Genomic DNA, 57,062 nt, shown 5'->3' with positions numbered 1-57,062 from the left:
GGCTGGCACTGCGCATCGCGGGCGGGCCGCGTGGCGCCGTAATCCAGCAGGCAGGGATCGCGCTGGGCGGCGACTTTCCATTCGTCGCCGAGCATCACCGCTTCACTGACGCGCGATTTCAGGCCACCGCTCTGCCACAGCAGCACCATGGCACCGGCTGCCAGCAGCGACGAAGCGCAGTAGCCGGGGATCAGCCAGCGCGTACCGCTGCGCGTCCGGCGGAATGGCTGTTCGATGAAGCGCCAGGAGAGCCAGGCGATGACCAGCGCCACGGCACAGATGCTCAACGCCTGCCAGATGCTGAGCGGCCGATCGCTGCAGATGCGCGCCAGACTGAGCAGCGGCCAGTGCCACAGATACCACGAGTAGGAAATTTTACCGATGAAGCGCATCGGCGCGTTCTCCAGCAGCCGCTGATTGAGCGGGCTGCGTGCACCGATCATCAGACAGGCCGCCAGCACCGGCAGCAGTGCCAGCCAGCCGGGAAAGCGATCGCTATGGCTGAGTAACAGCGTGGCACCGATGATCAGCAGCCAGCCAGCGAGATGACAGAGGCTGGCCAGCCGGCCGGTGACGGGGCGGGGTTGCCACAGCGCCAGCAGCACGCCGGCACCCAGCTCCCAGGCGCGGGTTGGCAGCAGATAAAACGCCTGAGTGCTGGAGAGGGGCGTTAACCACAGGCAGCCGGCCAGCGACAGCAGGCTGAGCAGTAGCACCACGCCGGTCATTGTGCGCCGCAGCCGCACGGCCAGCAGCAGAACAAACGGCAGCACGATATAGAACTGCTCCTCAATGCCCAGCGACCAGGTCATCAGCAGCGGATTGAGATCGGCATCCGCACTGAAATAGTCGCCACTCTTCAGTAACAGCATATTGGGCACCGAGAGAAACACCGCCATGCTGTATTTTGCCAGCTGGCTTAATTCCAGCGGTGATAACAGCAGATAACCGAGCAGCAGCAATACCATCAGCATAAAAAACAGGGCGGGCGCAATACGCCGGATGCGGCGTAAATAAAACTGATAAAACGAGAAGGTGCCGGCGGTAATTTCTTTACTGATAATACCGCCAATTAAAAAGCCGGAAATAACGAAAAAAATATCGACGCCAATAAAGCCGCCCGGCACGGCGCTGACGCCGCAGTGAAACAGCACAACCAATATAATGGCGACAGCGCGCAGACCATCGATATCCGGACGATAGCGCAGCGAGACAGGTACAGACATAACAGGATCCCAGTTATTCAATGTTAATTTGCGATTTTATTACTGCGGGTAAAAATAGCTCGGCGCATCCTGTCGCCGAAAAATGTAAAAAGAGAAAGGTATTACTAAGGGATGATTGACCCGTGCAGCATATCGCAGTTTTACAGCGCTAACGCTTTTAAGGGAAAAAAAAGAAAAGTCTCAGATAACCGTGCCCATCAGCTTGCAGTTTATTGCTGTAATTTCGCTGCAGGAATAAGCCGGCGTAATCTGTCTGGCTTAACCCGGTGGCTGGCGTCAGGGATAGTCCACGGGGATTACCGCGCGCTGATCAATGGCGGTGCGCCAGTGCTCAAGCGTCGATTGATAAGGACACAGCGTACCCACCGCCGTCTGGCGACAGTTTTGCTGATGCCACTCCTGGCGCAGCAGCGGGTGCTGCCGATCGATCGGCGTTAGCTGGCGCAGCGCATCCAGACTTTGCGCCTGAAAATAGACGCGCAGCAGCAGCGTCTGCGTCTGGTTATCGCGCCAGCGCTCAAACACCAGACTGCTGCCGGGCGGAATATTACCGCGCGCATAGCCGGGCAGTTGCCAGCTGAAGCCGATCAGCGTGCGTAACATGGCGATATTGGTGTCGTGTGCCACTAGCAGCAGCCAGCGGGTGGAGGACGTCGCCGCATCGTCCTGCAGGTTGCGCACCACCGCGTCCAGCAGAATCGACGCACGCTTTTGCGCGATATATGGCACATCATTACTCAGATCGTAATTGGCGGTCAGCAGCGGCAGCAGGGCGCTGATCTGCTGCGCCCGGGTGATGTTGCCCCACGCCAGCTGGCTGAACGGCAGATTTTCGCTCCAGCCGAGCCGTAAGGTTTCGGCCATGCTGGCCAGCACGCTGAGACCCTGCACGTAGGTATGGCCGCTTTTACTCTGCTTCAGCTGCCAGGGGCGATCGAAGAACGGGCAATCTGCCGCACACACCGCCTGCCTGAGCTGCTGCACGGCGGGCTGTAAACGCTGTTGCAGTGCGGTGAGATCGCCGGCGCGCGCCGCGACCGCTGCCCGCTCCGTGGCAGCATCCGTTTGGCCGAACGGCAGTTTTTCGCTCTGAAATAGCGGATCGACCGCCCCCGCGACGTGATGAACTGCCACATCGCAGCCAGGAAAGGCACCCTGCAGCAGCGCCTGCGCCGTGGCGCGGGTGCGCTGCAGCGGACTGGCGCGCACGTAGATTTGCCCGGCATCGGGACAGCCGGCGCGCAGCAGGCCGAGCTGGCGATAGTGTTCGCCCTGCCAGCGACCTTTATTCACGACCGCTGCATAACCGTGTGCGGTGAGTTCGCCGTCGGCGCTGCGCCAGCGCGGCCAGGCGCGCTGAGTGGCGGCTTCGATTTCCGTGCGGTTACCTGCGATGGGAGGACGCACGCCGTGACGGCTGATCTCTACCACTTTTTCCAGCTGGTAGCGCGGCTGCGCCTGCGCGGTGAGCGCCAGCAAAGCCAGCAGCGCGCTCAGCAGCAGACGTGTCATAGCGTTGGCTGTGCCGGCAGCAGCGCTTTGAGCTGCGGATAGAGCACCGCGTTGGCCAGCAGTACCGGATTACCCTGTTGCAGGCCATGGTGGCTGAGATAATCGTTGGTGACGCCGCCCGCTTCGCGCATCAGCACAATGCCAGGCAGGCCATCCCACGGATTCATATGCGCTTCGTAATAGCCAATCAGCCGGCCGGCGGCCGCCCAGGCGCTCATCAGCGCACCGGAACCGTTGCGGATAAACATGCCGCCCTGCGCCAGCAACTGGCTGATAAAGGTGGTCAGCGGTTCAATCGGCTGGCTGTTGGAGCTGCTGAGGCCCAGCAGCCCCTGATCGAGCCGCTGCGCGCTGTGTGCCTGAATGCGCTTGTCATTCACCCAGGCACCTTTGCCGCGGCAGGCGTGGAAGGTTTCCTGATGATTAGGATCGCTGACTACGCCAATCACCGGCTGATTGTCACAGACAATCGCCAGCGAGACGCACCAGTTGTGCAGGCCGTTAAGAAAGCTGCTGGTGCCGTCAATCGGATCGATGACCCAGATAAAGCGCGCGCCGCTGACGTCACCGCCGCTCTCTTCACCCAGCACCGCATCGTCAGGAAAACGCTCATGAATCAGGTGTTTTACCAGCAGCTCAACGTTGCGATCCGCCTCGCTGACCACATCCTGCAAATCCTTCTTATGCTCCACCACCAGCTGATGGCGCTGCTGATACCACGCCAGCGCGCGGCTGGCAGCGGTTTTCGCCACCTCACAGGCATAGTGATAACGGGCATCTAATTCGGTTAGCGTAGCTGATGACATTTTTCCCTCTTATCATTCACTGGCAATCGACGTGGCGAACCACGCCGGATAAAGCGCCATGGCTGTGTGACTGGCTTAACAAAAGTTAAGCAAGGCTTCATTAAGCCGCAGATGGCTGCGGCTGGCAAGGGGAGGCAATGCGGGGCAGCGGCAAATTGTGCTTCACAGCTGCCGGGCGCGCGCGGCGGCCATCAGGCGTGGATAGAACTGGAAAAACAGCGGTTCGAGCTGGGTGTAGTGGTCGACAAAATCCTGATAGGAGTCGCGCAGCGCCGCCAGCCGCGGCCGGCGATGCGCCATGCCGCTTAGCACGCGCGCCAGCCGCGCCGGGTCAGCATAGTGTTCAAACCAGCGTTCGCGCCACATTACCGCGTTGAGCTCGATAAAATCGCCCGGCGTGCCGGGCAGCTGCGGCACAATGTCGCGCTCGGCGGCGGCGCTAAAGGCGGACAGCGACTGCGCCGGATGCAGCTGATCCCAGTGGCGCGCCAGGAAGTGGTCCCAGATCACGTCGAGGGTGATTGGCGCTACGCGGCGCGTTTCGGCGCGGAACAGCTGACGCGCGCTGCGCACTTCCGGCAGGTTATCGGTCAGCACATCAATGCGCCGGTGCAGGGCAATACCGGCCACCACTGGCTGCGGCCACTGCGCCTCAACGTTGCCGCGCACAAAGTCGGCCAGCAGATTACCCAGCAGTGAGCTGTCGGCCAGGGTTGCGAGGTGAAGGTGAGCAAGAAAGTTCATGGCGCATTATAGGCAGAATCACACCGGCGCAGCCAGTTGTTCAGAATTGCCCACTTTTCCGCTAAACTATGCCGCCTGTTTTTTGAGTCCTGAAGAAGTGATGCATGCGTGTAGCCGATTTTGCCTTTGAATTACCGGAATCTTTGATCGCCCACTATCCGCAGGCGCAGCGCAGCGGTTGCCGCCTGCTGTCGCTGGATGGCCCGAGCGGGGCGCTGAACCATGGCGTGTTTACTGATGTGCTGGATAAGCTCAATCCGGGCGATCTGCTGGTGTTCAATAATACCCGGGTGATTCCGGCGCGCGTCTATGGCCGTAAAGCCAGCGGCGGCAAAATTGAGATGCTGGTTGAGCGCATGCTGGATGACAAACGCGTGCTGGCGCACGTGCGCGCCTCCAAAGCGCCGAAGCCGGGTGCCGAATTACTGCTGGGCGACGACGAAAGCGTCAAAGCCACCATGGTGGCGCGCCACGATGCGCTGTTCGAAATCGAGTTTGCGGACGATCGCGCGGTGCTGGATATCCTGAACAGCGTCGGCCATATGCCGCTGCCGCCTTACATCGATCGTCCGGATGAGGAAGCTGACCGCGAGCTGTACCAGACGGTGTACAGCGCGCGCCCCGGCGCGGTGGCAGCCCCGACCGCCGGTCTGCACTTCGATGAGCCGCTGCTGGCGGCGCTGAAGGCAAAAGGCGTGGAGATGGCGTTTGTAACGCTGCACGTCGGCGCTGGCACCTTCCAGCCGGTGCGCGTAGAGAACATCAACGATCACATCATGCACTCTGAATATGCCGAAGTGCCGCAGGACGTGGTGGACGCGGTGCTGGCGTGCAAAGCGCGCGGTAACAAAGTGGTGGCTGTGGGCACCACCTCGGTGCGATCGCTGGAGAGCGCAGCGCAGGCCTGCCAGGATGGGCTGATCGCGCCGTTTTTCGATGACACGCAGATCTTTATCTATCCGGGCTATCACTATCAGGTGATTGATGCGCTAATCACCAACTTCCACCTGCCAGAATCGACGCTGATTATGCTGGTTTCGGCGTTTGCCGGTTATCAACACACCATGGCGGCTTATCAGAGCGCGGTGGCGGAGCAGTACCGTTTCTTTAGCTACGGGGATGCGATGTACATCACCCGTAATCCACAGGCTCCCGACGAAATCGTTGGTGGCTGAGTAATCAGACTGTTTCTCTGATTATCGAAAGAGGTCAATGTGAAATTTGAATTAGATACCACCGACGGGCGCGCGCGCCGTGGCCGTCTGGTCTTTGATCGCGGCGTCGTGGAAACCCCGGCGTTTATGCCGGTCGGCACCTACGGCACGGTCAAAGGCATGACGCCGGAAGAAGTGAAAGAGACCGGCGCGCAGATCCTGCTGGGCAACACTTTCCACCTGTGGCTACGCCCGGGGCAGGAGATCATGAAACTGCACGGCGACCTGCACGATTTCATGCACTGGCAGGGACCGATCCTGACCGACTCCGGCGGCTTCCAGGTGTTCAGCCTCGGTGATATCCGTAAGATCACTGAAGCCGGCGTGCATTTCCGCAACCCCATCAACGGCGACCCGATTTTCCTCGACCCGGAAAAATCGATGGAGATTCAGTACGATCTCGGCTCCGATATTGTGATGATTTTCGACGAATGTACGCCGTATCCGGCGGACTGGGATTACGCTAAACGCTCGATGGAGATGTCACTGCGCTGGGCGCAGCGCAGCCGCGACCGCTTTGACGCGCTCGGTAACAAAAATGCGCTGTTTGGCATTATTCAGGGCGGGGTTTACGAAGATTTACGTGATGTCTCGGTTAAAGGTCTGGTAGAGATTGGCTTTGATGGGTACGCTGTGGGCGGCCTGGCGGTGGGTGAACCGAAAGAGGACATGCACCGCATCCTGGAACACGTCTGTCCGCAAATTCCGCAAGACAAACCGCGTTATTTGATGGGCGTCGGCAAACCGGAAGATCTGGTGGAAGGCGTTCGCCGCGGTATCGATATGTTTGACTGCGTTATGCCAACGCGTAACGCGCGCAATGGCCATCTGTTCGTCACCGATGGCGTGGTGAAAATCCGCAATGCGAAATACAAAGATGATACCGCGCCGCTGGATGCGGAGTGTGATTGTTACACCTGTCGCAATTACACGCGTGCCTACTTGCATCATCTTGATCGCTGTAACGAAATACTGGGCGCACGTCTGAACACCATCCACAATCTGCGCTATTACCAGCGTCTGATGGCGGGTTTACGCCAGGCCATCGAAGAGGGTAAATTAGAGCACTTTGTTAGCGAGTTCTACCAACGGACGGGCAAAGCGGTTCCACCGTTAAACGTCTGATAATTCTATCAATGAGGGAAATTTAATGAGCTTTTTCATTTCTGACGCCGTGGCCGCAGCTGGCGCTCCGTCTCAGGGAAGTCCGTATTCTCTGGTGATCATGCTGGTGGTTTTTGGTCTGATTTTCTACTTCATGATCCTGCGTCCACAGCAGAAGCGCGCCAAAGATCACAAAAAGCTGATGGATTCCATCTCCAAAGGTGATGAAGTGCTGACCAACGGTGGCCTGGTGGGCCGCGTAACGAAAGTGGCTGAAACCGGCTACATCGCTATCGCCCTGAACGACACCACTGAAGTAGTGATTAAACGTGATTTCGTGGCCGCCGTTCTGCCGAAAGGTACAATGAAGGCGCTGTAATTTATTCTTCCCGAAGGGAACTGCCGTGTTAAACCGTTATCCTTTGTGGAAGTACATCATGCTGGTCGTCGTGATTCTCGTCGGCCTGCTGTATGCGCTTCCTAACCTTTATGGTGAGGATCCGGCCGTTCAGATCACTGGTGCGCGCGGTGGCGCCGCCAGTGAGCAAACGTTGGATCAGATCCAGACCGTATTAAAACAAGACAATATCCAGAGCAAATCCCTCGCGCTGGAAAATGGTGCCATTCTGGCCCGTTTCGCTAACACGGATATTCAGCTGCGCGCGCGTGAAGCCATCACCAATGCGCTGGGCGAAGATTTCGTCGTGGCGCTCAACCTGGCCCCTGCCACACCGCGCTGGCTGACCATGCTGGCCGCTGAACCGATGAAACTCGGCCTCGATCTGCGCGGCGGCGTGCACTTCCTGATGGAAGTCGACATGGATACTGCCCTCGGCAAGCTGCAGGAGCAGAATGCTGATGGCCTGCGCAGCGATCTGCGCGAAAAAAATATCCCTTACACCAACGTTAGCAAAATCGCTAACTATGGCACCGAAATACGCTTCCGCGACGGCGCCAGCCGTGATGCGGCCATCAGCTATCTGACGCCGCGCCATCGCGACCTGGTGATCACCAGCGCTGGCAGCGACACGCTGCGTGCGGTGATGACCGATGCGCGTCTGAGTGAAGCGCGCGAATATGCGGTGCAGCAGAACATCAACATCCTGCGTAACCGTGTGAACCAGCTGGGTGTAGCTGAGCCGCTGGTACAGCGTCAGGGCGCTGACCGCATCGTGGTTGAGCTGCCGGGTATCCAGGATACCGCGCGTGCTAAAGAGATTCTGGGTGCTACCGCAACGCTGGAGTTCCGCCTGGTCAACACCTCGGTGGATCCGAGCGCTGCCGCCAGCGGCCGCGTGCCGGGTGACTCGGAAGTGAAAAAGACGCGTGAAGGTCAGCCGGTGGTGCTGTACAAGCGCGTGATTCTCACCGGTGACCACATCACCGACTCGACGTCCAGCATGGATGAGTACAACCAGCCGCAGGTGAATATCTCGCTTGATGGCGCCGGCGGTAACATCATGTCCAACTTCACCAAGGACAACATCGGCAAGCCGATGGCGACCCTGTTTGTGGAGTACAAGGACAGCGGTAAGAAAGATGCGAACGGTCGTGCGATTCTGGTGAAGCAGGAAGAAGTGATTAACGTGGCGAACATTCAGTCGCGCCTCGGCAACAGCTTCCGAATTACCGGTATCAGCAATCCGAACGAAGCGCGTCAGCTGTCGCTGCTGCTGCGTGCCGGTGCGCTGATTGCGCCAATCCAGATTGTGGAAGAGCGGACCATCGGTCCAACCATGGGCCAGCAGAACATCACGCAGGGTCTCGAAGCCTGTCTGTGGGGTCTGATCGCCTCCATCATCTTTATGGTGGTGTTCTACAAGAAGTTTGGTCTGATTGCGACCAGCGCACTGCTGTGCAACCTGGTGCTGATTGTCGGCATCATGTCACTGTTACCGGGCGCCACGCTCACCATGCCGGGCATTGCCGGTATCGTGCTGACGCTGGCGGTGGCGGTGGATGCTAACGTGTTGATTAACGAACGTATTAAAGAAGAACTGCGTAACGGACGCTCGGTACAGCAGGCGATTCATGAAGGCTATAAAGGCGCCTTCTCCAGTATCGTCGACGCCAACGTCACCACGCTGATTAAAGTAATCATTCTTTATGCGGTCGGTACCGGCTCGATCAAAGGGTTTGCGATCACCACGGCTATCGGTATCGCGACTTCCATGTTCACCGCTATCGTCGGCACCCGTGCCATCGTTAACCTGGTGTACGGCGGCAAACGCATCAATAAGCTGTCTATCTGAGGAGTGCGTTGTGGCACAGGAATATAGTATTGAACAGCTGAACCATGGGCGTAAAGTCGTCGACTTTATGCGCTGGGACACGCTGGCCTTTATCATCTCCGGCCTGCTGATTGTGGCGTCCATCGCCATTATCGGTGTGCGCGGCTTTAACTGGGGGCTCGATTTCACCGGCGGGACGGTGATTGAGATCAACCTCGAGAAGCCGGCGGATCTGGATGCGCTACGTGACGGGCTGGTGAAGGCAGGCTTTGAGGAGCCGCTGATACAGAACTTTGGCAGCAGCCGTGATGTGATGGTGCGTATGCCACCGACCACCGGCAATGCAGGCCAGGAGCTGGGCAACAAAGTGGTCGCCTCGATCAACCAGACGACGCAGCAGAACGCGACCGTGAAGCGAATTGAGTTCGTGGGCCCGAGCGTGGGCAGCGATCTGGCGCAGGCCGGGGCGATGGCGCTGCTGTCGGCGCTGATTGCGATTCTGATCTACATCGGCTTTCGCTTTGAGTGGCGTCTGGCGCTGGGCACCGTGCTGGCGCTGGCGCACGACGTGATCATCACCTGCGGCATTCTGTCGCTGTTCCACATCGAGATCGATCTGACGATTGTGGCGTCGCTGATGTCGGTGATTGGTTACTCGCTCAACGATAAGATCGTGGTTTCCGACCGTATTCGTGAGAACTTCCGCAAAATCCGTCGCGGTTCTTCTTACGACATCACTAACGTGTCGCTGACCCAGACGCTGAGCCGTACGTTGATCACCTCGATCACCACGCTGGCGATGATCCTGATCCTGTTCATCTTTGGTGGCGCACTGCTGAAAGGCTTCTCGCTGACCATGCTGATCGGTGTCACCATCGGTACCATTTCGTCGATCTACGTGTCGTCCGCGCTGGCGCTGAAGCTGGGCATGAAGCGTGAACACATGCTGGTGCAGAAAGTGGAGAAAGAGGGCGCCGATCAGCCTTCGATTCTGCCGTAATTGTGCCGGAGAAATGAAACGGGCTGCCTGAGTGCAGCCCGTTTTTTTTATGCCTGACGCCAGAATTACTGGCCTGCGACAATCGCGCCGCTGGCGTCCGTCACCGCCTGCACATCATGCACGCGCACGTAGCCGGGCTGACCCGGTGCCAGCCCGCTGAGGCGCAGCGGTACGCTAACCGAACTGCGCGGCATCAGACTGGCGGGCACGGTAATGGTCTGGCTCAGGCTGTCGGCGTTCAGCGGCTTGCCGCTGGCGGGATCCATTTCGCCCCATACCACGCGGGCGCTGAGCGCCGGCACCGGCTTATCATCGGTTGAACGGATATTCAGGTTAGCGCGGCTGCCGCTGGCTTCCCCCTCAACGTGCGACAGCGACAGGCGCAGTTTACCCAGCTGCGTCTGCAGCTCTACCGGCGTATTCGCCTGCGGGAGTAACCATGCGCCCTGCGTCGACTGGCTGTTGAGCTGCCCCTGAATCTCCAGCGCGCTGGCCTGACTGGTCAGTTTGCGCATCTGCTGGTTGAGCTGGCTCACTTCCTGATGCAGCGCTTTGACCTGAGGTGAAGCGGGGGTGGAGCTGCAACCACTGAGCACCAGCGCAGCAAGCGCTGCTGGCACCCAAATCATCCTGAACGTCATGCAATGTCCTTCCGGTTATTTAGGGATACGTAAAACCTGGCCGGGATAGATCTTATCAGGATGCGTCAACATTGGCTTGTTCGCCTCAAAGATCTTGTTGTATTCGTTCGGCGTGCCGTACACCTGCTTCGAGATAGCGCTCAGGGTATCGCCTTTTTTCACCGTGTAGAATTCGGCCTGCGCGGCGCTGTCACTGGTGGTGACGTTATCTTCCACTTTGGTGATGCCGGCCACGTTACCCGCCGCCACCAGAATCTTCTCTTTCAACTCCTGCGAGATACCGTCACCGCTGACCTTCACGGTATCGCCCTGCACGTCGACTTTCACTTTATCGCTGTCGGGCAGGCCGAGTTGATTAATGTGCTCCTGCAGCTTTTTGCTCTGGTCATCGCCGCCTGACACCGCATCCCACAGTTTTTCACCCGCTTCTTTGACGAAATTGAATAAACCCATACATCCTCCTGTCATTAAGCCGGATTGGCTCTCTAAGCTTAGTAACTTTTCACGGTTTGCTGTAACCGTCAGGCGTCGCTGTGAGCCAGGTGGCGATTCTCCGCCCTGTATTTTGTTGCAACCGGGAACGCGCTACACTATCTGCCCCCAATTCTCGCGACAGGAAACGTCATGCATTGCCCATTCTGCTCCGCTGTGGACACCAAAGTGATTGATTCACGTCTGGTTAGTGAGGGCTCCTCAGTGCGCCGCCGCCGCCAGTGCCTGGTGTGCCATGAGCGTTTTACCACCTTTGAAGTGGCCGAGCTGGTAATGCCGCGCGTGGTGAAAAGCAACGACGTGCGCGAACCCTTTAACGAAGATAAGCTGGCCAGCGGCATGATGAAGGCGCTGGAGAAGCGTCCGGTGAGCGCGGATGCCGTCGACAACGCGGTCAATCACATCAAAACCCAGCTGCGCGCCACCGGCGAACGTGAAATTCCCAGCAAGCTGATTGGTAACCTGGTGATGGAAGAGCTGAAGAAGCTGGATAAAGTTGCTTATATTCGCTTCGCATCGGTGTACCGCAGTTTTGAAGATATTCGTGACTTTGGCGAAGAGATCGCCCGCTTACAGGATTAATCCATGACCGATGCGCACTACATGGCGCGCGCGCTGGAACTGGCGCGGCGCGGACAATATACCACCACCCCGAATCCTAACGTCGGCTGCGTTATCGTGCGCGAAGGCGAGATCGTGGGCGAAGGCTGGCATCAGCGCGCCGGTGAACCGCACGCGGAAGTGCACGCGCTGCGCATGGCCGGTGACCACGCACGCGGTGCGACCGCCTATGTCACGCTGGAACCCTGCAGCCATCACGGTCGGACGCCGCCGTGCTGCGATGCGCTGATTGCCGCCGGCGTCAGCCGGGTGGTCGCGGCGATGCAGGATCCTAATCCGCAGGTGGCCGGGCGCGGCTTGTATCGTTTACAGCAGGCCGGCATCGACGTGAGTCACGGCCTGATGATGAACGAAGCGGAAGCGCTCAATCGCGGTTTTCTCAAACGCATGCGTACCGGTTTTCCGTGGATTCAGCTCAAACTGGGTGCCTCGCTGGATGGCCGTACCGCCATGGCCAGCGGCGAAAGCCAGTGGATCACTTCCGCAGCGGCAAGGCGCGATGTGCAACGTTTACGTGCCCGCAGTTCAGCTATTCTTACCACCAGTGCCACCGTGCTGGCGGACAATCCGTCGCTGACGGTGCGCTGGGATGAACTGAGCGAGACCGTGCGCCAGCAGCTGGATGAGAGCCAGCTGCGTCAGCCGGTGCGGGTGGTGATCGACAGCCAGCAGCGCGTGACGCCCCAGCACCGTTTGATCGCCCAGCCCGGCGAAACCTGGCTGATGCGCACGGAGGCTGATGCACAAAGCTGGCCGCCGGGCGTGAGTCAGATTGAGGTGCCGCCGCGCGGTGAGCAGCTCGATCTGGTGGCGATGATGATGCTGCTCGGTCAGCGTCAGATCAACAGCGTGTGGGTTGAGGCCGGTGCCGGTCTGGCCGGTGCGCTGCTGCAGGCCGGCCTGGTGGATGAACTGATCGTTTATCTGGCGCCGAAACTGCTGGGTAATGCCGCGCGCGGCCTGTGTGCGCTGCCGGGACTGGAAACGCTGGCCGATGCGCCAGCGCTGAATTTTAGCGACGTGCGTCAGGTTGGCGACGATTTACGGCTGACCCTGACACCACGCTGAGCATGCACGGAAAAGCCTGAGCGCGTTGCCGAAGAGTATGATAGAATCCGCCCCCTTCTGCGGGGCCATAAAACAAACACCCAAAGGATATGTATGAAAGTTATCGAAGCTGCTGTTGCCACGCCTGATGCCAATATTGCCATCGTAATTGCGCGTTTTAACAATTTCATCAATGACAGCCTGCTGGACGGTGCAGTTGACGCGCTGAAGCGTATTGGCCAGGTCAAAGCGGAAAACATCACCGTGGTCTGGGTACCGGGCGCTTACGAGCTGCCGCTGGCGGCACGCGCCCTGGCGAAAACCGGCAAGCACGACGCGATCGTTGCACTGGGCACGGTGATCCGTGGCGGTACCGCACACTTCGAATACGTGGCGGGTGAAGCCAGCTCCGGCATCGCTCACGTAGCGATGAACAGCGAAATTCCGGTGACCTTCGGCGTCCTGACCACCGAAAACATCGAGCAGGCGATTGAACGCGCCGGCACCAAAGCGGGTAACAAAGGCGCCGAAGCGGCCCTGACCGCACTTGAAATGATTAACGTATTGAAAGCCATCAAAGCCTGATTTTTGTAAGGGGAATTTTGTGAAACCTGCTGCTCGTCGTCGCGCCCGTGAGTGCGCTGTCCAGGCGCTTTACTCCTGGCAGTTGTCTAACAACGACATTGCCGATGTGGAATACCAGTTTCTGGCGGAACAAGACGTCAAAGACGTCGATATTAGCTATTTCCGCGAACTGCTGGCCGGTGTGGCGACCAACAGCGCGTTCCTGGACGGCCTGATGAAGCCTTACCTGTCGCGCCAGCTGGAAGAGCTGGGCCAGGTAGAAAAAGCCATACTGCGCATTTCGCTCTATGAACTGAGCAAGCGTGACGATGTGCCGTACAAAGTGGCGATCAACGAAGGTATCGAACTGGCTAAAGTGTTTGGTGCTGAAGACAGCCATAAATTTGTTAACGGCGTGCTGGATAAAGCCGCTCCGCAAATTCGACCGAACAAAAAATAAGTGCAAAAGGCCGGCTCACCGGCCTTTTTTCATTGAGACCTGACTTATGTCCTGTGGTGAATTCGAACTGATCGCACGTTATTTTAACCGCGTCACCAGCTCCCGCCGCGATGTGGAGAAGGGAATTGGTGACGACTGCGCGTTACTTAACGTGCCGGAAAAACAGACGCTGGCCATCAGCACCGATACGCTGGTGGCGGGCGTGCATTTCTTACGTGATATCCATCCGGCCGATCTCGGCTACAAAGCGCTGGCGGTTAACCTGAGCGACCTGGCAGCGATGGGCGCCGATCCGGCATGGTTAACGCTGGCGTTAACCCTGCCCGAAGTGGATGAGCCCTGGCTGGCGGCGTTCAGCGACAGCCTGTTTGAGCTGCTGGATTATTACGATATGCAGCTGATCGGCGGCGATACCACGCGCGGGCCGCTCAGCCTGACGCTGGGCATTCATGGCCTGGTGCCGGCCGGCCGTGCGCTGAAGCGCGCCGGGGCTAAACCGGGTGACTGGATTTTTGTCACCGGCACGCTGGGCGACAGCGCTGCTGGTCTGTCGCTGCTGCAGCACCATCATCGCCTGAACGATCCGGCGGTGCATGAAGTGCTAATCAAGCGCCATCTGCGCCCGATGCCGCGCGTGCTGCAGGGCCAGGCGCTGCGCAATCTGGCGACATCAGCCATCGATCTGTCCGATGGCCTGATCTCCGATCTCGGCCACATTCTCACCGCCAGCCGCGTCGGTGCCCGCATCAATCTGGATGCGCTGCCGCTGTCGGCTGCGTTGCGCGATCACTTTGAGCCTGAGCAGGTGCTGCGCTGGGCGCTGAGCGGGGGTGAAGATTATGAGCTGTGCTTTACCGTGCCGGAAGTCAATCGTGGTGCACTGGATGTGGCGCTGGGCCATCTTGGCGTGGCGTATACCTGCATCGGCCAGATCGCGCCGGAAGCAGAAGGGCTGACGCTGCTGGAGAACGGCAAGCCGCGCAGTTTCCATCACAAGGGATTTGATCACTTTGACGCTAAATAAAGATGTGGCTAAAAGCCGTCTGCGCATGGCCAATCCGTGGCACCTGCTGGCGACCGGTTTTGGCAGCGGCCTGAGCCCGATTATGCCCGGCACCGCCGGTTCAATTGCCGCCATTCCCTTCTGGTGGCTGATGACGCTGCTGCCGCTGCAGCTGTATTCGCTGCTGGTGCTGATTGGCATCAGCGTGGGTGTCTACCTGTGTCACCGCACCGCGCGTGATATGGGCGTGCACGACCATGGCAGCATCGTGTGGGATGAGTTCATCGGCATGTGGATTACGCTGATGGCGATACCGGCGATGAGCTGGCAATGGGTGCTGGCCGGCTTTGTGATTTTCCGTATTTTTGACATGTGGAAGCCGTGGCCGATTCGCTGGTTCGACCGTAACGTGCACGGCGGCATGGGCATTATGGTCGATGACATTATCGCCGGGGTCATTTCAGCGGCGATTTTGTATGGGTTGGGGCTGGTGCTTTAATGTGCCAGGTGCGCATGAATGCGCACCCTACAGAAAGCGTTGCCATGAATGCGTTGCCGCAGGCAGATCGCCAGGAATGCGTAGACCACAGGCAGGTCGCCATGCATGCGCTGCCTGTGACATCAGGTCGCCCTGAAGGCGACCTGACTGGACCGTTACTCGAATCCCACCACCGGATGCGGTTGGTAGACGCTCTCCAGCTCGGCGATATCGGTTGAACTCAGCTCCACGTCGACGGCTTTCACCAGCTCGGCAAACTGCTGCTCGCGCGAGGCACCAATAATCGGCGCGGTAACCACCGGCTTATGCAGCAGCCACGCCAGCGCCACCTGCGCGCGCGTCACGCCTTTGTCCGCAGCCACCGTTGCCAGCCGTTGCGCAATGGCCGCGTCATTCTCTTCGGTGCCGGTATAGAGTTTTTCCATTACGTTATCCGACACTGAACGCGCAGTGGTTTCTCCCCACGGACGCGTCAGCTTACCGCGCGCCAGCGGGCTCCACGGCAGCACCGCGATGCCTTCGCGCTGGCACAGCGGATGCATCTCCTTCTCTTCTTCGCGCTGAATCAGATTGTACTGATCCTGCATACTGACAAAACGCGCCCAGCCATGCTGCTGCTGTAACTGCAGCGCCTGCGCAAACTGTGTGGCATGCATCGAGGAAGCCCCGATGTAACGCGCTTTGCCTGACCGCACTACCTGATCGAGCGCTTCCAGCGTCTCTTCAATCGGCGTGGCGTAATCCCAGCGATGAATCTGCAGCAGATCGACATACTCCATGCCAAGCCGCGTCAGGCTGTCATCAATCGACTGCAGAATATTGGTGCGCGACAGCCCCTGCGACAGGTTGCTCAGCGGAAAGTAGACTTTGGTCGCCACCACCACCCGATCGCGCTGCGCATAATCTTTGAGCGCGCGGCCGAGGATCTCCTCACTGCTGCCGTCGGAGTAGCTGTTAGCGGTGTCGAAGAAGTTGATGCCCGCGTCCAGCGCCTGCTTAATCAGCGGTCGGCTGCTCTCTTCCGGCAGCGTCCAGGCGTGGTTACCGCGCAGCGGATCGCCATAGGTCATACAGCCTAAACAGAGACGTGAAACCTGCAGATCGGTCTGGCCTAAACGAACGGTTTTCATGAAGGGCTCCTGCTCTTATGCGTGGGGTTTTACCCTCAAGCATAGCAGCAGGAGCGGGGAAGGGCGGTTACTGCGCCAGCCAGGCGGCGATTTGCTGCTGGATGCCTGCGGCGTCCAGCTGATAATCCTGACGCACTTCTTCCTGCGTCCCCTGCGGAATGAACTCATCCGGCAGGCCGAGGTTAAGCACCGGCACGCGCAGGCGTTTCGCCATCACGTATTCATTGACGCCGCTGCCGGCACCGCCTTTGATCGCGCCTTCTTCCAGCGTAATCAGCGCGTCGTGGCTGGCCGCCAGTTCGCTAATCAGGGCTTCATCCAGCGGCTTAACAAAGCGCATGTCGACCAGCGTGGCGTTGAGCGCGTCGGCGGCGGCCTGCGCTTCCGGCAGCAGAGTACCAAAGTTGAGGATGGCCAGCTGCTCGCCGCGACGCCGGATGACCCCTTTGCCAAGCGGCAGGCTGGCCAGCGGTTCCAGCGTGGCGCCGGTGCCGGTGCCGCGCGGATAGCGCACCGCGCTCGGGCCATCCTGATAGTGGTAGCCGGTGTAAAGCATCTGACGACACTCGTTTTCATCGCTTGGCGTCATGATCACCATGCCCGGCACGCAGCGCAGATAGGCGATATCAAACGCCCCCTGGTGCGTCTGGCCGTCGGCACCCACGATACCGCCGCGATCGATAGCAAACAGGACCGGCAATTGCTGAATTGCCACGTCGTGAATCACCTGATCGTAGGCGCGCTGCAGGAAGGTAGAGTAAATCGCCACCACCGGTTTGTAACCGCCGATGGCCATGCCTGCGGCGAACGTCACCGCATGCTGCTCGGCGATCGCCACGTCAAAATACTGCTGCGGATAATCACGCGAGTAGCTCACCATGCCGGAGCCTTCGCGCATGGCCGGCGTCACGGCCATCAGCCGCGCATCGTCGGCGGCCATCTCGCTCAGCCAGTTACCAAAGATTTTCGAGTAGCTCGGCAGGCCCGGCGCGCTTTTCGGCAGCGAGCCGCTGGCCGGATCGAATTTTGGCACCGCGTGCCAGGTAATCGGATCTTCTTCCGCCGGCGCGTAGCCCTTGCCCTTTTTGGTCATGATGTGCAGGAACTGCGGCCCTTTCAGATCGCGCATATTCTTCAGCGTACTGACCAGCGTCAGCACATCGTGACCGTCGACCGGACCGATATAGTTAAAGCCCAGCTCCTCAAACAGCGTGCCCGGCACCACCATGCCTTTCAGGTGCTCTTCGGTGCGCTTCACCAGCTCTTTGATCGGCGGCAGCCCGCCCAGCACGCGCTTGCCGCCTTCGCGCAGGCGTGAATAGGTTTTCCCCGAGAGAATCTGCGCCAGGCGATTGTTCAGCGCGCCCACGTTCTCAGAGATCGACATCTCGTTGTCGTTGAGGATCACCAGCATGTCCGGCTTGATATCACCGGCGTGGTTCATGGCTTCAAACGCCATGCCCGCGGTAATCGCGCCGTCGCCAATAATACAGGCGGTGCGGCGACCTTTGCCTTCGCGTTCGGCGGCCACGGCCATGCCGAGACCGGCGCTGATGGACGTCGACGAGTGGCCCACGCTCAGCACGTCATATTCGCTTTCGCCGCGCCACGGGAACGGGTGCAGGCCATTTTTCTGACGGATAGTGCCGATACGGTCGCGGCGGCCGGTCAGAATCTTGTGCGGATAGGCCTGATGGCCGACGTCCCACACCAGATGATCAAACGGGGTGTTATACACATAATGCAACGCGACGGTCAGCTCGACGACGCCCAGACCCGAAGCAAAGTGGCCGGACGAGCGGCTCACGCTGTCCAGCAGATACTGACGCAGCTCGTCGCACAGGTCCGGAAGTTTTTCTTTAGGCAGTAAACGTAATTCCTGAACCGTGCCTGCTAACGCCAGTGTCGGGTATTTTGCAATATCAAAACTCATCAGAGACTCATTATATAAGTTATTTATCGCGTTCAATTATAAAGCTGGCCAGCGCCTGCAGAGCGGACGTGTCATACGACTGTGCCGCCAGCACCTCCAGCGCGCCCAGTGCTTCGCGATAGAGATCCTGCGCTTTGGCCCGCGCGTTATCCAGTCCCAGCAGCGCCGGGTAAGTACTTTTCCCCAGCGCCTGATCGGCTCCCTGGGTTTTGCCCAGAACGGCGGTATCGCCGACCACATCAAGGATGTCATCCTGCACCTGAAACGCCAGTCCGATGGCGTTGGCGTAGATATCCAGCTGCGGCAGCGCATCGCGGCCCGCGGCACCCGCAGTGAGGGCGCCGAGACGCACGGCGGCGCGGATCAGCGCGCCGGTTTTATGGCGATGGATCTGCTCCAGCTGGTTCAGGTCCACGGATTGGCCTTCGGCGGCTAAATCCAGCGCCTGGCCACCGCACATGCCGGCCACGCCGCTGGCCTGCGCCAGTTCGGAAATCATGGCAATGCGATCCTGCGGGCTTACGCCGGGCATCGGCTGGTCCGCAAGAATGGTAAACGCCAGGGTTTGCAGGGCATCGCCGGCCAGAATCGCCGTGTCTTCGCCATATTTGATATGGCAGGTTGGCTGCCCGCGACGTAACGCATCGTCGTCCATCGCCGGCAGGTCATCATGAATCAATGAGTAAGCGTGAATGCACTCCACCGCTGCGGCGGGGGCATCCAGGCTGGCCGCCTCGGCGCGCAGCATCTCGCCAGTGGCATACACCAGAAACGGGCGCAGGCGCTTACCGCCTAATAGTGCCCCATATTGCATGGCGTTCACCAGAGGAGAACTCTGAAAAGGAAGTGGATCTATTAAGCGCGTCAACGCCTGGTTCACGCGCTCATGGTAGGCGCGCTGCAGTTGCACGAAATCCATTACTCATTTTCCGGCGTGAAAGGGGTGAGCGGGGCGTCTTTGTCGTCGCTCAGCAGAATCTGCACGCGCTGTTCCGCCGCCTGCAGGGTTTGCTGGCCGCTGCGTGCCAGCTGTACGCCGCGCTCGAATTCATTCAGCGCCTCTTCCAGCGGCAGTTCGCCACTCTCCAGACGGCTGACAATTTGTTCCAGCTGCTGCAGTGCGTTTTCAAAACTCACGGGCGCTTCGGCTTTTTTCGGCATAATCAGTGTCGACTCACAGGTTGGGACATTATGTTGCAATCGGTCATGGTAGCCGACGGGCATTGATTAGCAAAATAATCAATGCGGCGAAGGTTGCTTACAGCAGTCACCCGACAAAGGTGATATACTTGCGCGCCTCGGATGCGGTGGCTGATGCCAACCCGCAATTATATGATTTTACCAGCTAAGTGTTGATGATTTTAGCACTTATTTGCCCAACGAAGCTGTGTCGCCATGAAGTTTATCATCAAGCTCTTCCCTGAAATCACCATCAAAAGTCAGTCGGTGCGCCTGCGCTTTATCAAAATTCTGACCGGTAACATCCGTAATACCCTGCGCACCCTCGACGAAGAGATCGCCGTGGTGCGCCACTGGGATCACATCGAAGTGCGCGCGAAGAAGGAAGCGCTGCGTGCCACCGTCACGGAAGAGCTGACGCGCATTCCCGGTATCCACCATGTGCTGGCGGTCGAAGACCGCGCCTATACCGACATGCACGATATCTTCGAGCAGACGCTGGCGCTCAACCGCGAGCGGCTGGAAGGCAAGAGCTTCTGCGTGCGCGTAAAGCGTCGCGGCAAGCATAGCTTTAGCTCGCAGGATGTGGAGCGCTACGTCGGCGGCGGTCTCAATCAGCACATTGAAAGCGCGCGCGTGCAGCTTAATCACCCGGATGTAACAGTGAATCTGGAGATTGAAGACGATCGCCTGCTGCTGATTACCGGCCGCTATGAGGGCCTGGGCGGCTTCCCGATCGGCACCCAGGAAGATGTGCTGTCGCTGATTTCCGGCGGCTTTGACTCCGGCGTCTCCAGCTATATGCTGATGCGCCGCGGCTGTCGTGTGCACTACTGCTTCTTTAACCTTGGCGGTGCGGCGCATGAAATCGGCGTGCGTCAGGTGGCGCACTATCTGTGGCAGCGTTTTGGCCGTTCACATCGCGTGCGTTTTGTCGCCATCAATTTTGAGCCGGTGGTGGGCGAGATTCTGGAAAAAGTTGATGACGGCCAGATGGGCGTGGTGCTGAAGCGCATGATGGTGCGTGCGGCGTCAATGGTGGCTGAGCGTTACGGCGTGCAGGCGCTGGTGACCGGTGAGGCGCTGGGCCAGGTCTCCAGCCAGACGCTGACTAACCTGCGTTTGATTGATAATGCGTCCGACACGCTGATTCTGCGCCCGCTGATCTCGCACGATAAAGAGCACATCATCAATATTGCACGTCAGATCGGCACCGAAGACTTTGCCCGCACCATGCCGGAGTACTGCGGCGTGATTTCGAAAAGCCCCACGGTGAAGGCCGTGAAAGCGAAGATCGAAGCCGAAGAGCAGAACTTCGATTTCGACATTCTGCAGCGCGTGGTGCAGGAAGCCAGCAACGTCGATATCCGTGAAATTGCGGAGCAGACGGAAGAAGAAGTGGTGGAAGTGGAAACCGTGGCGTCCTTCAGCGGCAACGATGTGGTGCTGGATATCCGTTCAATTGATGAACAGGACGACAAGCCGCTGGCGCTGACCGGTGTGGAAGTGAAATCGCTGCCGTTCTATAAGCTGAGCACCCAGTTCGGCGATCTCGATCAGAGCAGAACCTGGTTGCTGTACTGCGATCGCGGCGTGATGAGCCGGTTGCAGGCGTTGTATCTGCATGAGCAGGGCTTTAAGAACGTGAAGGTGTACCGTCCGTAACCGCGGGGGAGTTAAGCCTGGCGCGCCTGATTTCGGGTGCATGGGCAAAACCCGGTGCGCAGGAATGCGCACCCTGTAATCACCGCGACGAATAAAACTGTGCGCTGATCTCGTGGGGTCGCCAATGATGGCGACCTTTTTTTATGCGCGCTCTTCAAATTCCTGATAATTATAAATCCCTGCCGCCAGCACCAGCTGTGATGCGACTTCACGCGCTTGCTCTTTATCCACCAGCAGATCAATCAGCTTCAGGGCAAAATCGATCGCCGTGCCCGGCCCCTGGCTGGTCAGCAGATTAACGCGCGGATCCCACACCACGCGGCGCTCCATCCATTTCTCCTCCGGAATGGTGTGCTTCAGGCCGGGAAATCCGGTCATATTGCCCACCGGAAACAGGTCATGCGGTACCAGTACCGTGCCCGGCGCGGCACAGATCGCCGCCACAATTTTGCCTGACAGATGACACTGGCGTACCGTCTCCACCAGCAGCGGGCTGTCGCGGAAGGTTTCAGCGCCTTTGAGGCCGCCCGGCAGGACGATGGCGGCAAAATCGTTATCCGCCACTTCAACCAGCGGTGCGTCAGCCAGCAGGCGTACGCCGCGGGAGCAGACAATCTCGCGCGTGCCGTCGCTCTCCACGCTGGCGGTGGTCACCTTCAGGCCGGCGCGGACCAGCAGGTCGATAGTGGTGACCGCTTCGGTCTCTTCACTGCCATGGGCCAGGCAAACCAGCACTGATGCGTTCGCGCTCATATTGGGACTCCTTGCGTTTAATCAGGTCGTACAGGCGGGTGTTTTCCGGCAGTGCAATCCCCTGCGCGCGGGCGCGGCGCAGCAGGTAGCCGGTAATGTAATCAATTTCAGTCTGACGCTGCGCACGCACATCCTGCAGCATTGAGGAGACGTTGGCGGCGGTGCTGTCGATGACGTCGTAAATAATGTCGCGCAGGTTATCCAGCGCAATGTGCTGGCCCTCGCGCTCCATCACCCAGGCCAGCTCCTCGCACAACCGGTTAATCTGCTCCGGCCAGGCGCGCAGCGCGCCGTTCTGGCAGTCGTGCTCAACCGTCAGCGTGTTGATCACGCAGTTAACTGCCAGCTTGCGCCAGCTGGCGGACGCGATGTTATCGTGCCACGCCACGTCCGGCAGCGCCTGATGCAGAATATCGGCGATATCGCTCAGCGCCGCGCTTTCGCGGCTGGCAGGCCCGATGTGGGTGATGCCCTGCGCGACATGTTTAATTACCGTGCCGTCGCGCATCGCCGCGTGCGTGGTGATGCCGCGCAGCAGCGGCTGCTGCACTTCTTTGAGCTCTTCGATCGTACCCATGCCGTTGTGCAGCAGCAGGATCGGCGCGTGGCGCGGCAGTACGCTTTGCAGGTTTTTCACCGCAGGTGAAACCTGTGGCGCTTTTAGGGTCACCAGTAGCAGCTGGCTTTCAGCCAGAAACAGCGGATCGTTAGCGATGAAGGTGTGATTGCTGACGTGGCCCTGCGGATCGACCACGTTGACCGAACAGTACGGCTGCGGTACGCGCAGCCAGCCCTGAACGTCATGTCCCTGGCGTGCAAGGGCCGCGAGCCAGATTTGCCCCAGGGCGCCGCAACCCAACACGGTAATTTTCATTATGCCTCCCGCTGGCGGGTGGGTGAATGGGTGTCACACCCTTAATTATAGCTTTCCGCGTCGCGTGTTTTATTAGCGCGACAAGACGCGTATTATGCATGTCACTTTAGTATCAGGAGAAGAAAAGATGCCATCTTTCGATATCGTTTCCGAAGTCGAACTGCCGGAAGTGCGTAATGCGGTGGAGAATGCCAACCGTGAGATCTCAACCCGTTTCGATTTCCGCAACGTGAGCGCCAGCTTTGAGCTCAACGAAAAGAATGAGACCATCAAAGTCACCAGCGAATCGGATTTTCAGGTGAAGCAGCTGGTGGATATTCTGCGTGAAAAGCTGCTGAAGCGCGGCATTGAAGGCGCGGCGATTGAAGTACCGGAAGAGATTGTGCACAGCGGTAAAAGCTGGAGCGTTGAAGCGAAGCTGAAAAAAGGCATCGAAAGCGATGTCGCGAAGAAAATCGTTAAGCTGATCAAAGACAGCAAACTGAAAGTGCAGACGCAGATTCAGGGTGAAGAGCTGCGCGTCACCGGTAAATCCCGCGACGATCTGCAGGGTGCGATGGCGCTGGTGCGCGGTGGCAACCTGGGTCAGCCGTTCCAGTTCAAAAACTTCCGCGATTAATCCCCTCTGTCGCGCGCCGCACGACGATACAGCGTGCTGCGCGCGACCCCCAGGGCCTGCGCCGCTTTACTGATATTGCCGTCATAGCGCTGCAGCGTTTCACTGATCAGCTGTTCATCGTGGCGTTCGCGCAGCGGCGGTGCCGGCGGGCGGCGATACTCTGCCGGCAAGTGACTTTCCGTCAGCGTTTCGCCCTCATCGGCGAGCGCCAGCAGCACGCGCAGCAGACTGCGTAGCTGGCGCACATTGCCCGGCCACGGCTGCTGCGCCAGCGCCGTCAGCAGTGCCGGAGACAGCTGTACGCCACGCTGCGCGGCCCCCAGCTCCTGCCATAAATCGCGGATAAACCCGGCGACGTTCGGCCAGGCGCGCAGTGGCGGAAGGGTCAGGGCGAACTCCTGCAGACGATAGAGCAAATCTTCACGAAATTCGCCGGCGGTCACGCGCTGGGCCAGATCGCGATGCGTGGCGCAAATCACGGCAAAATTCACCGGCCAGCTGCGACTGGAGCCGAGTGGCGCCACCTCTTTTTCCTGCAGCACGCGCAGCAAACGGGTCTGCAGCGTCAGCGGCATATCACCGATTTCATCCAGAAACAGCACGCCGCCATCTGCTTCGCGAATTTTGCCGATGTAGCCATTTTTACTGGCGCCGGTAAATGCGCCGGGCTGGTAGCCAAACAGTTCGGATTCAATCAGCGCTTCGGGGATGGCGGCACAGTTGATGGCGACAAACTTGCCCGTGCGCCACCGGCTTTGCTGGTGCAGCGCGCGGCTGACATACTCCTTGCCGCTGCCGGTTTCACCATAAATGCACAGCGAAACGCCGGCATCCAGCAACCGCAGCATTTTTGCGCCGTCAGCTCCCAGCACGCGCGGCAGATCTTGCGTGCAACTGTCCGGTACGCTGACGTGGCTGCGCTGCGGCGCGCGCAGGCGGAACCAGTAGCGCTGCGTGCCAATGTCGACCGCGGCGGGAACGCTGTTGGCCTGCTGCTGCAGTTGCGGAAACAGCTGCTGAAACGTCAGGCTGGCAAAGCGGTCGGCGCTGAGAGCCAGTTCGCGCATCGCCAGCCGGTTGGCTGCGGTCAGCACATTGTCAGAGAATACCAGCAGCAGTTCATCACTGGTGTCGATGCCCTGCGGCTGCGGATGCAGACTGAGCAGCCACTGCTGCGGATGCAGGCTCTGCTTCACCCACAGGTACTCGATCTGCTTTGCCGCTGCTTTCACCCGGTTCAGGGTATGCGGATGCGGAAAGTGTGCCGGACCCGAGATATCCAGCACGCCGGCTATCTGGCCGTTGGGCATCTGCAACGGCATCGCGGCGCAGTACAGACCCTGATTGCGCGTCAGGAAATGCTGCTGGCCATCAATTTCACAGCCGTCATCAATCGCCAGCGCGGTGCCAATCGCATTGGTGCCGCGTCCGCATTCACTCCACAGATTACCGGGAGCCAGGGCAAAGCGCTGGGCTTTCTCCAGCGCCTGCATATCGCCAAAGGTGTTCAGCACCAGCCCGCTGGCATCGGACAGGATCACCACCGACTGCGTCTCCGCCATCTGCTGCGCCAGCTGGCGGATGACCGGCTGCGCAAACTGCTGCAGCCCGGCGTTGCTGGCCAGCACATCGGCCAGCTCGCCCTGACGCACGCGCGGGAAATCGTCGGCGCTGCGCTCTAATCCATACAGCTGGCTGCGGAACCAGGAGTCGCTTAACAGCGGGTTGGCGTGCACGGCAGACGCGGCTGAATTTCCCTGCATGAATGACCTCAGAACGGCGTGTAAGTGTTGCAACATTGTAGCGTTCGGGTTTCTGCACTGTTGCGATACGCAACACAGATACCGCGTTTGTCCTGGAGGACTGACAGGTTTGCTGGCGGGGCATGAATTTATTTGATTGATAAATAATGCATTTATCGCTTTTGCGCCTGATGAGAAAAAACTGGCACGCGCGCTGCAATACCGACACAGGCAGTTGCGCTGCCTGTTCAGACCCTCTGACCTGATAATAAGGAGTTTGCGATGCGTTATGCACATCCCGGCACGCCCGGCGCGCTGGTCTCTTTCCAGGCGACCTACGGCAACTATATCGCCGGCAACTTCACCGAGCCGCTGAGCGGCCAGTACTTTATGAACACCTCACCGGTAGACGGCAGCGATATCGCTCAGTTCCCGCGCTCCGACGCGCGCGACATCGATCTGGCGCTGGATGCCGCGCATCAGGCTGCGGATGCGTGGGGCAAAACCAGCGTACAGCAGCGCGCCAACCTGCTGCTGCAGGTGGCCGATCGTATGGAAGCCAGTCTTGAGAAGCTGGCGGTAGCGGAGAGCTGGGATAACGGTAAACCGATTCGCGAGACGCTCAACGCCGATCTGCCGCTGGCGGTCGACCATTTTCGCTATTTTGCCGGCTGCCTGCGCGCGCAGGAGGGCAGCACCGCTGAGATCGACGAAACCACGGTGGCCTATCACTTCCACGAGCCGCTCGGCGTAGTCGGACAGATCATCCCGTGGAACTTCCCGCTGCTCATGGCGGCGTGGAAGCTGGCACCGGCGCTGGCCGCCGGTAACTGCGTGGTGCTGAAACCGGCTGAGCAGACGCCGCTTGGTATTACGCTGCTGATGGAGCTGATTGGCGATCTGTTCCCTCCGGGCGTGCTGAATGTAGTGCAGGGCTTTGGCCGCGAAGCCGGCGAAGCGCTGGCCACCAGCAAGCGCATCGCTAAAATTGCCTTTACCGGATCCACGCCGGTCGGGCGGCATATCATGGCCTGTGCGGCGGAGAACATCATTCCCTGCACCGTCGAGCTGGGCGGCAAATCACCGAACATCTACTTCGCGGATGTGATGTCGGGCGAAGAGGCGTTCATCAAGAAAGCGGTCGAGGGGCTGGTGCTGGGCTTCTTTAATCAGGGTGAAGTCTGTACCTGTCCTTCGCGCGCGTTGATTCATGAATCGATCTACCAGCCCTTTATGGAGCGGGTGCTGGCCAAGGTTGCCACCATTCGCCGTGGCGATCCGCTCGATACCGACACCATGATCGGGGCTCAGGCTTCCCGCCAGCAATTCGACAAAATCCTGTCCTATATCAACATCGCCCGTGAAGAAGGCGGTCAGATTCTGACAGGGGGCGAGCGTGCGCATATCGCCGCGGAGCTGGATAACGGATTCTACATCCAGCCCACCCTGATCAAGGGCAGCAACCAGATGCGCTGTTTCCAGGAGGAGATTTTTGGGCCAGTGATTGGCGTCACCACATTCCACGATGAGGCAGAGGCGCTCGCGATCGCCAATGAAACCCAGTTTGGTCTGGGCGCGGGCGTGTGGACGCGCGATACCAATCTGGCGTATCGCATGGGTCGCGGCATTAAAGCCGGTCGCGTCTGGACCAACTGCTATCACATCTATCCCGCCCATGCGGCATTCGGTGGCTACAAGCAGTCGGGCGTCGGGCGTGAAACCCACAAAATGGCGCTCAGCGCCTATCAGCAAACCAAAAATCTGCTGGTCAGCTATGGCACAGCGCCACTGGGGCTGTTCTGAGTCCGCATCCGTTCAAATGGAGAGTGAAAGATGAATATGCAAATCAAAACCACCATGAAAGCCGCGATTGTGAAGGCGTTTGGTGAACCGCTGGTGATTGAGCAGGTGCCGGTGCCGTCCGTTGGGCCGGGGCAGATTCTGGTGAAAATCGCCGCCACCGGCGTGTGCCACACCGACCTGCACGCCGCCGAAGGCGACTGGCCGATCAAGCCCAATCCGCCGTTTATTCCCGGCCATGAAGGCGTCGGTCAGGTGGTGGCCATTGGCGAAGGGGTGAAGCATCTCAAACTGGGTGATCGCGTCGGGGTACCTTGGCTCTATTCGGCGTGTGGCCACTGCGAGCACTGCCTCGACAGCTGGGAGACGCTGTGTCTGTCGCAGCAGAATGCCGGCTATTCGGTCAACGGCAGCTTTGCCGAGTACTGCCTGGCGGATGCCAACTACGTCGGCATCATTCCGGATAACGTTGAGTTTAATGAAGTGGCACCGATTTTATGTGCTGGCGTAACGGTTTACAAAGGCCTGAAGATGACCGATACCAAACCGGGTGACTGGGTGGTGGTTTCCGGCATCGGCGGGCTGGGGCACATGGCTATTCAGTATGCGGTGGCGATGGGGCTCAACGTGGCGGCGGTCGATATCGACGACGATAAGCTGGCGTTTGCCAAACGGCTCGGTGCCAGTGTGGTTGCCAATGCGAAGCAGGTCGATCCGGCGAAAGTGTTTCAGGAGAGCTTTGGCGGCGCGCACGGCGTGCTGGTGACGGCGGTATCGCCAAAAGCGTTTGAACAGGCGATTGGCACGCTGCGTCGCGGCGGCACCATGGTGCTTAACGGCCTGCCGCCGGGGAAATTCGATCTCTCGATCTTCGACATGGTGCTGGATGGCATCACGGTGCGCGGCTCAATTGTCGGCACGCGTAAAGATCTGCAGGAGGCGCTGGATTTTGCCGGTCGCCATAAGGTGAAAGCGAATGTCGCGGTTGAGCCGCTGACTAACATCAACGATATCTTTGCGCGCATGCACGCCGGCAAAATTGAAGGGCGTATTGTGGTGGATATGTCGCTGTAGTGACGCTGAGCGGACCGCGTGGAGCCAGATTATCGCGGTCCGCTGAGGCTAAATCATTAACTGCTGGCGAGCAGCGCCTCCAGCTCCACGCGGCTCGTCACTTTGCTGTCAATTTTAATGTAGGCACTTTTCTCTTCCGGCACGATAAACACTGACGCCACGCCGGGCTGCGCGCGCAGTCGCTTCTCCAGATTCGGTACCGCCAGCACTGCATCACTCAGCACCAGGCGCAGGCTGCTGACGTACGGCGGCTCCTGCATCGACATGGCGACAAACAGCCATGCCGCAGCCACTATTGCGCCGACCAGAAACACCGTTTGCGCATCGAAGTGGCCAAAAATCCAGCCGCCCAGGCTGCCGCCAATCGCGACGCCAATAAACTGGCTGGTGGAATAAATCCCCATGGCCGTACCTTTGTAGCCCGCCGGCGACTCTTTGCTGATCAGCGACGGCAGAATCGCTTCCATCAGGTTAAAGGCAAGGAAAAACAGCTGCACGCCAATCACCAGCGTCCAGAAGTGGCCTGCGGCGCCCCACAGCACAATCTCCGCGATGATGATCAGCGCCACGCAGCCGACAAACACCCGCTTCATGCGGCGTTTTACCTCGGCATAGATAATAAACGGCACCACGGCGACAAACGCCACCAGCATGGTCACCAGATACACTTTCCAGTGTTCAGCCGCCGGGAAGCCCGCCTGTTCAAACTGGCCCGGCAGCGCGACGAAGCTCGACATCAGTAAAATGTGCAGACAGAGAATGCCGATATTCAGCTTCAGCAATTTGGGATTGGCCAGCACCGCGCGAATGCTGCCTTTGACCATGCCGGATTCGCGGTTCAGCACGTGGCCCGGCGCATTGGGCACTATCAGCAGGGTGATCACAATACCCAGGCTGGCGAGCAGGGCAATCATCCAGAACAGCGCGTGCAGACCCAGCGCGTGCGTGACAATCGGGCCGACCACCATGGCAATCGCAAAGGTAACGCCGAAGCTGATGCCGATAAACGCCATCGCTTTGGTGCGGTTCTGTTCACGGGTCAGGTCTGACAGCAGCGCCATCACCGCTGCGGCAATGGCACCGGAGCCCTGCAGCGCGCGACCAAGGATAATGCCCCAGATGGAGGTGCTGGTGGCGGCAATAAGGCTACCAAGCACAAACAGCAGCAGGCCACCGACAATCAGCGGCTTGCGGCCGATACGGTCGGACAGCAGACCAAAGGGGATCTGAAACACGGCCTGCGCCAGACCATAAATACCAATTGCCAGACCGATCAACGTTTCGCTGGCGCCCTGTAAAGCCATACCGTAAGTGGTCAGTACCGGCAGGACCATAAACATTCCCAGCATGCGCAGGGAAAAAACTGTGCCTAAACCCCATGTTGCCCGAAGCTCAACTGGTGTCATTCTATTATCGTTCATTCCAACCTCTGTAAGTTTATGCCCCTGGGACTTCAGGTTGCAGCGGCACAGGTTGCGCGCCCTTATCTGCGACCCGGCTCACCGGGACATGCAGCGCTTATTTTAGAAAGCAGGGCAGGGCGGGTAAAACAATTGTTTTTAAGCAGTGGTAACAAAAAGAAAGGGCGCGAAATTCGCGCCCTTGTCCGGAGTAACGGTCTGACTTACCAGACGTAAGTCAGCAGGTCCTTAGAGGCCGGGGCCATAAAGTCCACCGACATCATCACGCTCAGCGCAGTGATGGCGACAATGGAGAACACGAACAGTTTACGCGCCCAAACTTTGTCGTTTGAGGTTTTGTAACCTGACAGTGCCATACCCAGCCACCACACGCTGACGGCGGCAGCCACCACCAGATATTTGTAGCCAGCATAACCGCCCAGCGACAGCATCAGCGTGGCAATCATGAACGCCAGGATGTACAGCGTAATATGATTTTTCGCCACGGAGATGCCTTTCACCACCGGCAGAACCGGAATATTGGCGGCCTGATAATCTTTGAAGCGGAAGATGGCAATCGCGTAGGAGTGCGGCATCTGCCACAGGCTAAAGATAGCCAGTAAGATTAACGCGCCAGCATCAAACTGGTTGGTCACCGCGCAGTAGCCAATCACTGGCGGCGCAGCGCCAGAGAGGCTGCCAATCAGCGTGCCATAGACCGAATGACGCTTCATGTAGAGGCTGTAAATGCCGACATAGACGACGAAGCCCATCACCGCCAGCCACATGGCCAGCGGGTTAGCGCCAAAATACAGCAACGCAAAGCCAGCAATACCCAATGCGGTTGCATAAACCAGGCTTACTTTCGCCGAGATCAGGCCTTTGACCAGAACACGGTTCCGCGTTCTCTCCATTTTGATGTCGATGTCGCGGTCAATCACATTGTTGAATACACAACCGGATGCGACCACCAGCGAAACGCCCACCAAAGCGACGAGAAACAGGGGGTAATCAATGCTGCCTTTTGAAGCCAGCAGGAATCCACCGATCACAGAAATTAAATTGCCGAAAATAATTCCTGGTTTTGTTACTTGCAGGTATTGCTTAATCATTACGCGTGACTCTTTAGTGGGCCATCATGTTGTAGTTGAGGTTCCACATAATCCACAGTGAGCCAATCACCACAATCAGGATAATGACTGCGGAGAAGACAATGGCCACCATGTTCCAGCCACCCTCGGATTTGCTGTCCAGATGCAGGAAGTAGACCAGGTGCACCAGCACCTGAACCACTGCACACACCAGAACCACACCCAGAATGGTGCCGTGAGAAGCACTGCCATCCATCACCATCCAGAACGGGATCGCCGTCAGGATGATCGAGAGGATGAAGCCGATCATGTAAGACTTCACGCTACCGTGAGATGCACCATGTTCGTTTACAGAATGACTCATTACATGGCCCCCATCAGATAGACAACGGTGAATACGCAGATCCACACCACATCCAGGAAGTGCCAGAACAGGCTCAGACACATGATACGGGTGCGGTTGGTGGCGCTCAGACCGCGTTTAGCGATCTGGAACATCAGCACGGCCATCCAGATCAGACCAGAGGTCACGTGCAGACCGTGCGTACCGACCAGAGTAAAGAAGCCAGACAGGAAGCCGCTGCGGTCAGGACCGAAACCTTCCTTGATCAGGTGATGGAATTCATAGATTTCCATCCCGATAAATCCGGCACCGAACAGGAAGGTCAACGCCAGCCAGCTGATGACCGAACCTTTGTTCTGGTTGTTCATCGCAATCACTGCCATACCATACGTGATGGAGCTCAGCAGCAGCAGCGCGGTTTCAACCAGCACAAACGGCAGTTCGAAGATATCTTTACCTGCCGGGCCACCGGCAGTGTTGTTAACCATGACCGCATAGGTCGCAAACAGGGTTGCGAAGATAATGCAGTCACTCATCAGGTAGATCCAGAAGCCAAAGACTTTATTGGCTCCCGCATCGTGATGCCCATGCTCCGCATGGGCGTCGTGGTGGTGTTTAACGGTTTCAGTTGACATTATTTCAGACCTGCTTTGCTGATGTCATCAAAGTGCTTCTTCTCGATCTGCTCGATTTCAGCAACCGGTACGTAGTAATCCACGTCTTCATCGAAGCTCTTCACAATCCAGGTCACGATGGTGCCAAGGAAAGTAAGACCTGCCAGCCACCAGATGTGCCAGATCAGGGCAAAACCGAAGACTGTCATGAAGGCAGCGATAACAATGGCCGCGCCGCTGTTTTTCGGCATATGAATTTCTTCATATTTTTCTGGCTGCTTGTACGCTTCGCCTTTCTCTTTCATTTCCCAGAACGCATCACGCTCGTGGATATGTGGGATCACAGCAAAGTTGTAGAACGGCGGAGGTGAAGAGGTTGCCCACTCCAGCGTACGGCCGCCCCACGGGTCACCGGTCAGATCGCGGTTCTGCTCACGGTCACGTACCGATACCCAGAACTGGATAAGCTGGCACAGGATACCGCAGGCGATCAGCGCCGCACCGCCTGCTGCAACCACCAGCAGAGAGTGGAACTGCGGATCGATGTCCTGGCTCAGACGACGGGTCATCCCCATGAAGCCCAGCGCGTACAGCGGCATAAAGGCAACGAAGAAGCCGATGATCCAGAACCAGAAAGCACGTTTGCCCCAGGTTTCGTTCAGGGTGAAGCCGAAGGCTTTCGGGAACCAGTAGGTCACGCCAGCCATACAACCGAACACCACACCACCGATGATAACGTTGTGGAAGTGTGCAATCAGGAACAGGCTGTTGTGCAGCACGAAGTCTGCGCCTGGTACCGCCAGCAGTACGCCGGTCATCCCACCAACGGAGAAGGTGACCAGGAAGCCGATGGTCCACAGCATCGCCGAGTTGAACTCGATACGCCCCTGATACATGGTGAACAGCCAGTTAAAGATTTTCACCCCGGTCGGAATCGCGATGATCATCGTCATGATACCGAAGAAGGCGTTAACGTTCGCACCGGCACCCATGGTGAAGAAGTGGTGCAGCCAAACGATGAACGACAGAACGGTAATGGCGATGGTTGCCCACACCAGCGAGGTGTAACCAAACAGACGCTTTTTCGAGAAGGTGGCCGTGACTTCAGAGAAGACACCAAACACTGGCAGAACGAGGATGTACACCTCCGGGTGACCCCAGACCCAGATCAGGTTTACGTACATCATCATGTTACCGCCCATATCATTGGTAAAGAAATGGAAGTCGAGGTAACGATCAAGCGTCAACAGTGCCAGCGTCACGGTCAGAACCGGGAACGCAGCGATAATCAGGACGTTAGTACACAGTGCTGCCCAGGTGAATACCGGCATCTTGAACAGGTCCATGCCCGGAGCACGCATCTTCAGAATGGTCACGAAGAAGTTGATACCGGTCAGCGTAGTACCAATACCGGAGAGCTGGAGACTCCAGATCCAGTAATCGACCCCGACGCCAGGACTGTATTCTGCCCCCGAGAGCGGTGGATAAGCCAGCCAGCCGGTCTGTGCGAATTCGCCCACACCCAGTGACAGGTTAACCAGGATCACACCGATAGCGGTGAACCAGAAGCTCAGGTTGTTCAGGAACGGGAAGGCAACGTCACGGGCACCGATTTGCAGCGGAACCGCGATGTTCATCAGACCCACCACGAAAGGCATCGCCACGAAGAAGATCATGATCACGCCGTGAGCGGTGAAGATCTGGTCGTAGTGGTGCGGTGGCAGTATGCCTGCTTCCCCGGCGGAAGCCATCACCTGTTGGGTACGCATCATTACCGCATCGGCAAAGCCGCGCAGCAGCATGACAAAGGCCATGATGATGTACATGATACCCAGTTTTTTGTGGTCGATGGAGGTTAACCATTCAGACCACAGATACTGCCATTTACCGAAATAGGTAATAGCAGCGATCAGCGCCAGACCACCAATGATGATACCGGCGACCGTAACCATGATAATGGGTTCATGGTAGGGCACTGCATCCAGTGTTAATTTTCCGAACATCGTATTATTCCTCGGCTCCCGCAGCTGCGGCGTGATTCATGTCCATGCCTTCGTGCGACATGTCCATTTTCCCGTGGCTCATCATGAACTTATCAATAACCTGCTTGAACAGTTCCGGATTCGCAGTTGAGAAATATTCCACCGGGTGATTTTCGCTTGGCGCAGCCAGTTTTTCGAAATCATCCATGGTGGTCAGCGTGTTAGGTGCCGCTTTAACTTTGGCAACCCACTGCTGGAATTCCGCATCGTCTTTGGTGGCAATGGCTTTGAACTTCATGCCAGAGAAACCGCGACCGCTGAAGTTAGCAGAGATACCGTCGAACGTACCTGGCTCGTTGGCGATCAGGTGCAGTTTGGTCTGCATACCCGCCATGGCGTAAATCTGGCTGCCGAGCGTAGGAATAAAGAAGGAGTTCATGACGGAGTTCGAAGTGATCTTGAAGTTCACCGGAGTATTTGCCGGGAAGGCAATCTGGTTGACGGTTGCAATACCCTGTTCCGGGTAGATGAACAGCCATTTCCAGTCCAGTGCCACTACGTCGATCTCAACCGGTTTCACGTCAGAGGCCAGCGGTTTGCTCGGCTCCAGCGCGTGGGTTGATTTCCAGGTCAGCACGCCGAGGAAGAGAATGATCAGGATCGGAATGGTCCAGACCACGGCTTCCACTTTGTTAGAGTGTGACCAGTTAGGGCTATACTTCGCGTTGGTATTGGTTGCCCGATATTTCCAGGCGAACACAACAGCCATTAAGACTGCCGGAATAACGACGATCATCATCAAGCCGAAAGCTGTCAGAATCAGTGAACGTTGCTCCAGTGCAATCTGTCCCTTGGGATTTAACAACGCACTATCGCAGCCGCTGAGTAATACAGCGCCTGCAATTAATGACAAAATCCCCAAACTTTTATTGTATTTCCTGAGTCTCATTTAACGACCTCAATGACAAAGGGCTCTATTGTCGTTTAAGTGTGCGCGCATTTTACGGGAAGGTTTATGCAGTGTAAACCAGCTTAAGGATGTGTCAGAAGGCTGTTGACACCTTTTGCTAAGGGTGTCACAGATGTTGCGCAGGGTGACAAATTATTAACTGCGACAAGCAGTTGGCGGCAATATAACAAAAACCAATGACATTAACCGCAGAGAAAACAGGGAAAGCATAAACCGGAGTTTTAATACTCATTTATTTAACAATTCTGCATCATTTTAGCGATGAAATTTCTACAAATTAATTGCTCACCGGATTTAAATATTACGCGGGTTTGTTAATTTGATGTTTCTATTTCGCGTTAAAAAAAATGCTATCGCTTAAAATTCGCCGGGGGCTATTTTTAAGCGATTTATCCCCGTCTGGCAAATAGCGCAGCGTTAATGTGCACGATTTGACGCTGTTTTTCTTAATGCCAGCCAGTCCAGCATCACGCCGAGCAGCACCGCCAGTAGCGCCAGCGCCATCCCTGCCTCAAACAGATGGGTCGGCAGCGTCGCGCTGTGCCAGATATCCGCCGCACGCAGTGCCAGCGTCAGCAGCCAGAGCGCCAGCAGCGTACAGCCCGCCGCGAACAGGCGTACCGTCCAGCGATAACCCTGTGGCCACAGGCTGCGCTTCATGAATTTACCGCTGTGCTGCATTGCCTGTAGCGTGCCGCGACACGCCCACAGCAGCAGCAGGCCCGGTACGGCGGCCACCACGGTAAAGGCATAAAATACCGGCCAGCCCCATAGTTCGACCAGCCAGCCAGCCGCCGGACCGACATACACGCGTCCAACCGCTGACAGCGCTGACAGCAGCGCGAACTGCGTGGCCGAGAACGATTTGTTGCACAACGTCATCAGCAATGCCACAAAGGCGGCGGTGCCCATGCCGCCGCACAGGTTTTCGATAAATACCGCGCTGGCCATGCTCCACAGATGCGGTGGCGTTACCGCCAGCAGCCAGTAAGCGAAATTAGATACTGCCTGCAGCACGCCGAAGATCATCAGCGCGCGGAACAGGCTCAGGTGCTGCATCAGCACGCCGCCGTACAGCGCACCAATAATGGTCGCCAGCAGGCCAAGCGTTTTATTCACCAGACCGACATCACCGGCGCTGAAGCCCACGCCGCGAATCAGAAAGGTGGTGGTGAGCGAAGCGGCGAACGCGTCGCCCAGCTTGTAGAGAATGATTAAGGTGATCAGCAGCCAGGCGTTGTTGCGCTGAAAGAAATCCTTCAGCGGAAACGCGACGGCCTGACGCAGCGAGTGCGGCTCGCGCACCGGCGCCTCAGGTTCACGCGCCAGCAGCGTGGCGATCAGTCCGGGCACCATCAGCAGCGCCATCAGCCAGTAGGTGGCCTGCCAGCCGAGATAGCGATCCGCCAGCCACAACGCCAGGCCGCCGGAAATCAGCATCGCCAGCCGGTAACCGAGCACGGTAATCGCCGCGCCGCTGCCGCGCTCTTCCGGCGGCAGCACATCGGTTTTCCACGCATCAAACACAATATCCTGCGAGGCTGAGCAGAACGCCACCAGCACCGCCAGCGCCGCCAGCAGGGTAAGGTCGCGTGATGGCTGCATAAAGCCCATCGCCACAATACCGGCAATCAGCGCTAACTGCGTGACCAGCAGCCAGCCGCGCCGCCGGCCAAGAAAGGGCGGGGTATAGCGATCCATCATCGGCGACCACAGGAACTTAAACACGTAAGCCTGACCGACGAGGGAGAAGAAACCAATGGTTTTCAGGTCGACATTCTCTACCGTCATCCACGCCTGGAGCGTACCGGCGGTCAGCGCCAGCGGCAGACCGGAAGCGAAACCGAGCAGCAGCAGGACCGCAGCGTTACGTTGGGTAAAAATACGCAGATAGTGAGATGTCATAGCCAGCCTGAAATGAAGCCCGGTCAGCGGGGACCGGGCAGGTTACTGCGGAAAATTAACGCGCGTTTTGCTTGATGAAGTTATTGACGCTGGTGTCCTGCGCCATATCGGCAATCACGTCGCTCAGGGTAGAGTTAACCGCGTTGGTGATCTTATCGTTAGTGGCGCTGAAGGCACCCTCTACGCTGTAAGTCTGACGGTAGTTTTTCACCTGCTTGTTGCCGTTTTTCGCGGTAGCAATAATAGAGATATCCGCTTTGGTGGTGATGCTGTAACGCACGTTACCCTGCGTGACATCGGCGTACAGACCATTAACCACGATCTGCAGATCCACCGCGCCGTTCGGGCCAATCATGTAGCCGCGCGAGGTCATCTGCTTCTCCAGCACTTCCTGCAGCAGGAAACGCAGGTCGCGTGATGGGGTCAGGGTGATCAGCTGGCCGTCGCGGTTCACTTTGGCCAGCGCCTGATCGCTGCGCTGATCGGCACCGTTAACGCTGACGGTAACGCCCATCAGGCTCGGATCCTGCTGTGGCAGCTGGATTTTTGGCTGGATGTTCAGCGTGGTGTTATTGCTGGCGCAGCCGGCCAAAATAAAGGCAGCCAGCAGAGGGAATAACAGTTTTTTCAACATACTCATTCTCGTTAGCATATGGGTTGGTTTGCAAAACTGCGGTCATCATAGCATTGCGGCACGGCGAAAAAAGCCCCGCACCAGGGGAAATTGATTGTAAAGGATTTTTTCGGACAGCCGGACGCGGTAACCGATTGACCGGCAGCCTCAGCAGGCTAAGATGCGCAGCGCGGCAGGATTTTTTTCCTGACCGAGTGCGGGAAAGGTAAAAAACCTACTAATATTTAAACAGATGGGGCACAGCGCTCGCCGTAGAGGAGTGTTAACAATGATTCGCGAACAAATAGAAGAAAAGCTGCGTAACGCTTTTGAGCCTGCACATCTCGAAGTGCATGACGAAAGCTATCGTCATAACGTGCCTGCCGGTTCTGAAAGTCACTTCAAAGTGGTGATCGTCAGCGACCTTTTCACCGGACAGCGCTTCCTGCAGCGTCACCGCGCCATTTATGGCGAGCTGGCGACCGAGCTGGCAGGCAGCGTCCATGCGCTGGCGCTGCATACCTACACGCGCAAAGAGTGGGATGGACTGCAGGATACCGTACTCGCCTCACCGAACTGTCGCGGTGCCGGTACGCTGGCCTGAGTTTTCCTCTCCAGCTTCCTCCAAAACGGCCTGCGGGCCGTTTTTTCTTACCTCAATGATGCACAAACGCGATCTGCGGCGCAAAAAAGCAGCAAAACCGTTAAAAAGTGGTGAGTTTGCAGCCTCGACTCATTCCGGGGATGCCGCTATAATGCGGCGTCTATTTTTCCGGAATGTCTTCGGGACGCTTCTGGTGACAGGGATTAGGTTCTGCCTGCAGAGGCCGTCCCGGTTGTTGGATACGGCGCATTAATTGTGTGGTGTCTGAAGTTGACCGAGCACGTGATTTTTTGAGGTAACAAGATGACAGTTTCAGTAGAAACCACTCAGGGTCTGGGCCGTCGCATTTCGATTACTGTTCCTAAGGACAGCATCGAAAGCGCAGTGAAGAAAGAACTGGTGGAAGTGGCTAAGAAAGTCCGTATCGACGGTTTCCGTAAAGGCAAAGTGCCGGCTACCATCATTAATCAGCGCTACGGTGCCTCTGTTCGTCAGGACGTCCTGAGCGAGCTGATGACGCGTAACTTCGTTGACGCCATCATCAAAGAGAAGATCAACCCAGCTGGCGCACCGAACTACGTGCCGGGTGAGTATAAAGAAGGTGAAGATTTCACCTACGCGGTTGAGTTCGAAGTGTATCCGGAAGTTGAGCTGAAAGGCCTGGATGCAATCGAAGTCGAAAAACCGGTGGTTGAAGTGACCGACGCTGACGTCGACACCATGCTGGAAACCCTGCAGAAGCAGCAGGCGACCTGGAAAGAGACCGATGCAGCGGCGTCAGCAGAAGATCGCGCGACCATCGATTTCACCGGCTCTGTAGACGGCGAAGAGTTCGAAGGCGGCAAAGCGTCTGACTTCGTGCTGGCGATGGGTCAGGGTCGTATGATCCCAGGCTTCGAAGAAGGCATCACTGGCAAGAAAGCCGGCGACACCTTCACCATCGACGTGAAATTCCCGGATGACTACCACGCGGATAACCTGAAAGGCAAAGATGCGAAGTTCGACATCGTGCTGAAGAAAGTGGAAACCCGCGAACTGCCGGAGCTGACCGCTGAATTCATCAAGCGTTTCGGCGTGGAAGATGGCTCCATTGAAGGTCTGCGCGCTGAAGTGCGTAAGAACATGGAGCGCGAACTGAAAGGCGCTATCCGTAACCGCGTGAAGACGCAGGCGATTGACGGTCTGGTTAACGCGAACGAAATCGACGTGCCAGTGGCACTGATCGACAGCGAAATCGACGTTCTGCGTCGTCAGGCTGCACAGCGTTTCGGCGGCAACGAGAAGCAGGCGCTGGAACTGCCACGTGAACTGTTCGAAGAGCAGGCAAAACGTCGCGTTGTGGTCGGTCTGCTGCTGGGCGAAGTGATTCGCATCAACGAGCTGAAAGCCGATGAAGATCGCGTTAAAGCGCTGATCGAAGAGATGGCTTCTGCGTACGAAGATCCGCAGGAAGTGATCGAGTTCTACAGCAAAAACAGCGAGCTGATGAACAACATGCGCAACGTTGCGCTGGAAGAGCAGGCGGTTGAAGCGGTACTGGCGAAAGCCAAAGTGACTGACAAAGCCACTAACTTCCAGGAGCTGATGAACCAGACCTCTGCGGCCTGATTCGTGAGTTAACCCTGAGTGCTAAAGCCCGCGACCGCTGTGTCGCGGGCTTTTTCGTTTCTGGCGGAAACCAACTACATTTGTGCGCTATTTGACTAATTAATCGGCAAATTCTTCGCTAAGCTGTTTTTCCGTGTTAGCGAATGGGGAAAAGGTTGTTATGCTTGAAACAACTGGGCTGCATCCCCAGATACAGGGAGAATGCGTGAAAACAGTAAGACTGGCTGATTAACCGTCCTGTTATGTCGGAACGAGACCGCTGCGCATAGTTTTCGCCGCGCGCCTCGCGTAAAATCGGTACAGAATGTTGCCAATGAAATTTATCAGGAGACGGTAATGTCATACAGTGGCGATCGTGAATTTACTGCACCAACCAATGCGCTGGTGCCAATGGTGGTCGAACAAACCTCGCGCGGCGAGCGTTCTTACGACATCTACTCCCGCCTGCTTAAAGAGCGCGTGATCTTCCTGACCGGTCAGGTTGAGGATCACATGGCGAACCTGATTGTGGCGCAGATGCTGTTTCTGGAAGCTGAGAATCCTGAAAAAGACATTTACCTCTACATTAACTCGCCAGGTGGTGTGATTACCGCCGGTATGTCGATTTATGACACAATGAAGTTCATCAAGCCGGACGTGAGCACCATCTGTATGGGCCAGGCCTGTTCGATGGGCGCATTCCTGCTGACGGCGGGGACCAAAGGCAAGCGCTTTTGTCTGCCAAACTCACGCGTGATGATTCACCAGCCGCTGGGCGGCTATCAGGGCCAGGCGACGGACATTGAGATCCACGCGCGTGAAATCCTGAAAGTGAAGCAGCGTATGAATGAGCTGATGGCGGAACATACCGGCAAATCGCTGGAGCAGATTGAACGCGACACCGAGCGCGATCGTTTCCTCTCTGCCAGCGAAGCGGTAGAGTATGGCCTGGTCGACTCCATCCTGACGCATCGCCAATAAGACACATCTGTCTGCCCCTTACGCTATAGTTAACGGGTGCAGACAGGTGAGTTGCATGCATATCGGCCGTTGCTGTACGGCCATTGCCGTACACCAATTAGGTCTGAGAACGAAAAGAGGTTAGCTGATGACAGATAAGCGCAAAGACGGTTCAGGTAAGTTGCTGTACTGCTCTTTCTGCGGCAAAAGCCAGCATGAAGTCCGTAAGCTGATTGCCGGGCCGTCAGTGTATATTTGCGACGAGTGTGTCGATCTGTGTAACGACATCATTCGCGAAGAGATTAAAGAAGTGGCCCCGCACCGCGAGCGCAGCGCGCTCCCGACGCCGCATGAGATCCGCCATCACCTTGACGATTATGTTATCGGTCAGGAGAAGGCGAAAAAAGTGCTGGCGGTGGCGGTGTACAACCACTACAAACGTCTGCGTAACGGTGACACCAGCAACGGGATTGAACTGGGCAAAAGTAACATTCTGCTGATCGGTCCAACCGGTAGCGGTAAGACCCTGCTGGCGGAAACGCTGGCGCGCCTGCTGGATGTGCCTTTCACCATGGCGGATGCCACCACGCTGACTGAAGCCGGTTATGTGGGCGAGGATGTGGAAAACATCATCCAGAAACTGCTGCAGAAGTGCGACTACGACGTACAGAAAGCGCAGCGCGGCATCGTGTACATCGATGAAATCGATAAGATTTCCCGTAAATCAGACAACCCGTCTATCACCCGTGATGTGTCAGGTGAAGGCGTGCAGCAGGCGCTGCTGAAACTGATTGAAGGCACAGTGGCTGCCGTGCCGCCGCAGGGTGGACGTAAGCATCCGCAGCAGGAGTTTCTGCAGGTCGACACCTCGAAAATCCTGTTTATCTGTGGCGGTGCGTTTGCCGGCCTCGATAAAGTGATTTCACAGCGTGTTGAAACCGGCTCCGGTATTGGCTTTGGCGCGACCGTAAAAGGTAAATCGCAGAAAGCCAGCGAAGGTGAGTTGCTGTCACAGGTTGAGCCGGAAGATCTGATCAAATTTGGTCTGATTCCGGAGTTCATTGGTCGTCTGCCGGTGGTGGCGACGCTCAACGAGCTGAGCGAAGAAGCGCTGATCCAGATCCTGCGTGAACCGAAAAACGCGCTGACCAAGCAGTATCAGGCGCTGTTTAATCTGGAAGGCGTGGAGCTGGAGTTCCGTGACGAAGCGCTGACGGCGATTGCGAAGAAAGCGAACTCGCGTAAAACCGGGGCACGTGGTCTGCGTTCGATCGTAGAAGCGGCGCTGCTCGAAACCATGTACGACCTGCCATCAATGGAAGGCGTAGAGAAAGTGGTGATCGATGAGTCAGTGATCGAGGGGCAATCTGACCCGATGCTGATTTACGGTAAGCATGAAGCCCAGGCTTCTGGCGAATAAATAATCAATTACACCACGTTGTTATCTTAAAAAAGGGGAAAATGTTTCCCCTTTTATTTTTCTCACCTCTGTGACATTGAATGTCGTGCAAGCATCCCCATATACTCATAATCCTGTGGGTCTAACTGCATACAGCCTGTATCACGCGGTTCCCATCACCTGGCGGACATTAAACTAAGAGAGAGCTCTATGAATCCTGAGCGTTCTGAACGCATTGAAATCCCCGTGTTGCCGTTGCGCGACGTGGTGGTTTATCCGCACATGGTAATTCCGTTGTTTGTTGGTCGGGAAAAATCGATTCGTTGCCTCGAAGCGGCGATGGATCATGACAAGAAGATCATGCTGGTTGCCCAGAAAGAGGCTTCAACGGATGAACCTGGTATTAACGATCTCTTCGCGGTAGGGACCGTTGCTTCCGTACTGCAGATGCTGAAACTGCCAGACGGCACCGTTAAGGTGCTGGTGGAAGGTCTTCAGCGCGCACACATCACCACTTTAGCGGACAATGGCGACCACTTTGTTGCCCAGGCCGAATACCTGATCTCGCCGGAAATTGAAGAGCGCGAGCAGGAAGTGCTGGTGCGTACCGCCATCAATCAGTTTGAAGGCTACATCAAGCTGAACAAAAAAATCCCGCCGGAGGTGCTGACTTCACTCAACAGCATCGACGACGCGGCGCGTCTCGCCGACACCGTAGCGGCGCACATGCCGCTTAAGCTGGCTGACAAACAGTCAGTGCTGGAGATGTCCGACATCAATGAGCGTCTGGAATATCTCATGGCGATGATGGAATCGGAAATCGATCTGCTGCAGGTTGAGAAGCGTATTCGCAACCGCGTTAAAAAGCAGATGGAGAAAAGCCAGCGCGAGTACTATCTGAATGAGCAAATGAAAGCGATTCAGAAAGAGCTGGGCGAGATGGATGATGCGCCGGATGAATACGAAGCGCTGAAACGCAAAATCGACGCGGCGAAAATGCCGGTCGAGGCGCGCGAGAAGGCCGAAGCCGAACTGCAGAAGCTGAAGATGATGTCACCGATGTCAGCGGAAGCCACCGTGGTGCGTGGCTACATCGACTGGATGGTGCAGGTACCGTGGAACGCGCGCAGCAAGGTGAAAAAAGACCTGCGGAAAGCGCAGGAGACGCTGGATACCGACCATTATGGTCTGGAGCGCGTGAAAGACCGCATCCTTGAGTATCTTGCGGTGCAGAGTCGCGTCAGCAAAATTAAAGGGCCGATTCTGTGCCTGGTCGGACCGCCGGGCGTGGGTAAAACCTCGCTGGGACAGTCAATCGCCAAAGCCACCGGCCGTAAATATGTGCGTATGGCGCTGGGCGGCGTGCGTGACGAAGCGGAAATCCGCGGCCACCGTCGTACCTATATCGGGTCGATGCCGGGCAAACTGATCCAGAAAATGGCTAAAGTCGGCGTGAAAAACCCGCTGTTCCTGCTGGATGAGATCGACAAAATGTCATCCGACATGCGCGGCGATCCGGCTTCAGCGCTGCTGGAGGTACTGGATCCGGAGCAGAACATTGCGTTCAACGATCACTATCTGGAAGTGGATTACGATCTGTCAGATGTGATGTTTGTGGCTACCTCTAACTCCATGAACATTCCGGCTCCGCTGCTGGATCGTATGGAAGTGATTCGTCTCTCCGGCTACACCGAAGATGAGAAGCTCAACATCGCTAAACAGCACCTGCTGCCGAAGCAGATCGAGCGTAATGCGCTGAAAGAGAAAGAGATCAGCGTTGACGACAGCGCCATTATCGGCATCATCCGCTATTACACCCGTGAAGCGGGCGTGCGTAGCCTGGAGCGCGAACTCTCCAAGCTGTGCCGTAAAGCGGTGAAAGCGCTGCTGATGGACAAAGCGAAAAAGAGCATCAAAATCAACGGCGAAAACCTCAAGGATTTCCTGGGCGTGCAGCGCTTTGATTACGGCCGCGCTGACAGCGAAAACCGTGTTGGTCAGGTCACCGGCCTGGCGTGGACCGAAGTGGGCGGCGATCTGCTCACCATCGAAACCGCCTGCGTGCCGGGCAAAGGCAAGCTGACCTACACCGGTTCACTCGGTGAGGTGATGCAGGAGTCCATCCAGGCGGCGCTGACGGTAGTACGCGCCCGTGCGGAGAAACTCGGCATCAACGGCGACTTCTACGAGAAGCGTGATATCCACGTACACGTACCGGAAGGGGCGACGCCGAAAGATGGTCCAAGCGCCGGTATCGCGATGTGTACCGCGCTGGTCTCCTGTCTGACCGGTAACCCGGTGCGTTCGGACGTGGCGATGACCGGCGAGATCACACTGCGCGGTCAGGTACTGCCGATTGGTGGCCTCAAAGAGAAACTGCTGGCGGCGCATCGCGGCGGCATCAAAACCGTGCTGATCCCGGACGAAAACAAGCGCGATCTGGAAGAGATTCCACAGAACGTGATTGCCGATCTGTCGATCCATCCGGTGAAGCGTATTGAAGAAGTGCTGAGCCTGGCGCTGGAAAATGCCCCGTACGGGATGCAGGTTGCCACGGCAAAATAGTGATTAGCGACAAAAAGCGCTAAAAAGCGAAGCTGGCAGGCCAAATCGGGCTTGCCAGCTTTTTTTTGTGCCGCTAATTTAGGGGGCTGCTGGATCAACGATTAAGATGAATACCGTTGTTTCAGCTCCACAGGCTTGATATAACTGGCTGCGCGTTCGCACCGGGCGGGAAGCGCGGGTGCGAGTGAATAATAAAAGAGGGGATGAAGAGAGTGAATAAGTCACAGTTGATCGACAAAATTGCTGCAGACGCTGACATTTCTAAAGCGGCAGCGGGACGTGTGTTAGATGCATTCATGGGCTCCGTTTCTGACGCGCTGAAAGGCGGTGACGAAGTGGCACTGGTCGGTTTCGGTACCTTCTCTGTACGCGAGCGTGCTGCCCGCACCGGCCGTAACCCACAAACCGGTAAAGAAATCACCATCCCGGCTGGTAAAGTACCGGGCTTCCGTGCAGGTAAAGCACTGAAAGACGCCGTCAATTAATGACCGCTGACCTGTCCATCGAAGCATTTTCTTCCATGGATTGAGGACGAAAAAGGCGTTCTCATGTAACATACGGGCACATCATTTTTGATGTGCCTTTTTTTATCTTGATGCGCGACTTTAGCCGCTGGCTTCAGTCTCCGCATGGTTGCCAGCTGCCAGCCTGAACCGCAGCTGCACGATGATGACATCGTGTCAGAGCTTTACATCCACACTACAGCGGAGTGTTGTCATACCATGATGGACAATTTACGCGCGGCGTCGAACCATGTCGTGCTCAAGATCATTCTGGGATTGATCATCCTGTCATTCGTACTGACCGGGGTGGGCAACTACCTGATTGGCGGTAACAGCGATTACGCTGCCAAAGTGAACGGCCATGAAATTAGCCGCGGTGAGCTGGAACAGGCGTTTAACAACGAGCGCAACCGTCAGCAGCAGATGCTGGGCGACCAGTTCTCGCAGCTGGCCAGCAACGACGGCTACATGCAGCAGATGCGCCAGCAGGCGCTGTCACAGTTGATCGATCAGGCGCTGCTCGATCAGTACATCAAAGATCTGCACATTGGCATCAGCGACGATCAGGTGAAGCAGGCTATTTTCAATCAGCAGGCTTTCCAGACCAACGGTAAGTTCGACAACGCGAAATACAACGGCCTGATCGCCAGCATGGGCTTCAGTGCCGATCAGTACGCCGAAGCGCTGCGCAAGCAGCTGGCGACGCAGCAGCTGATTAACGCCATCGCCAATACCGACTTCATGCTGAAGGGTGAAACCAGCAAGCTGGTGGATCTGGTCTCGCAGCAGCGCGAGATTCGTCAGGCGGTGATTGACGTTAACGCGCTGGCCACGAAACAAACCGCCAGCGACGACGAAATCAATCAGTACTACCAGCAGCATCAGAGCAGCTTTATGGCACCTGAGCAGTTCCGCGTCAGCTACATCAAAATGGATGCGGCCAGCCTGCAGGAGAACGCCAGCGAAGCGGATATTCAGAGCTGGTACGATCAGCACAAAGCCGATTATTCACAGCCGCAGCGCAACCGTTACAGCATCATTCAGACCAAAACCGAAGCCGATGCCAACGCAGTGCTGGATGCGCTGAAAAAGGGCGAGGATTTCGCCACGCTGGCGAAGAGCAAATCCATCGACCCAATCTCTGCGCGTAAAGGCGGCGACATGGGCTGGCTGGAGCCGAACACCACGCCGGATGAGCTGAAAAACGCCAACCTGACGCAGAAAGGCCAGCTGTCTGGCGTGATCAAGTCCTCAGTAGGTTTCCTGGTGGTGCGTCTGGACGATATCCAGCCAGAGCAGGTTAAACCGCTGGCGGACGTGCACGATGCGGTGGCGGATAAAGTGAAGCAGGAAAAAGCCGTCGACGCCTTCTATAAGATGCAGCAGAAGGTGAGCGAAGCCGCCAGCAACGACAACGAATCCCTGGCGGGCGCCGCACAGGCATCTGGCCTGAAAGTGGTGGAAACGGGCTGGATCACCCGCGATAACGTGCCGGCCGATCTCGATTTCGATGCGGTTAAACAGGCGATCTTCAACGGTGGCCTGACCGGTCAGAACGGCGCGCCGGGCAACAACTCTGACATCATCAGCGTCGATGGCGATCGGGCATTTGTGTTGCGCATCAGCGAGCACAAACCGGAAGCGGTTAAACCGCTGGATCAGGTCAAAGCGCAGATTGCCGACAGCCTGAAGCATGACAAAGCGACGCAGCAGGCCAAAGCGCAGGCAGACAAACTGCTGACCGAGCTGAAAGCGGGCAAACAGGACGCGCTGCAGGCGGCTGGCCTGACGCTGAGCGCCAGCAAAACCGTCGATCGCAACGCGCAGGATCCGGTGGCACAGGCCGCATTCAACCTGCCACAGCCAGCGGATAACCAGCCGTCGTGGGGTGTCAGCGAAGATATGCAGGGCAACGTGGTGCTGGTCGCGCTGGATAAGGTCAGCGCGGGCAACATGCCGCAGGCGCAGATCGACGAAATGGTGAAAGGCGTGACGCAAAACAACGCGCAAATTGCCTTTGAAGCGCTGCTGGAAAACCTGCGTAAAGAGGCGAAGATTAAGTACGGCGCCGCCGCACAAAACCAGTAAGCCTCACAAAAAAAGGTAAACTGCTGCAATACCGAAAGGCCGCTTCTGCGGCCTTTTCCATTTCTGATCATCGCCTTTTGAGTGGGTTTCTCGCTTGTGCCACCCTGCAATGGCTGTCAAACACAAGGAGAAACACAGCATGGTTAAATCAACATTTCGTGCCTTTTGCATCACGCTGGCGCTGGGCGGCGCGCTCTGGACCAGCGGACTGGCGGCGGCGGAAAGCCCCAGTGAAACGCAGGCGACGCAGGTGTCCACGCCGCAGCCGGAACAGGTCAGCATCAATCAGGCCACGGCCGAGCAGCTGGCCGCCGCCATGAACGGTATTGGACTGAAAAAAGCGCAGGCGATTGTCAGCTATCGTGAGCAGTACGGGCCCTTCAGCGCCATCGAGCAGCTGAAAGAAGTGCCGGGTATTGGCAGTGCGCTGGTGGAGCGGAACAGCGCGCGGCTGAAATTGTGAAGCGGCTCGCGACTCTGAAGGATTGCTAAAGCGGCCCATCAGGCTGTGCTATGCTCAACAGGTCCAACCAGTTGTCATTCACAGCCTGAACAGGAGCAATCATGCAAACTACCATCAAAGTGCGCGGCTATCATCTTGACGTCTATCAGCATGTGAACAATGCGCGCTACCTGGAATTTCTGGAAGAGGCGCGCTGGCAGTGGCTGGAAGATGCCGATGCCTTTCACTGGCTGCTGGAGCAGCAGCTGGCGTTTGTGGTGGTGAATATCAACATTAACTATCGTCGTCCGGCGGTGCTGGGCGACGTGCTGCACATTGAGAGCGAGGTCTCGCAGCTCAACGGCAAAAGTGGCATTATTTTACAGCGGGTGATGCTGGCGGGTGATAACACGCTGGTGGCGGATGCGGCGCTGACCTTCGTCTGCATCGATTTGCGCACGCAAAAAACCGTGCCGCTGGAAGGTGAGTTACGTGAACGCCTGGCGGCATTGATGACCGCGCCTTGCTGAGCTGGCATGCCCAGAAAGCACGCCAGCCCGCAGCGCGGCCGCAATCAGCGCAGGCCGCTTTTCTGTTTCATCGCCGCCATCACGCTGGCCGCATTGGCCTGGTAATCGGCCAGGCCGCGTGCGCGCAGGTGGCAGGCCGCGCACTCGCCACAGCCGTCGCCTTTAACGCCGTTGTAGCAGGTTAGCGTCTCCGAGCGAACCAGCGGCAGCTGCTGCCAGTAGTCCGCCAGCGCCCAGGTTTCTGCTTTATTCAGCCACATCAGCGGCGTTTCAAAACGCACGTCGCGCGCCATGCCCAGGCTGACAGCGTTGTTCAGCGCTTTGACAAACTCGTCGCGGCAATCCGGGTAGCCGGAAAAATCGGTTTCACATACGCCGGTGATCACCGCTTCGGCTTCCACCTGATAGGCATAAATTGAGGCCAGCGTCAGAAACAGGATGTTACGTCCCGGCACGAAGGTGCTGGGCAGGTCGCTGGCCTGTGGATTGTAGGCCGGCACCGGAATGTTATCGCGCGTCAGGCTGCTGACCGCCAGTTCATTGAGCAGCGTTACGTCCAGCACTTTATGCGCCCGCGCGCCCAGCTGTTGCGCCAGCTCTGCGGCGACGCTGATCTCTTCGCGATGGCGCTGACCATAATCAAAGGTCACGCAGTGCACTTCATCATACTGCTGCAGCGCCTGAATCAGACAGGTGGTGGAGTCTTGTCCGCCACTGAATACGACAACGGCTCGTTTCATGTTTTCTTCCCCATAAATCAGTGCGCCTATGGTACTGGCTCCGGCGCGGGCTGAACAGCACCGCCTGCGGCAGGCGGCGGGATCCAGGCGCGGGTGAAATCGAACCAGCCCATGCTGTTAAGCTGAATACCTTCGACGCCTGGTGGAGCAAACACCTGGTAGCGATAGTTAAACAGCGGCAGCAAATGGCCGTCGCGCATCAGCTGCTGAAACAGCTGATGAATCGCGGCGCTGCGCAGTGCCGGACTGGCCTGACGGGCGATAGCGTGCAGCGGTGCCTGCAGTACCGCCGGACGCAGCGGTTGCCAGACCGCATCATTTTCCAGCCAGTTCACCAGGGTAAACTGCGGCGCATCACCAATCAGACGGTCGCCCATGATGATGTCGGCGTCACTCAGATCGATGTCGTCGCGCCAGCTTTTGACGTCGTGAAATACGCAGGTGAGGGTACAGCCCTGTGCCGCCAGCAGCGGCACCAGCGCCTGCGCCATGACGTGCAGTTCGATGGGCAGGTGATAATGCAGCGTCAGCGTTGCGGGCAATGTGCCTTCCGGGCGGTGCGGGGCGGGCAGCGGCCAGCCGGGCAGCAACTCTGCGGTTGGCGTAATTAAGCCTTCATCCAGCGGCAGCTGCTGAATGACGCCGCTGTGCTGAATCAGCGCGAGCAGCGTTTTGGCCTGCGCCTGGCTGAAGCGAGCCGAGAAACGCGGCGCCAGGTAACAGAAACCGAGACTGATGCTGCGATCCACCGGCCGCAGCGTGTCCAGCTCGTCGGGATCGCCAATGGCGATCTGCACCGGATGGCGGCAGCTGGTGCCCAGTCCGCGATCGAACAGCTGCGGTGTAATCCAGTATTCCACCACCTGAATTAGCGGACGCTGATGGTGCCAGCGTGCATGGCTCTCCAGCCGCACCAGCTCGCGGGTAAAGTGCGTCAGGCGCCACGGTCCGCTGCCGGTATCGGCATGTTCCGGATGCGGCAGCAGGCAAAACTGATGCGCCAGCCGCTGCGGCAGCCAGTAATCGCTGGTGCGCAGCCGGATACGCAGTGCCAGCGGATGTGGCGCATCGATGTGTTCCACCGCCGCCAGCAGGCGGCCGCCCTGCGGCGTCTGCATGATACGTTGCAGCTGCTGGACCAGCTGTGCCGCCTGCACTGGTTCGTCGTTGTGCCAGCTGAGGAGTGGCCGCAGCCAGAAATACCATTCGCGGCCCTGCGCATCGTGCTGCCAGTGATGTGCCAGATCGCCCTCGACATCATCCGCGTTAAAGCGCGTCAGGCCGGAAAAAATCTGGCGTACCAGATGCTGCTCGGCGCGTCCGGTGAGCTGCAGCGGATCCAGCGCCTCCATCGCGCGATAATAGGGAATGCGCAGCACCGGCGCCTGATTCTGCCACTGGCCGCCCATCAGTGGGCGCAGCATTTTCACCAGCCGTTCAGGCGCGACATCCAGTACCTGCAGTGCCTGTACCGCTTCACCGGCTGCCAGCTGCTGGCTGAGCAATTGCTGACGCAGCTGTTCGGGAGAGAGCAGAAAGCGCAGTTCGCCTTGTTTACCGCGTCCCGCCGCACCGTGCCACTGCAGCCAGCCCGCCTGCTGCCACTGCCGCAGCAGGGTGCGCACGTGGCGCTCGCTGCAAAAGCAGTGCTGCGCCATGGCCGCAACGCTGATGCGCTGCGCTTCGCCCTGGCTAAGCTGCCACAGGCGCTGAAACTGATTAACCCGATGAAGCTGTCGCATGATTAAACCCGGAACAGTTTTTTGAAAGTATTCACTATTAGTTCCGTAATTACCAGGCGATAGTAAACCCCTCATTCAGACCGGAGAGTTCCTATGGCCCGCCTCGCGGCATTTGATATGGACGGTACACTGCTGCTGCCTACCCACCGTTTAGGTGCGGAGACGCTGCAGAGCCTCAACGCCCTACACCAGCGTGGCGTTACACTGGCGTTTGCCACGGGGCGTCACCTGCTGGATATGCAGGCAGTACGTCAGCAGATCACCTTGCCCGCCTGGCTGATCACCGGCAACGGCACGCGCATTCACGATGTCGAGGGCAGGCAACTGTACGGCTGTGATCTGGCGCCGTCGGTGGCGGAAGAGGTGTTGCACAGTCACTGGCAAACCCCCGCGTCGATCCACATCTTTAATGACGAAGGCTGGTTTACCGATAAACCGCTCCCGGGATTGCTGGAAGCGCATGCGATGAGCGGGTTTCACTATCAGCTGCGTGATTTGCGCCGCATGCCGGCACATGAAGTCACCAAGATCTGCTTTATCGCGCCGTATGAGATGCTGCTGGCGCTGAAGATTGAACTGCAACAGGCGCTCGGCGATCGCGCCAGCCTGTGCTTCTCCGCCAGGGAGTGTCTGGAAGTTTTACCGGTGGATTGCCACAAAGGCGCCGCGCTGGCGCGGCTGTGCCAGCATCTGTCGCTGTCGCTGGCGGATTGCATGGCATTTGGCGATGCGATGAACGACCGCGAAATGCTGGAGCGCGTCGGACGTGGTTTTATCGTGGGCAACGCCATGCACCAGCTGAAAACCTCGCTGCCCCATTTACCGATTATTGGCCATTGCGAGACACAGGCGGTGTCTCACTACTTAAATCACTGGATGACCACACCACACCTCGATTATTCCCCCGAATGCTGAGGCTTACAGTGAACCGGACAGGATGTCCGGTTTTTTATTGCAGCTCGCGCTGCCACGCCTGAATATCGCCGATCTGCTCAGCGACCCACTGCGGATTGTAATAGGTATCCGGATAGCGCTCGCCGCTGTCACACAGCAGCGTTACCAGCGCGGCGGATTGCCCCTGCGCGCGCAGCCGTTTTGCCACCTGCAGCATGCCCCAGAAATTAGTGCCGGTAGAGGCGCCCGGACGCCGGCCGAGAATCTGCTCCAGCCTTAACATGGCCGCCACGGTGGCGCCATCCGGCACTTTCATCATTTCGTCAATCACGTCCGGTAAAAACGACGGCTCAACGCGCGGGCGACCAATCCCCTCAATAAGGCTGCCACGCTCGCTGCGCAGCGTGCGATCGCGGCTGTGCCAGTAATCGAAAAACACCGAGTGCTGCGGATCGACCACCAGCAGGCGCGTGTCGTGGCCCTGATAACGGATGTAGCGCCCCAGCGTAGCCGAGGTGCCGCCGGTGCCGGCGCTCATGATCAGGGTGTGCGGCACCGGGAAGGGTTCATGCGCCATCTGGCGGAAAATGCTTTCGGCAATATTGTTGTTGCCGCGCCAGTCGGTAGCGCGTTCGGCATAGGTAAACTGGTCCATAAAATGGCCGTTGAGTTCACGCGCCAGACGCTCGGATTCGCTGTACAGCTGGCACGGATCGGCGACGAAGTGGCACTCCCCGCCGTAAAAGCGGATCAGCTCGATTTTGCGCCGTGCGGTACTGGCTGGCATCACGGCGATAAACGGCAGGCCGAGCAGACGGGCAAAATAGGCTTCCGACACCGCGGTGCTGCCGGAGGAGGCTTCGATGATCGGCGTGTTTTCTCCAATCCAGCCATTGGCCAGACCATAGAGAAACAGCGAACGCGCCAGGCGATGTTTCAGGCTGCCGCTTGGATGGGTGCTTTCATCCTTAAGATAAAAGCGAATGCCGGGGAAATCATCCAGCGTAAAACGGATCAGGTGCGTATCAGCGGAGCGCTGAAAGTCGGCGTTAATTTCATTGATAGCGTGGCGAACCCAGGGCGTTTGCATGGTGCGATTCCGGCAGCGAGATTGCGCTCAGTGTAAGGCACTGGCAGGAAAAAGAGGTTGCTAAAATTTGGTTATAATTGGCAAATAAGAGAAAATTTTTCTCCTGAGGTGGCGAATGCTAGATAAAACTGACCGCACACTGCTGGCGCTGCTGCAAAAAGACTGCACGCTGTCGCTGCAGGTGCTGGCCGATGCGGTGAATCTCACCACCACGCCGTGCTGGAAACGCCTGAAAAAGCTGGAAGATGATGGCATTATTCGGGCGCGCGTCGCGTTGCTGGATGGTGAAAAGCTCGGCCTGTCGCTCACCGCCTTTATGCTGATCAAAACCCAGCAGCACAGCAGCGACTGGTTTCAGCAGTTTGTCGCGGTGGTACAGCAGATGCCGGAAGTGATGGCCTTTTACCGCATGGCGGGCGAGTACGACTACCTGCTGCGCATTCAGGTGGCCGATATGAAGAGCTACGACGCGTTTTACAAGCGTCTGGTTAACGGCGTGCCGGGTCTGATTGATGTCACCTCCAGCTTCGCTATGGAAGAGATTAAATACACCACCGCCTTGCCGGTAGCGCCCTGAACGGGCATCACAAGAGATTGTTTTGTGCGATTATTCAGCCAGTTAAGTTGGTATTTTTTGCGCGAGTGGCGGCGCTATCTGGGCGCCATCAGCTTGCTGATTATCATTGCGCTGCTGCAGCTGCTGCCTCCGCATCTGGTCGGCGTGATTGTCGACGGCGTGACCCAGCACAGCCTGACGCGCGGCGAAATTTTTCTGTGGATCGGCGTGATGCTGGTGACCGCAGTGATTGTCTATTTGCTGCGCTACGTCTGGCGCGTGCTGCTGTTCGGCGCCTCTTACCAGCTGGCGGTGGAGCTGCGCGAAGACTTTTACCGCCAGCTTAGCCGCCAGCATCCGGCGTTTTACCTGCGCCACCGTACCGGCGATCTGATCGCGCGCGCGACCAACGATGTCGATCGCGTGGTGTTTGCCGCGGGTGAAGGGGTGCTGACGCTGGTGGATTCGCTGGTGATGGGGCTGGTCGTGCTGGCGGTAATGAGCGTGCAGATCAGCTGGGAGCTGACGCTGCTGGCGCTGATTCCTATGCCGATTATGGCGCTGGTGATCCAGAAAGACGGCGCGCGCCTGCATCAGCGCTTCAAAGTAGCGCAGGCGGCGTTCTCCAGCCTGAACGATCAAACGCAGGAGAGTCTGACCAGCATCCGCATGATCAAAGCCTTTGGCCTGGAAGATCATCAGTCGAGCCAGTTTGCCGATATCGCCAGCGACACCGGCCGCAAAAATCTGCACGTGGCGCGCGTCGATGCGCGCTTCGATCCCATCATTTATATCGCCGTGGGCTTTTCGAATCTGCTGGCGATTGCCGGTGGCGGCTGGATGGTGTGGCACGGTTCACTGACGCTCGGGCAGCTCACCAGCTTCGTCATGTACTTAGGGCTGATGATTTGGCCGATGCTGGCGCTGGCGTGGATGATTAACATCGTCGAGCGCGGCAGCGCGGCGTGGAGCCGTATTGGTGCGCTGCTGGCGGAAGCGCCTGCGGTTGAGGATGGTCAGCAGCCACTGCCGGCGGATGCGGGCGTGCTGCAGGTGGCGATCCGCGCCTTCCACTATCCGGCGAGTAGCGCGCCGGTGCTGAGCGACGTGCATTTCCAGTTACAGCCCGGGCAGATGCTTGGGCTGTGCGGGCCTACCGGCTGCGGCAAAAGCACACTGCTGAGTCTGATTCAGCGCCATTTTGATATCGATCAGGGCGAGATTTGCTATCACGCCATTCCACTACCGCAGCTGCGGCTGGACAGCTGGCGCAGCCGGCTGGCGGTGGTCAGTCAGACGCCGTTCCTGTTTTCCGATACCGTTGCGAATAACCTGGCGCTGGGCCGCCCGGAGGCAACGCAGGAAGAGATTGAGCGCGTGGCGCAGATGGCCTGCGTGCACGATGACATTCTGCGTCTGCCGCAGGGGTACGCTACCGAAGTGGGCGAGCGCGGTGTCATGCTCTCTGGCGGGCAGAAACAGCGCATCGCCATTGCGCGTGCGCTGTTGCTCAACGCGGAGATTCTGATCCTCGACGATGCGCTGTCGGCGGTTGATGGCCGTACCGAACATGAAATCCTGCATAACCTGCGCCTGTGGGGCAAAGGGCGCACGCTGATCATCAGCGCGCATCGGCTGTCGGCGCTGACCGAAGCCAGCGAGATTCTGGTATTGCAGCAGGGCGCAGTGGCACAGCGCGGCGATCACGATACGCTGGCGGCGCAGCCGGGCTGGTATCGCGATATGTATCGCTATCAGCAGCTGGAGGCCGCGCTGGATGAGGACGAGTCAGAACAGGGAGCCGACCATGGCTAAATCGCAACGCTTATGGCCAACGCTGAAACGCCTGCTGGCTTACGGTAAACCGTGGCGCAAATCGCTGTGGCTGGCCGTCGGCATGCTGTGGATCGCTGCCGCTGCCGAAGTCACCGGCCCGGTGCTGGTGAGCTATTTTATCGATAACCTGGTGGCTAAACACCAGATGCCGTGGGGCATCGTGGCCGGGCTGCTGGTGGGCTTTGTGCTGCTACAGCTGCTGGCAGCGGGTCTGCACTATTTCCAGGCGCTGCTGTTTAACCGCGCGGCGATTGGCGTTGTGCAGCAGCTGCGTGTCGACGTGATGAATGCGGCGCTGCGCCAGCCGCTCAGTGCCTTCGATACCCAGCCGGTAGGGCAGATTATTTCGCGCGTCACCAACGACACCGAAGTGATCAAAGATCTTTACGTCACGGTGGTGGCCACTGTGCTGCGCAGCGCTGCGCTGATTGGCGCGATGCTGGTGGCGATGTTTGCACTCGACTGGCGTATGGCGCTGGTGGCGCTGGTGATTTTCCCGCTGGTGTTAACGGTGATGCTGATCTATCAGCGCTACAGCACGCCGATTGCGCGCCGCGTACGTAGCTATCTGGCCGAGATCAATAATGGCTTCAACGAAGTGATTAACGGCATGAGTGTGATCCAGCAGTTTCGCCAGCAGGCGCGCTTTGGCGAGCGCATGGGCGAAGCCAGCCGTTCACACTATCTGGCGCGGATGGAGACGCTGCGGCTGGACGGCTTTCTGCTGCGTCCGCTGCTCAGCCTGTTTTCTGCACTGATTTTGTGCGGTCTGCTAATGCTGTTCAGCTTTGCCACGCCGGGCGTGTTTGAGGTTGGCGTGCTCTACGCCTTTATCACTTATCTTGGCCGCCTTAACGAGCCACTGATCGAGCTCACCACGCAGCAGTCAATGCTGCAGCAGGCGGTGGTGTCGGGCGAGCGTATTTTTGAACTGATGGATGCGGCGCAGCAGGGCTACGGCAGTGACGCTCAGCCGCTGACTTCCGGGCGTATCACCCTGCGCGATGTCAGCTTTGCCTACCGCGACAACCGCGACGTGCTCAGCCATATCAACCTCGAAGTGCCGGCGCGCGGCTTCGTGGCACTGGTCGGCCATACCGGCAGCGGCAAAAGCACCTTAGCCAATCTGCTGATGGGCTACTATCCGGTGACGCGCGGTGGCATTGAGCTGGATGGCCGCCCGCTGCGCCAGCTGACGCACGATGCGCTGCGCGGCAGCGTGGCGATGGTGCAACAGGATCCGGTAGTACTGGCCGATACGCTATTGGCCAACGTGCGCCTGGGACGCGATATCAGCGAAGAGGACGTGTGGCGCGCGCTGGAGAAGGTGCAGCTGGCACCGCTGGCCCGCGCGATGCGCGACGGCATTCATACCCGGCTCGGTGAGCAGGGGAACACGCTGTCGGTCGGGCAGAAGCAGCTGCTGGCGCTGGCGCGCGTGCTGGTGTCGCTGCCGCAGATTCTGATCCTCGATGAGGCCACTGCCAATATCGACTCAGGCACCGAGCAGGCGATTCAGCAGGCGCTGCGCACGCTGCGCCAGCACAGCACGCTGGTGGTGATTGCTCACCGTCTTTCCACCATCACCGAAGCGGATCAGATTCTGGTGCTGCACCGTGGTCAGGTGGTCGAACGCGGTACGCACACCGAACTGCTGGCGCAGCAGGGCCGTTACTGGCAGATGTACCAGCTGCAGCAGGCCGGCGATGAACTCGCGGCGGGCATACCCGCAACGGCAGAGGGGTGATTTGCACCTTTTTTGCGCAGATTTATCGGAATGTTCTGTATTGATGCACTCCTTTGAGGCCGCAAGCACCAAAGGAGTGCAGTAAAGTCCCACCTTTCTGTTTTTCCGCATGAAAACCTTGCCCGTTACGCCATACCGGAGCGCGATACTCTGCGCCCGGCAGCCTTAGCGCCCACTTTTGCCATTTGTGGCACAGCCTTTGCTTAACTCTCTGCGTGTCCGCGAAGACTCACCTATTTTTATATCCGGAGGGGAACGTATGAAGCTGGTTACCGTGGTAATCAAACCATTTAAGCTGGAGGACGTGCGTGAAGCCTTATCCTCCATTGGCATTCAGGGCCTGACCGTGACCGAAGTAAAAGGCTTCGGTCGTCAGAAAGGCCATGCAGAACTGTACCGCGGTGCCGAGTACAGCGTTAACTTCCTGCCAAAAGTAAAAATCGATATTGCGATTGCGGACGATCAGCTGGATGAAGTGGTGGATGTGATCAGCAAAGCCGCGTACACCGGCAAAATTGGCGACGGCAAAATTTTCGTCGCGGAACTGCAGCGCGTGATTCGTATTCGTACCGGCGAGACCGACGAAGCAGCACTGTAACTGGGGCTCTGAATTGTGATGGGATGGAAAGAAATGAATAAAGTAATGACTAAGTTGGGCCTCACCAGCCTGGCGCTGTTACCGTCTCTTGCGATGGCAGCTGCGCCTGCCGTAGCGGATAAAGCCGATAACGCGTTTATGATGATTTGTACCGCGCTGGTACTGTTCATGACAATTCCCGGCATTGCCCTGTTTTACGGCGGCCTGATTCGCGGCAAAAACGTGCTGTCGATGCTGACGCAGGTCGCGGTGACGTTCGCGTTAGTGTGCGTACTGTGGATCGTCTACGGCTACTCGCTGGCGTTCAGTGAAGGCAACGCCTTCTTCGGT

Annotated in this window: 54 protein-coding genes (2 of these 54 running past the window's edge); 30 read left to right on the top strand and 24 right to left on the bottom strand. The window is 57.8% G+C overall.

The features are described from left to right. From AC6I8F_RS14615 to AC6I8F_RS14600, 4 genes are all read right to left on the bottom strand, one after another. A protein-coding gene (locus tag AC6I8F_RS14615; RefSeq protein ID WP_498028160.1) for an acyltransferase family protein crosses the window boundary here: on the bottom strand, positions 1-1,226 show its 5' portion. Its footprint begins 727 nt before the window's first position; 1,226 of the gene's 1,953 nt are visible here — the first part of the coding sequence; its start codon is at positions 1,224-1,226; its stop codon lies off the left edge, out of view. 276 nt (positions 1,227-1,502) lie between these two features. Then, on the bottom strand, positions 1,503-2,738 hold the full coding sequence (locus AC6I8F_RS14610) for a histidine-type phosphatase (RefSeq protein ID WP_498028159.1): 1,236 nt from the start codon (positions 2,736-2,738) through the stop codon (positions 1,503-1,505). After that, positions 2,735-3,544, bottom strand: a complete 810-nt coding sequence (locus AC6I8F_RS14605; protein WP_058757972.1) for an inositol monophosphatase family protein — start codon at positions 3,542-3,544, stop codon at positions 2,735-2,737. Before AC6I8F_RS14605 ends, AC6I8F_RS14610 begins: the two co-directional genes overlap by 4 nt. A 162-nt stretch (positions 3,545-3,706) precedes the next feature. After that, the gene (locus tag AC6I8F_RS14600; RefSeq protein ID WP_058781210.1) at positions 3,707-4,288 is read right to left on the bottom strand and encodes an ACP phosphodiesterase; all 582 of its coding nucleotides are present in this window, start codon (positions 4,286-4,288) and stop codon (positions 3,707-3,709) included. Positions 4,289-4,392: 104 nt separating this feature from the next. Between AC6I8F_RS14600 and queA the strand changes: the two genes are divergently transcribed. The 5 genes from queA to secF are packed head-to-tail and all read left to right on the top strand — an operon-like array spanning position 4,393 to position 9,837. Then, positions 4,393-5,463, top strand: a complete 1,071-nt coding sequence (gene queA / locus AC6I8F_RS14595; RefSeq protein WP_058769378.1) for a tRNA preQ1(34) S-adenosylmethionine ribosyltransferase-isomerase QueA — start codon at positions 4,393-4,395, stop codon at positions 5,461-5,463. 39 nt (positions 5,464-5,502) lie between these two features. Continuing rightward, entirely contained in the window at positions 5,503-6,627 is a 1,125-nt protein-coding gene (gene tgt / locus AC6I8F_RS14590) for a tRNA guanosine(34) transglycosylase Tgt (protein WP_021507154.1), read from the top strand. 25 nt (positions 6,628-6,652) lie between these two features. Continuing rightward, complete coding sequence (gene yajC, locus AC6I8F_RS14585) at positions 6,653-6,985, top strand: preprotein translocase subunit YajC (protein WP_021507155.1); 333 nt, start codon at positions 6,653-6,655, stop codon at positions 6,983-6,985. Positions 6,986-7,010: 25 nt separating this feature from the next. Continuing rightward, complete coding sequence (secD, locus tag AC6I8F_RS14580; protein WP_071813591.1) at positions 7,011-8,858, top strand: protein translocase subunit SecD; 1,848 nt, start codon at positions 7,011-7,013, stop codon at positions 8,856-8,858. A 10-nt stretch (positions 8,859-8,868) separates the two neighbouring features. Then, positions 8,869-9,837, top strand: coding sequence for a protein translocase subunit SecF (secF, locus tag AC6I8F_RS14575; protein WP_498028158.1), 969 nt, complete (start codon positions 8,869-8,871; stop codon positions 9,835-9,837). A 65-nt stretch (positions 9,838-9,902) separates the two neighbouring features. On the opposite strand, the gene AC6I8F_RS14570 is transcribed toward secF, so the two are convergent. Both AC6I8F_RS14570 and lysM read right to left on the bottom strand, forming a co-directional pair. Continuing rightward, positions 9,903-10,478 carry a SadB/YajI family lipoprotein gene (locus AC6I8F_RS14570; RefSeq protein ID WP_498028157.1) on the bottom strand — a complete coding sequence of 192 codons (576 nt, stop codon included), beginning with the start codon at positions 10,476-10,478 and terminating at the stop codon, positions 9,903-9,905. 15 nt (positions 10,479-10,493) lie between these two features. Further along, complete coding sequence (lysM, locus tag AC6I8F_RS14565; protein WP_058769381.1) at positions 10,494-10,931, bottom strand: peptidoglycan-binding protein LysM; 438 nt, start codon at positions 10,929-10,931, stop codon at positions 10,494-10,496. 171 nt (positions 10,932-11,102) lie between these two features. On the opposite strand from lysM, the gene nrdR reads away from it, so the two are divergent. From nrdR to pgpA, 6 genes are all read left to right on the top strand, one after another. Next, the gene (gene nrdR / locus AC6I8F_RS14560) at positions 11,103-11,552 is read left to right on the top strand and encodes a transcriptional regulator NrdR (protein WP_031279647.1); all 450 of its coding nucleotides are present in this window, start codon (positions 11,103-11,105) and stop codon (positions 11,550-11,552) included. A 3-nt stretch (positions 11,553-11,555) separates the two neighbouring features. Then, a complete protein-coding gene (gene ribD, locus AC6I8F_RS14555) occupies positions 11,556-12,659 on the top strand; it encodes a bifunctional diaminohydroxyphosphoribosylaminopyrimidine deaminase/5-amino-6-(5-phosphoribosylamino)uracil reductase RibD (protein WP_241798660.1) in 1,104 nt (367 codons plus the stop codon). Positions 12,660-12,752: 93 nt separating this feature from the next. Beyond that, positions 12,753-13,223 carry a 6,7-dimethyl-8-ribityllumazine synthase gene (gene ribH, locus AC6I8F_RS14550; protein WP_021507162.1) on the top strand — a complete coding sequence of 157 codons (471 nt, stop codon included), beginning with the start codon at positions 12,753-12,755 and terminating at the stop codon, positions 13,221-13,223. 19 nt (positions 13,224-13,242) lie between these two features. After that, positions 13,243-13,662, top strand: a complete 420-nt coding sequence (gene nusB, locus AC6I8F_RS14545; RefSeq protein WP_031279648.1) for a transcription antitermination factor NusB — start codon at positions 13,243-13,245, stop codon at positions 13,660-13,662. A 46-nt stretch (positions 13,663-13,708) separates the two neighbouring features. Further along, positions 13,709-14,686 (top strand): thiamine-phosphate kinase, encoded by a 978-nt coding sequence (thiL, locus tag AC6I8F_RS14540; RefSeq protein ID WP_021507164.1) that lies wholly within the window; start codon positions 13,709-13,711, stop codon positions 14,684-14,686. After that, positions 14,673-15,164 carry a phosphatidylglycerophosphatase A gene (gene pgpA, locus AC6I8F_RS14535; RefSeq protein WP_021507165.1) on the top strand — a complete coding sequence of 164 codons (492 nt, stop codon included), beginning with the start codon at positions 14,673-14,675 and terminating at the stop codon, positions 15,162-15,164. The genes thiL and pgpA overlap by 14 nt, the downstream gene beginning before the upstream one ends. A 155-nt stretch (positions 15,165-15,319) precedes the next feature. Here the strand turns inward: pgpA and AC6I8F_RS14530 are convergent, their stop codons facing one another. From AC6I8F_RS14530 to xseB, 4 genes are all read right to left on the bottom strand, one after another. Next, positions 15,320-16,294: an aldo/keto reductase gene (locus AC6I8F_RS14530; RefSeq protein WP_021507166.1), complete on the bottom strand. Its 975-nt coding sequence runs from the start codon at positions 16,292-16,294 to the stop codon at positions 15,320-15,322. A 67-nt stretch (positions 16,295-16,361) separates the two neighbouring features. After that, complete coding sequence (gene dxs / locus AC6I8F_RS14525) at positions 16,362-18,227, bottom strand: 1-deoxy-D-xylulose-5-phosphate synthase (RefSeq protein ID WP_021507167.1); 1,866 nt, start codon at positions 18,225-18,227, stop codon at positions 16,362-16,364. 19 nt (positions 18,228-18,246) lie between these two features. Further along, positions 18,247-19,146, bottom strand: coding sequence for a (2E,6E)-farnesyl diphosphate synthase (gene ispA / locus AC6I8F_RS14520; protein ID WP_021507168.1), 900 nt, complete (start codon positions 19,144-19,146; stop codon positions 18,247-18,249). Next, positions 19,146-19,388: an exodeoxyribonuclease VII small subunit gene (gene xseB, locus AC6I8F_RS14515; RefSeq protein ID WP_021507169.1), complete on the bottom strand. Its 243-nt coding sequence runs from the start codon at positions 19,386-19,388 to the stop codon at positions 19,146-19,148. The genes ispA and xseB overlap by 1 nt, the downstream gene beginning before the upstream one ends. Before the next feature lie 234 nt (positions 19,389-19,622). Here xseB and thiI point away from each other — a divergent pair, with 234 nt between their 5' ends. After that, complete coding sequence (gene thiI, locus AC6I8F_RS14510) at positions 19,623-21,071, top strand: tRNA uracil 4-sulfurtransferase ThiI (RefSeq protein ID WP_021507170.1); 1,449 nt, start codon at positions 19,623-19,625, stop codon at positions 21,069-21,071. Positions 21,072-21,212: 141 nt separating this feature from the next. On the opposite strand, the gene yajL is transcribed toward thiI, so the two are convergent. Continuing rightward, entirely contained in the window at positions 21,213-21,824 is a 612-nt protein-coding gene (gene yajL / locus AC6I8F_RS14505; RefSeq protein ID WP_058781215.1) for a protein deglycase YajL, read from the bottom strand. Beyond that, a complete protein-coding gene (gene panE / locus AC6I8F_RS14500) occupies positions 21,778-22,698 on the bottom strand; it encodes a 2-dehydropantoate 2-reductase (protein WP_058757963.1) in 921 nt (306 codons plus the stop codon). The genes yajL and panE overlap by 47 nt, the downstream gene beginning before the upstream one ends. Before the next feature lie 127 nt (positions 22,699-22,825). On the opposite strand from panE, the gene AC6I8F_RS14495 reads away from it, so the two are divergent. Continuing rightward, positions 22,826-23,317, top strand: coding sequence for a YajQ family cyclic di-GMP-binding protein (locus tag AC6I8F_RS14495; RefSeq protein ID WP_021507173.1), 492 nt, complete (start codon positions 22,826-22,828; stop codon positions 23,315-23,317). Here AC6I8F_RS14495 and AC6I8F_RS14490 read toward each other — a convergent pair. Beyond that, the gene (locus tag AC6I8F_RS14490) at positions 23,314-25,080 is read right to left on the bottom strand and encodes a sigma-54-dependent Fis family transcriptional regulator (protein ID WP_498028156.1); all 1,767 of its coding nucleotides are present in this window, start codon (positions 25,078-25,080) and stop codon (positions 23,314-23,316) included. The two genes, AC6I8F_RS14495 and AC6I8F_RS14490, sit on opposite strands and share 4 nt — an antisense overlap. A gap of 261 nt (positions 25,081-25,341) precedes the next feature. On the opposite strand from AC6I8F_RS14490, the gene exaC reads away from it, so the two are divergent. Together exaC and adhP are read left to right on the top strand one after the other, a co-directional pair. Further along, on the top strand, positions 25,342-26,862 hold the full coding sequence (exaC, locus tag AC6I8F_RS14485; RefSeq protein WP_498028155.1) for an acetaldehyde dehydrogenase ExaC: 1,521 nt from the start codon (positions 25,342-25,344) through the stop codon (positions 26,860-26,862). Between the two features lie 36 nt (positions 26,863-26,898). Continuing rightward, entirely contained in the window at positions 26,899-27,933 is a 1,035-nt protein-coding gene (gene adhP / locus AC6I8F_RS14480) for an alcohol dehydrogenase AdhP (RefSeq protein ID WP_031279650.1), read from the top strand. Between the two features lie 56 nt (positions 27,934-27,989). On the opposite strand, the gene AC6I8F_RS14475 is transcribed toward adhP, so the two are convergent. From AC6I8F_RS14475 to AC6I8F_RS14440, 8 genes are all read right to left on the bottom strand, one after another. Beyond that, positions 27,990-29,354: an MFS transporter gene (locus AC6I8F_RS14475; protein ID WP_315658223.1), complete on the bottom strand. Its 1,365-nt coding sequence runs from the start codon at positions 29,352-29,354 to the stop codon at positions 27,990-27,992. Between the two features lie 203 nt (positions 29,355-29,557). Then, positions 29,558-30,445 (bottom strand): heme o synthase, encoded by an 888-nt coding sequence (gene cyoE / locus AC6I8F_RS14470; RefSeq protein WP_021507178.1) that lies wholly within the window; start codon positions 30,443-30,445, stop codon positions 29,558-29,560. Positions 30,446-30,458: 13 nt separating this feature from the next. Beyond that, complete coding sequence (locus AC6I8F_RS14465) at positions 30,459-30,788, bottom strand: cytochrome o ubiquinol oxidase subunit IV (RefSeq protein WP_022549333.1); 330 nt, start codon at positions 30,786-30,788, stop codon at positions 30,459-30,461. Next, positions 30,788-31,402 (bottom strand): cytochrome o ubiquinol oxidase subunit III, encoded by a 615-nt coding sequence (locus AC6I8F_RS14460; protein WP_021507179.1) that lies wholly within the window; start codon positions 31,400-31,402, stop codon positions 30,788-30,790. The genes AC6I8F_RS14465 and AC6I8F_RS14460 overlap by 1 nt, the downstream gene beginning before the upstream one ends. Then, positions 31,402-33,384 carry a cytochrome o ubiquinol oxidase subunit I gene (gene cyoB / locus AC6I8F_RS14455; RefSeq protein WP_021507180.1) on the bottom strand — a complete coding sequence of 661 codons (1,983 nt, stop codon included), beginning with the start codon at positions 33,382-33,384 and terminating at the stop codon, positions 31,402-31,404. Before cyoB ends, AC6I8F_RS14460 begins: the two co-directional genes overlap by 1 nt. Positions 33,385-33,388: 4 nt before the next feature. Then, a complete protein-coding gene (cyoA, locus tag AC6I8F_RS14450) occupies positions 33,389-34,312 on the bottom strand; it encodes a cytochrome o ubiquinol oxidase subunit II (RefSeq protein WP_031279652.1) in 924 nt (307 codons plus the stop codon). Positions 34,313-34,750: 438 nt separating this feature from the next. Then, positions 34,751-36,238: a muropeptide MFS transporter AmpG gene (gene ampG / locus AC6I8F_RS14445; protein WP_498028154.1), complete on the bottom strand. Its 1,488-nt coding sequence runs from the start codon at positions 36,236-36,238 to the stop codon at positions 34,751-34,753. A gap of 55 nt (positions 36,239-36,293) precedes the next feature. Further along, complete coding sequence (locus tag AC6I8F_RS14440) at positions 36,294-36,872, bottom strand: lipoprotein (RefSeq protein ID WP_021507183.1); 579 nt, start codon at positions 36,870-36,872, stop codon at positions 36,294-36,296. A gap of 268 nt (positions 36,873-37,140) precedes the next feature. Here AC6I8F_RS14440 and bolA point away from each other — a divergent pair, with 268 nt between their 5' ends. The 9 genes from bolA (at position 37,141) to AC6I8F_RS14395 (ending at position 47,529) form a co-directional block, all read left to right on the top strand. Next, positions 37,141-37,455 carry a transcriptional regulator BolA gene (gene bolA, locus AC6I8F_RS14435; protein ID WP_058757958.1) on the top strand — a complete coding sequence of 105 codons (315 nt, stop codon included), beginning with the start codon at positions 37,141-37,143 and terminating at the stop codon, positions 37,453-37,455. Positions 37,456-37,758: 303 nt separating this feature from the next. Then, complete coding sequence (gene tig, locus AC6I8F_RS14430) at positions 37,759-39,063, top strand: trigger factor (protein ID WP_498028153.1); 1,305 nt, start codon at positions 37,759-37,761, stop codon at positions 39,061-39,063. A 336-nt stretch (positions 39,064-39,399) separates the two neighbouring features. Continuing rightward, positions 39,400-40,023 carry an ATP-dependent Clp endopeptidase proteolytic subunit ClpP gene (clpP, locus tag AC6I8F_RS14425; protein ID WP_010616837.1) on the top strand — a complete coding sequence of 208 codons (624 nt, stop codon included), beginning with the start codon at positions 39,400-39,402 and terminating at the stop codon, positions 40,021-40,023. Between the two features lie 127 nt (positions 40,024-40,150). Next, a complete protein-coding gene (gene clpX / locus AC6I8F_RS14420; protein ID WP_021507186.1) occupies positions 40,151-41,422 on the top strand; it encodes an ATP-dependent protease ATP-binding subunit ClpX in 1,272 nt (423 codons plus the stop codon). 189 nt (positions 41,423-41,611) lie between these two features. Beyond that, positions 41,612-43,966: an endopeptidase La gene (gene lon, locus AC6I8F_RS14415; protein WP_058775228.1), complete on the top strand. Its 2,355-nt coding sequence runs from the start codon at positions 41,612-41,614 to the stop codon at positions 43,964-43,966. A 212-nt stretch (positions 43,967-44,178) separates the two neighbouring features. Continuing rightward, positions 44,179-44,451 (top strand): nucleoid-associated protein HU-beta, encoded by a 273-nt coding sequence (hupB, locus tag AC6I8F_RS14410; protein ID WP_014606441.1) that lies wholly within the window; start codon positions 44,179-44,181, stop codon positions 44,449-44,451. Between the two features lie 237 nt (positions 44,452-44,688). After that, positions 44,689-46,557 (top strand): peptidylprolyl isomerase, encoded by a 1,869-nt coding sequence (gene ppiD / locus AC6I8F_RS14405; protein ID WP_498028152.1) that lies wholly within the window; start codon positions 44,689-44,691, stop codon positions 46,555-46,557. A gap of 139 nt (positions 46,558-46,696) precedes the next feature. Further along, complete coding sequence (locus AC6I8F_RS14400) at positions 46,697-47,020, top strand: ComEA family DNA-binding protein (protein ID WP_021507189.1); 324 nt, start codon at positions 46,697-46,699, stop codon at positions 47,018-47,020. A gap of 101 nt (positions 47,021-47,121) precedes the next feature. Continuing rightward, the gene (locus tag AC6I8F_RS14395) at positions 47,122-47,529 is read left to right on the top strand and encodes an acyl-CoA thioesterase (protein WP_498028151.1); all 408 of its coding nucleotides are present in this window, start codon (positions 47,122-47,124) and stop codon (positions 47,527-47,529) included. A gap of 44 nt (positions 47,530-47,573) precedes the next feature. On the opposite strand, the gene queC is transcribed toward AC6I8F_RS14395, so the two are convergent. Both queC and AC6I8F_RS14385 read right to left on the bottom strand, forming a co-directional pair. Further along, positions 47,574-48,269, bottom strand: coding sequence for a 7-cyano-7-deazaguanine synthase QueC (gene queC, locus AC6I8F_RS14390; RefSeq protein ID WP_498028150.1), 696 nt, complete (start codon positions 48,267-48,269; stop codon positions 47,574-47,576). Between the two features lie 26 nt (positions 48,270-48,295). After that, the gene (locus AC6I8F_RS14385) at positions 48,296-50,011 is read right to left on the bottom strand and encodes an SgrR family transcriptional regulator (protein ID WP_211725169.1); all 1,716 of its coding nucleotides are present in this window, start codon (positions 50,009-50,011) and stop codon (positions 48,296-48,298) included. Between the two features lie 93 nt (positions 50,012-50,104). Here AC6I8F_RS14385 and cof point away from each other — a divergent pair, with 93 nt between their 5' ends. Next, positions 50,105-50,926 carry an HMP-PP phosphatase gene (cof, locus tag AC6I8F_RS14380; protein ID WP_498028149.1) on the top strand — a complete coding sequence of 274 codons (822 nt, stop codon included), beginning with the start codon at positions 50,105-50,107 and terminating at the stop codon, positions 50,924-50,926. 34 nt (positions 50,927-50,960) lie between these two features. On the opposite strand, the gene AC6I8F_RS14375 is transcribed toward cof, so the two are convergent. Then, on the bottom strand, positions 50,961-51,995 hold the full coding sequence (locus tag AC6I8F_RS14375; protein WP_021507195.1) for a PLP-dependent cysteine synthase family protein: 1,035 nt from the start codon (positions 51,993-51,995) through the stop codon (positions 50,961-50,963). A 115-nt stretch (positions 51,996-52,110) separates the two neighbouring features. On the opposite strand from AC6I8F_RS14375, the gene AC6I8F_RS14370 reads away from it, so the two are divergent. The 5 genes from AC6I8F_RS14370 to amtB all read left to right on the top strand — a co-directional run. Further along, on the top strand, positions 52,111-52,572 hold the full coding sequence (locus AC6I8F_RS14370; protein ID WP_211725172.1) for an Lrp/AsnC family transcriptional regulator: 462 nt from the start codon (positions 52,111-52,113) through the stop codon (positions 52,570-52,572). Between the two features lie 24 nt (positions 52,573-52,596). Then, positions 52,597-54,366 (top strand): SmdA family multidrug ABC transporter permease/ATP-binding protein, encoded by a 1,770-nt coding sequence (locus tag AC6I8F_RS14365; protein WP_498028148.1) that lies wholly within the window; start codon positions 52,597-52,599, stop codon positions 54,364-54,366. Then, complete coding sequence (locus AC6I8F_RS14360; RefSeq protein ID WP_498028147.1) at positions 54,359-56,134, top strand: SmdB family multidrug efflux ABC transporter permease/ATP-binding protein; 1,776 nt, start codon at positions 54,359-54,361, stop codon at positions 56,132-56,134. The genes AC6I8F_RS14365 and AC6I8F_RS14360 overlap by 8 nt, the downstream gene beginning before the upstream one ends. A 259-nt stretch (positions 56,135-56,393) precedes the next feature. Further along, entirely contained in the window at positions 56,394-56,732 is a 339-nt protein-coding gene (gene glnK / locus AC6I8F_RS14355) for a P-II family nitrogen regulator (protein ID WP_007886947.1), read from the top strand. A 33-nt stretch (positions 56,733-56,765) separates the two neighbouring features. Next, a protein-coding gene (gene amtB / locus AC6I8F_RS14350) for an ammonium transporter AmtB (RefSeq protein ID WP_058757951.1) crosses the window boundary here: on the top strand, positions 56,766-57,062 show its 5' portion. The gene runs 993 nt beyond the window's last position; 297 of the gene's 1,290 nt are visible here — the first part of the coding sequence; the start codon lies at positions 56,766-56,768; its stop codon lies off the right edge, out of view.

Source organism: gamma proteobacterium symbiont of Axiagastus rosmarus (genome assembly GCF_059730925.1).
Note: the sequence above shows the minus strand (reverse complement) of the source record. Positions and strands in the feature narration are given on the sequence as shown.

Excerpts from the sequence above, each read along its gene's own strand:
- AC6I8F_RS14610 (WP_498028159.1), bottom strand. The coding sequence starts at position 2,738 with ATGACACGTCTGCTGCTGAGCGCGCTGCTGGCTTTGCTGGCGCTCACC.
- AC6I8F_RS14605 (WP_058757972.1), bottom strand. The coding sequence starts at position 3,544 with ATGTCATCAGCTACGCTAACCGAATTAGATGCCCGTTATCACTATGCC.
- AC6I8F_RS14600 (WP_058781210.1), bottom strand. The coding sequence starts at position 4,288 with ATGAACTTTCTTGCTCACCTTCACCTCGCAACCCTGGCCGACAGCTCA.
- queA (WP_058769378.1), top strand. The coding sequence starts at position 4,393 with ATGCGTGTAGCCGATTTTGCCTTTGAATTACCGGAATCTTTGATCGCC.
- yajC (WP_021507155.1), top strand. The coding sequence starts at position 6,653 with ATGAGCTTTTTCATTTCTGACGCCGTGGCCGCAGCTGGCGCTCCGTCT.
- AC6I8F_RS14570 (WP_498028157.1), bottom strand. The coding sequence starts at position 10,478 with ATGACGTTCAGGATGATTTGGGTGCCAGCAGCGCTTGCTGCGCTGGTG.
- lysM (WP_058769381.1), bottom strand. The coding sequence starts at position 10,931 with ATGGGTTTATTCAATTTCGTCAAAGAAGCGGGTGAAAAACTGTGGGAT.
- nrdR (WP_031279647.1), top strand. The coding sequence starts at position 11,103 with ATGCATTGCCCATTCTGCTCCGCTGTGGACACCAAAGTGATTGATTCA.
- ribD (WP_241798660.1), top strand. The coding sequence starts at position 11,556 with ATGACCGATGCGCACTACATGGCGCGCGCGCTGGAACTGGCGCGGCGC.
- ribH (WP_021507162.1), top strand. The coding sequence starts at position 12,753 with ATGAAAGTTATCGAAGCTGCTGTTGCCACGCCTGATGCCAATATTGCC.
- thiL (WP_021507164.1), top strand. The coding sequence starts at position 13,709 with ATGTCCTGTGGTGAATTCGAACTGATCGCACGTTATTTTAACCGCGTC.
- AC6I8F_RS14530 (WP_021507166.1), bottom strand. The coding sequence starts at position 16,294 with ATGAAAACCGTTCGTTTAGGCCAGACCGATCTGCAGGTTTCACGTCTC.
- dxs (WP_021507167.1), bottom strand. The coding sequence starts at position 18,227 with ATGAGTTTTGATATTGCAAAATACCCGACACTGGCGTTAGCAGGCACG.
- ispA (WP_021507168.1), bottom strand. The coding sequence starts at position 19,146 with ATGGATTTCGTGCAACTGCAGCGCGCCTACCATGAGCGCGTGAACCAG.
- xseB (WP_021507169.1), bottom strand. The coding sequence starts at position 19,388 with ATGCCGAAAAAAGCCGAAGCGCCCGTGAGTTTTGAAAACGCACTGCAG.
- thiI (WP_021507170.1), top strand. The coding sequence starts at position 19,623 with ATGAAGTTTATCATCAAGCTCTTCCCTGAAATCACCATCAAAAGTCAG.
- yajL (WP_058781215.1), bottom strand. The coding sequence starts at position 21,824 with ATGAGCGCGAACGCATCAGTGCTGGTTTGCCTGGCCCATGGCAGTGAA.
- panE (WP_058757963.1), bottom strand. The coding sequence starts at position 22,698 with ATGAAAATTACCGTGTTGGGTTGCGGCGCCCTGGGGCAAATCTGGCTC.
- AC6I8F_RS14495 (WP_021507173.1), top strand. The coding sequence starts at position 22,826 with ATGCCATCTTTCGATATCGTTTCCGAAGTCGAACTGCCGGAAGTGCGT.
- AC6I8F_RS14490 (WP_498028156.1), bottom strand. The coding sequence starts at position 25,080 with ATGCAGGGAAATTCAGCCGCGTCTGCCGTGCACGCCAACCCGCTGTTA.
- exaC (WP_498028155.1), top strand. The coding sequence starts at position 25,342 with ATGCGTTATGCACATCCCGGCACGCCCGGCGCGCTGGTCTCTTTCCAG.
- adhP (WP_031279650.1), top strand. The coding sequence starts at position 26,899 with ATGCAAATCAAAACCACCATGAAAGCCGCGATTGTGAAGGCGTTTGGT.
- AC6I8F_RS14475 (WP_315658223.1), bottom strand. The coding sequence starts at position 29,354 with ATGAACGATAATAGAATGACACCAGTTGAGCTTCGGGCAACATGGGGT.
- cyoE (WP_021507178.1), bottom strand. The coding sequence starts at position 30,445 with ATGATTAAGCAATACCTGCAAGTAACAAAACCAGGAATTATTTTCGGC.
- AC6I8F_RS14465 (WP_022549333.1), bottom strand. The coding sequence starts at position 30,788 with ATGAGTCATTCTGTAAACGAACATGGTGCATCTCACGGTAGCGTGAAG.
- AC6I8F_RS14460 (WP_021507179.1), bottom strand. The coding sequence starts at position 31,402 with ATGTCAACTGAAACCGTTAAACACCACCACGACGCCCATGCGGAGCAT.
- cyoB (WP_021507180.1), bottom strand. The coding sequence starts at position 33,384 with ATGTTCGGAAAATTAACACTGGATGCAGTGCCCTACCATGAACCCATT.
- cyoA (WP_031279652.1), bottom strand. The coding sequence starts at position 34,312 with ATGAGACTCAGGAAATACAATAAAAGTTTGGGGATTTTGTCATTAATT.
- ampG (WP_498028154.1), bottom strand. The coding sequence starts at position 36,238 with ATGACATCTCACTATCTGCGTATTTTTACCCAACGTAACGCTGCGGTC.
- AC6I8F_RS14440 (WP_021507183.1), bottom strand. The coding sequence starts at position 36,872 with ATGTTGAAAAAACTGTTATTCCCTCTGCTGGCTGCCTTTATTTTGGCC.
- bolA (WP_058757958.1), top strand. The coding sequence starts at position 37,141 with ATGATTCGCGAACAAATAGAAGAAAAGCTGCGTAACGCTTTTGAGCCT.
- tig (WP_498028153.1), top strand. The coding sequence starts at position 37,759 with ATGACAGTTTCAGTAGAAACCACTCAGGGTCTGGGCCGTCGCATTTCG.
- clpP (WP_010616837.1), top strand. The coding sequence starts at position 39,400 with ATGTCATACAGTGGCGATCGTGAATTTACTGCACCAACCAATGCGCTG.
- clpX (WP_021507186.1), top strand. The coding sequence starts at position 40,151 with ATGACAGATAAGCGCAAAGACGGTTCAGGTAAGTTGCTGTACTGCTCT.
- lon (WP_058775228.1), top strand. The coding sequence starts at position 41,612 with ATGAATCCTGAGCGTTCTGAACGCATTGAAATCCCCGTGTTGCCGTTG.
- ppiD (WP_498028152.1), top strand. The coding sequence starts at position 44,689 with ATGATGGACAATTTACGCGCGGCGTCGAACCATGTCGTGCTCAAGATC.
- AC6I8F_RS14400 (WP_021507189.1), top strand. The coding sequence starts at position 46,697 with ATGGTTAAATCAACATTTCGTGCCTTTTGCATCACGCTGGCGCTGGGC.
- AC6I8F_RS14395 (WP_498028151.1), top strand. The coding sequence starts at position 47,122 with ATGCAAACTACCATCAAAGTGCGCGGCTATCATCTTGACGTCTATCAG.
- queC (WP_498028150.1), bottom strand. The coding sequence starts at position 48,269 with ATGAAACGAGCCGTTGTCGTATTCAGTGGCGGACAAGACTCCACCACC.
- AC6I8F_RS14385 (WP_211725169.1), bottom strand. The coding sequence starts at position 50,011 with ATGCGACAGCTTCATCGGGTTAATCAGTTTCAGCGCCTGTGGCAGCTT.
- cof (WP_498028149.1), top strand. The coding sequence starts at position 50,105 with ATGGCCCGCCTCGCGGCATTTGATATGGACGGTACACTGCTGCTGCCT.
- AC6I8F_RS14375 (WP_021507195.1), bottom strand. The coding sequence starts at position 51,995 with ATGCAAACGCCCTGGGTTCGCCACGCTATCAATGAAATTAACGCCGAC.
- AC6I8F_RS14370 (WP_211725172.1), top strand. The coding sequence starts at position 52,111 with ATGCTAGATAAAACTGACCGCACACTGCTGGCGCTGCTGCAAAAAGAC.
- AC6I8F_RS14360 (WP_498028147.1), top strand. The coding sequence starts at position 54,359 with ATGGCTAAATCGCAACGCTTATGGCCAACGCTGAAACGCCTGCTGGCT.
- glnK (WP_007886947.1), top strand. The coding sequence starts at position 56,394 with ATGAAGCTGGTTACCGTGGTAATCAAACCATTTAAGCTGGAGGACGTG.